General features: G+C 63.5%; 57 protein-coding genes, 1 pseudogene and 1 other annotated feature (2 of these 59 only partly in view). Of the genes and pseudogenes, 31 read left to right on the top strand and 27 right to left on the bottom strand.

The window, feature by feature from the left end; all coding sequences use genetic code 11:
• The 4 genes from upp to hda form a co-directional block, all read left to right on the top strand.
• Positions 1–346, top strand: the 3' portion of a protein-coding gene (upp, locus tag ACT7DK_RS06565) for a uracil phosphoribosyltransferase (RefSeq protein ID WP_445397506.1). 281 nt of this gene lie to the left of the window's left edge; 346 of the gene's 627 nt are visible here — the last part of the coding sequence; the start codon falls outside the window, past its left edge; it ends in the stop codon at positions 344–346.
• Between the two features lie 52 nt (positions 347–398).
• Positions 399–1,667 (top strand): uracil-xanthine permease family protein, encoded by a 1,269-nt coding sequence (locus ACT7DK_RS06570; protein WP_445397508.1) that lies wholly within the window; start codon positions 399–401, stop codon positions 1,665–1,667.
• A gap of 64 nt (positions 1,668–1,731) precedes the next feature.
• Positions 1,732–2,718, top strand: coding sequence for a DUF2066 domain-containing protein (locus ACT7DK_RS06575; RefSeq protein WP_445397510.1), 987 nt, complete (start codon positions 1,732–1,734; stop codon positions 2,716–2,718).
• Complete coding sequence (gene hda / locus ACT7DK_RS06580) at positions 2,715–3,437, top strand: DnaA inactivator Hda (RefSeq protein WP_445397512.1); 723 nt, start codon at positions 2,715–2,717, stop codon at positions 3,435–3,437. Before ACT7DK_RS06575 ends, hda begins: the two co-directional genes overlap by 4 nt.
• Positions 3,438–3,722: 285 nt before the next feature.
• Here hda and ACT7DK_RS06585 read toward each other — a convergent pair whose 3' ends face one another.
• On the bottom strand, positions 3,723–4,100 hold the full coding sequence (locus ACT7DK_RS06585; RefSeq protein WP_445397514.1) for a DUF2069 domain-containing protein: 378 nt from the start codon (positions 4,098–4,100) through the stop codon (positions 3,723–3,725).
• Complete coding sequence (gene arsC / locus ACT7DK_RS06590; RefSeq protein WP_445397516.1) at positions 4,100–4,447, bottom strand: arsenate reductase (glutaredoxin); 348 nt, start codon at positions 4,445–4,447, stop codon at positions 4,100–4,102. Before arsC ends, ACT7DK_RS06585 begins: the two co-directional genes overlap by 1 nt.
• Positions 4,448–4,508: 61 nt before the next feature.
• Between arsC and ACT7DK_RS06595 the strand changes: the two genes are divergently transcribed.
• Positions 4,509–4,955 (top strand): TlpA family protein disulfide reductase, encoded by a 447-nt coding sequence (locus tag ACT7DK_RS06595; RefSeq protein ID WP_445397518.1) that lies wholly within the window; start codon positions 4,509–4,511, stop codon positions 4,953–4,955.
• A gap of 7 nt (positions 4,956–4,962) precedes the next feature.
• Here ACT7DK_RS06595 and ACT7DK_RS06600 read toward each other — a convergent pair whose 3' ends face one another.
• Positions 4,963–6,405 (bottom strand): M48 family metalloprotease, encoded by a 1,443-nt coding sequence (locus tag ACT7DK_RS06600; protein WP_445397520.1) that lies wholly within the window; start codon positions 6,403–6,405, stop codon positions 4,963–4,965.
• 121 nt (positions 6,406–6,526) lie between these two features.
• On the opposite strand from ACT7DK_RS06600, the gene ACT7DK_RS06605 reads away from it, so the two are divergent.
• The 3 genes from ACT7DK_RS06605 to ACT7DK_RS06615 are packed head-to-tail and all read left to right on the top strand — an operon-like array spanning position 6,527 to position 9,203.
• Complete coding sequence (locus ACT7DK_RS06605) at positions 6,527–6,748, top strand: sulfurtransferase TusA family protein (RefSeq protein WP_445397522.1); 222 nt, start codon at positions 6,527–6,529, stop codon at positions 6,746–6,748.
• Between the two features lie 11 nt (positions 6,749–6,759).
• Positions 6,760–7,830 (top strand): AI-2E family transporter, encoded by a 1,071-nt coding sequence (locus tag ACT7DK_RS06610; protein WP_445397524.1) that lies wholly within the window; start codon positions 6,760–6,762, stop codon positions 7,828–7,830.
• A gap of 35 nt (positions 7,831–7,865) precedes the next feature.
• On the top strand, positions 7,866–9,203 hold the full coding sequence (locus tag ACT7DK_RS06615; RefSeq protein ID WP_445397526.1) for a sodium-dependent transporter: 1,338 nt from the start codon (positions 7,866–7,868) through the stop codon (positions 9,201–9,203).
• A 67-nt stretch (positions 9,204–9,270) separates the two neighbouring features.
• Here ACT7DK_RS06615 and ACT7DK_RS06620 read toward each other — a convergent pair whose 3' ends face one another.
• Both ACT7DK_RS06620 and ACT7DK_RS06625 read right to left on the bottom strand, forming a co-directional pair.
• A complete protein-coding gene (locus tag ACT7DK_RS06620) occupies positions 9,271–10,107 on the bottom strand; it encodes a tetratricopeptide repeat protein (RefSeq protein ID WP_445397528.1) in 837 nt (278 codons plus the stop codon).
• A 12-nt stretch (positions 10,108–10,119) separates the two neighbouring features.
• Complete coding sequence (locus ACT7DK_RS06625) at positions 10,120–10,839, bottom strand: 4'-phosphopantetheinyl transferase family protein (RefSeq protein ID WP_445397530.1); 720 nt, start codon at positions 10,837–10,839, stop codon at positions 10,120–10,122.
• Between the two features lie 152 nt (positions 10,840–10,991).
• On the opposite strand from ACT7DK_RS06625, the gene ACT7DK_RS06630 reads away from it, so the two are divergent.
• Entirely contained in the window at positions 10,992–11,438 is a 447-nt protein-coding gene (locus tag ACT7DK_RS06630; protein WP_445397532.1) for an NlpC/P60 family protein, read from the top strand.
• Between the two features lie 55 nt (positions 11,439–11,493).
• Here ACT7DK_RS06630 and ACT7DK_RS06635 read toward each other — a convergent pair whose 3' ends face one another.
• Both ACT7DK_RS06635 and ACT7DK_RS06640 read right to left on the bottom strand, forming a co-directional pair.
• Positions 11,494–13,347 carry a DUF3413 domain-containing protein gene (locus ACT7DK_RS06635; protein WP_445397534.1) on the bottom strand — a complete coding sequence of 618 codons (1,854 nt, stop codon included), beginning with the start codon at positions 13,345–13,347 and terminating at the stop codon, positions 11,494–11,496.
• A 32-nt stretch (positions 13,348–13,379) separates the two neighbouring features.
• The gene (locus ACT7DK_RS06640) at positions 13,380–13,607 is read right to left on the bottom strand and encodes a YejL family protein (protein WP_445397536.1); all 228 of its coding nucleotides are present in this window, start codon (positions 13,605–13,607) and stop codon (positions 13,380–13,382) included.
• Positions 13,608–13,684: 77 nt separating this feature from the next.
• Between ACT7DK_RS06640 and yejK the strand changes: the two genes are divergently transcribed.
• From yejK to ung, 3 genes are all read left to right on the top strand, one after another.
• Positions 13,685–14,683, top strand: coding sequence for a nucleoid-associated protein YejK (gene yejK, locus ACT7DK_RS06645; protein WP_445397538.1), 999 nt, complete (start codon positions 13,685–13,687; stop codon positions 14,681–14,683).
• Between the two features lie 150 nt (positions 14,684–14,833).
• Complete coding sequence (locus ACT7DK_RS06650; protein WP_445397540.1) at positions 14,834–15,733, top strand: hydrogen peroxide-inducible genes activator; 900 nt, start codon at positions 14,834–14,836, stop codon at positions 15,731–15,733.
• A gap of 274 nt (positions 15,734–16,007) precedes the next feature.
• Positions 16,008–16,682: a uracil-DNA glycosylase gene (ung, locus tag ACT7DK_RS06655; RefSeq protein WP_445397542.1), complete on the top strand. Its 675-nt coding sequence runs from the start codon at positions 16,008–16,010 to the stop codon at positions 16,680–16,682.
• A 119-nt stretch (positions 16,683–16,801) separates the two neighbouring features.
• On the opposite strand, the gene ACT7DK_RS06660 is transcribed toward ung, so the two are convergent.
• The gene (locus ACT7DK_RS06660) at positions 16,802–16,996 is read right to left on the bottom strand and encodes a DUF3545 family protein (RefSeq protein WP_445397544.1); all 195 of its coding nucleotides are present in this window, start codon (positions 16,994–16,996) and stop codon (positions 16,802–16,804) included.
• Positions 16,997–17,215: 219 nt separating this feature from the next.
• Positions 17,216–18,169 carry a transaldolase gene (gene tal / locus ACT7DK_RS06665; RefSeq protein WP_445397546.1) on the bottom strand — a complete coding sequence of 318 codons (954 nt, stop codon included), beginning with the start codon at positions 18,167–18,169 and terminating at the stop codon, positions 17,216–17,218.
• 393 nt (positions 18,170–18,562) lie between these two features.
• Between tal and ACT7DK_RS06670 the strand changes: the two genes are divergently transcribed.
• Entirely contained in the window at positions 18,563–19,984 is a 1,422-nt protein-coding gene (locus ACT7DK_RS06670) for an alanine/glycine:cation symporter family protein (protein WP_445397548.1), read from the top strand.
• A gap of 192 nt (positions 19,985–20,176) precedes the next feature.
• Here ACT7DK_RS06670 and ACT7DK_RS06675 read toward each other — a convergent pair whose 3' ends face one another.
• A complete protein-coding gene (locus ACT7DK_RS06675) occupies positions 20,177–20,722 on the bottom strand; it encodes a hydrolase (RefSeq protein WP_445397550.1) in 546 nt (181 codons plus the stop codon).
• Between the two features lie 103 nt (positions 20,723–20,825).
• On the bottom strand, positions 20,826–22,706 hold the full coding sequence (locus ACT7DK_RS06680) for a methyl-accepting chemotaxis protein (RefSeq protein ID WP_445397552.1): 1,881 nt from the start codon (positions 22,704–22,706) through the stop codon (positions 20,826–20,828).
• A 455-nt stretch (positions 22,707–23,161) separates the two neighbouring features.
• Between ACT7DK_RS06680 and ACT7DK_RS06685 the strand changes: the two genes are divergently transcribed.
• From ACT7DK_RS06685 to ACT7DK_RS06695, 3 genes are all read left to right on the top strand, one after another.
• Positions 23,162–23,497 carry a YkgJ family cysteine cluster protein gene (locus ACT7DK_RS06685; protein WP_445397554.1) on the top strand — a complete coding sequence of 112 codons (336 nt, stop codon included), beginning with the start codon at positions 23,162–23,164 and terminating at the stop codon, positions 23,495–23,497.
• A gap of 127 nt (positions 23,498–23,624) precedes the next feature.
• Positions 23,625–23,954: a hypothetical protein gene (locus ACT7DK_RS06690; RefSeq protein WP_445397556.1), complete on the top strand. Its 330-nt coding sequence runs from the start codon at positions 23,625–23,627 to the stop codon at positions 23,952–23,954.
• A 188-nt stretch (positions 23,955–24,142) separates the two neighbouring features.
• A complete protein-coding gene (locus ACT7DK_RS06695) occupies positions 24,143–24,775 on the top strand; it encodes a YceH family protein (RefSeq protein WP_445397558.1) in 633 nt (210 codons plus the stop codon).
• Positions 24,776–24,843: 68 nt separating this feature from the next.
• Here ACT7DK_RS06695 and ACT7DK_RS06700 read toward each other — a convergent pair whose 3' ends face one another.
• The 4 genes from ACT7DK_RS06700 to nirK form a co-directional block, all read right to left on the bottom strand.
• The gene (locus tag ACT7DK_RS06700; RefSeq protein WP_445397560.1) at positions 24,844–25,971 is read right to left on the bottom strand and encodes a methyl-accepting chemotaxis protein; all 1,128 of its coding nucleotides are present in this window, start codon (positions 25,969–25,971) and stop codon (positions 24,844–24,846) included.
• A gap of 103 nt (positions 25,972–26,074) precedes the next feature.
• On the bottom strand, positions 26,075–26,614 hold the full coding sequence (locus ACT7DK_RS06705; protein ID WP_445397562.1) for an SCO family protein: 540 nt from the start codon (positions 26,612–26,614) through the stop codon (positions 26,075–26,077).
• Positions 26,574–27,347 (bottom strand): formylglycine-generating enzyme family protein, encoded by a 774-nt coding sequence (locus tag ACT7DK_RS06710; protein ID WP_445397564.1) that lies wholly within the window; start codon positions 27,345–27,347, stop codon positions 26,574–26,576. Before ACT7DK_RS06710 ends, ACT7DK_RS06705 begins: the two co-directional genes overlap by 41 nt.
• A complete protein-coding gene (gene nirK, locus ACT7DK_RS06715) occupies positions 27,347–28,768 on the bottom strand; it encodes a copper-containing nitrite reductase (RefSeq protein WP_445397566.1) in 1,422 nt (473 codons plus the stop codon). Before nirK ends, ACT7DK_RS06710 begins: the two co-directional genes overlap by 1 nt.
• Positions 28,769–29,253: 485 nt before the next feature.
• Here nirK and ACT7DK_RS06720 point away from each other — a divergent pair, with 485 nt between their 5' ends.
• Both ACT7DK_RS06720 and ACT7DK_RS06725 read left to right on the top strand, forming a co-directional pair.
• A complete protein-coding gene (locus ACT7DK_RS06720; RefSeq protein WP_445397568.1) occupies positions 29,254–30,231 on the top strand; it encodes a calcium/sodium antiporter in 978 nt (325 codons plus the stop codon).
• 104 nt (positions 30,232–30,335) lie between these two features.
• Entirely contained in the window at positions 30,336–30,821 is a 486-nt protein-coding gene (locus ACT7DK_RS06725) for a nucleoside deaminase (RefSeq protein WP_445397570.1), read from the top strand.
• A gap of 226 nt (positions 30,822–31,047) precedes the next feature.
• Here the strand turns inward: ACT7DK_RS06725 and trpA are convergent, their stop codons facing one another.
• From trpA to ACT7DK_RS06755, 6 genes and pseudogenes are all read right to left on the bottom strand, one after another.
• Positions 31,048–31,857 carry a tryptophan synthase subunit alpha gene (trpA, locus tag ACT7DK_RS06730; RefSeq protein ID WP_445397572.1) on the bottom strand — a complete coding sequence of 270 codons (810 nt, stop codon included), beginning with the start codon at positions 31,855–31,857 and terminating at the stop codon, positions 31,048–31,050.
• Positions 31,854–33,047, bottom strand: a complete 1,194-nt coding sequence (trpB, locus tag ACT7DK_RS06735; RefSeq protein WP_445397574.1) for a tryptophan synthase subunit beta — start codon at positions 33,045–33,047, stop codon at positions 31,854–31,856. The genes trpA and trpB overlap by 4 nt, the downstream gene beginning before the upstream one ends.
• Positions 33,044–34,432 carry a bifunctional indole-3-glycerol-phosphate synthase TrpC/phosphoribosylanthranilate isomerase TrpF gene (trpCF, locus tag ACT7DK_RS06740; protein ID WP_445397576.1) on the bottom strand — a complete coding sequence of 463 codons (1,389 nt, stop codon included), beginning with the start codon at positions 34,430–34,432 and terminating at the stop codon, positions 33,044–33,046. Before trpCF ends, trpB begins: the two co-directional genes overlap by 4 nt.
• Positions 34,426–35,421, bottom strand: coding sequence for an anthranilate phosphoribosyltransferase (gene trpD / locus ACT7DK_RS06745; protein ID WP_232513440.1), 996 nt, complete (start codon positions 35,419–35,421; stop codon positions 34,426–34,428). The genes trpCF and trpD overlap by 7 nt, the downstream gene beginning before the upstream one ends.
• 9 nt (positions 35,422–35,430) lie before the next feature.
• Positions 35,431–36,015 (bottom strand): annotated as a pseudogene (locus tag ACT7DK_RS06750) (aminodeoxychorismate/anthranilate synthase component II); the annotation flags it as partial.
• Positions 36,008–37,558: an anthranilate synthase component 1 gene (locus ACT7DK_RS06755; RefSeq protein WP_445397578.1), complete on the bottom strand. Its 1,551-nt coding sequence runs from the start codon at positions 37,556–37,558 to the stop codon at positions 36,008–36,010. The pseudogene ACT7DK_RS06750 and the gene ACT7DK_RS06755, both read right to left, overlap by 8 nt.
• A 177-nt stretch (positions 37,559–37,735) precedes the next feature.
• Positions 37,736–37,838: a sequence feature (Trp leader region), on the bottom strand.
• Positions 37,839–37,947: 109 nt separating this feature from the next.
• Between ACT7DK_RS06755 and rnm the strand changes: the two genes are divergently transcribed.
• The 3 genes from rnm to rluB are packed head-to-tail and all read left to right on the top strand — an operon-like array spanning position 37,948 to position 40,346.
• Positions 37,948–38,772, top strand: coding sequence for an RNase RNM (rnm, locus tag ACT7DK_RS06760; RefSeq protein WP_445397580.1), 825 nt, complete (start codon positions 37,948–37,950; stop codon positions 38,770–38,772).
• Positions 38,773–38,792: 20 nt separating this feature from the next.
• The gene (locus ACT7DK_RS06765) at positions 38,793–39,413 is read left to right on the top strand and encodes an L-threonylcarbamoyladenylate synthase (RefSeq protein WP_445397582.1); all 621 of its coding nucleotides are present in this window, start codon (positions 38,793–38,795) and stop codon (positions 39,411–39,413) included.
• A 9-nt stretch (positions 39,414–39,422) separates the two neighbouring features.
• On the top strand, positions 39,423–40,346 hold the full coding sequence (rluB, locus tag ACT7DK_RS06770; protein WP_445397584.1) for a 23S rRNA pseudouridine(2605) synthase RluB: 924 nt from the start codon (positions 39,423–39,425) through the stop codon (positions 40,344–40,346).
• A 169-nt stretch (positions 40,347–40,515) separates the two neighbouring features.
• Here the strand turns inward: rluB and ACT7DK_RS06775 are convergent, their stop codons facing one another.
• The 6 genes from ACT7DK_RS06775 to ACT7DK_RS06800 form a co-directional block, all read right to left on the bottom strand.
• Positions 40,516–41,487 carry an alpha-L-glutamate ligase-like protein gene (locus ACT7DK_RS06775; RefSeq protein WP_445397586.1) on the bottom strand — a complete coding sequence of 324 codons (972 nt, stop codon included), beginning with the start codon at positions 41,485–41,487 and terminating at the stop codon, positions 40,516–40,518.
• Entirely contained in the window at positions 41,480–42,994 is a 1,515-nt protein-coding gene (locus tag ACT7DK_RS06780; protein WP_445397588.1) for an inactive transglutaminase family protein, read from the bottom strand. Before ACT7DK_RS06780 ends, ACT7DK_RS06775 begins: the two co-directional genes overlap by 8 nt.
• Positions 42,995–42,999: 5 nt before the next feature.
• The gene (locus ACT7DK_RS06785) at positions 43,000–43,770 is read right to left on the bottom strand and encodes an ATP-dependent zinc protease family protein (protein ID WP_445397590.1); all 771 of its coding nucleotides are present in this window, start codon (positions 43,768–43,770) and stop codon (positions 43,000–43,002) included.
• Positions 43,763–44,773 (bottom strand): tRNA 5-methoxyuridine(34)/uridine 5-oxyacetic acid(34) synthase CmoB, encoded by a 1,011-nt coding sequence (cmoB, locus tag ACT7DK_RS06790; RefSeq protein WP_445397592.1) that lies wholly within the window; start codon positions 44,771–44,773, stop codon positions 43,763–43,765. The genes ACT7DK_RS06785 and cmoB overlap by 8 nt, the downstream gene beginning before the upstream one ends.
• Positions 44,770–45,498, bottom strand: coding sequence for a carboxy-S-adenosyl-L-methionine synthase CmoA (cmoA, locus tag ACT7DK_RS06795; RefSeq protein ID WP_445397594.1), 729 nt, complete (start codon positions 45,496–45,498; stop codon positions 44,770–44,772). Before cmoA ends, cmoB begins: the two co-directional genes overlap by 4 nt.
• Positions 45,499–45,666: 168 nt before the next feature.
• Positions 45,667–46,509, bottom strand: coding sequence for a DUF72 domain-containing protein (locus tag ACT7DK_RS06800; RefSeq protein WP_445397596.1), 843 nt, complete (start codon positions 46,507–46,509; stop codon positions 45,667–45,669).
• 297 nt (positions 46,510–46,806) lie between these two features.
• Here ACT7DK_RS06800 and aspS point away from each other — a divergent pair, with 297 nt between their 5' ends.
• The 10 genes from aspS to tolA form a co-directional block, all read left to right on the top strand.
• Entirely contained in the window at positions 46,807–48,588 is a 1,782-nt protein-coding gene (gene aspS, locus ACT7DK_RS06805) for an aspartate--tRNA ligase (protein WP_445397598.1), read from the top strand.
• Between the two features lie 3 nt (positions 48,589–48,591).
• The gene (nudB, locus tag ACT7DK_RS06810) at positions 48,592–49,035 is read left to right on the top strand and encodes a dihydroneopterin triphosphate diphosphatase (RefSeq protein WP_445397600.1); all 444 of its coding nucleotides are present in this window, start codon (positions 48,592–48,594) and stop codon (positions 49,033–49,035) included.
• 3 nt (positions 49,036–49,038) lie between these two features.
• Positions 49,039–49,779, top strand: a complete 741-nt coding sequence (locus ACT7DK_RS06815) for a YebC/PmpR family DNA-binding transcriptional regulator (RefSeq protein ID WP_445397601.1) — start codon at positions 49,039–49,041, stop codon at positions 49,777–49,779.
• 168 nt (positions 49,780–49,947) lie between these two features.
• Positions 49,948–50,469: a crossover junction endodeoxyribonuclease RuvC gene (gene ruvC, locus ACT7DK_RS06820; RefSeq protein ID WP_445397603.1), complete on the top strand. Its 522-nt coding sequence runs from the start codon at positions 49,948–49,950 to the stop codon at positions 50,467–50,469.
• Between the two features lie 281 nt (positions 50,470–50,750).
• Positions 50,751–51,356, top strand: coding sequence for a Holliday junction branch migration protein RuvA (gene ruvA, locus ACT7DK_RS06825; RefSeq protein ID WP_445397605.1), 606 nt, complete (start codon positions 50,751–50,753; stop codon positions 51,354–51,356).
• A gap of 3 nt (positions 51,357–51,359) precedes the next feature.
• Positions 51,360–52,367, top strand: a complete 1,008-nt coding sequence (gene ruvB, locus ACT7DK_RS06830; RefSeq protein WP_445397607.1) for a Holliday junction branch migration DNA helicase RuvB — start codon at positions 51,360–51,362, stop codon at positions 52,365–52,367.
• A 225-nt stretch (positions 52,368–52,592) separates the two neighbouring features.
• Positions 52,593–53,003 carry a tol-pal system-associated acyl-CoA thioesterase gene (ybgC, locus tag ACT7DK_RS06835; protein ID WP_445397609.1) on the top strand — a complete coding sequence of 137 codons (411 nt, stop codon included), beginning with the start codon at positions 52,593–52,595 and terminating at the stop codon, positions 53,001–53,003.
• Positions 52,993–53,673, top strand: a complete 681-nt coding sequence (tolQ, locus tag ACT7DK_RS06840; protein WP_445397610.1) for a protein TolQ — start codon at positions 52,993–52,995, stop codon at positions 53,671–53,673. Before ybgC ends, tolQ begins: the two co-directional genes overlap by 11 nt.
• Positions 53,673–54,098 (top strand): protein TolR, encoded by a 426-nt coding sequence (gene tolR, locus ACT7DK_RS06845; RefSeq protein WP_445397612.1) that lies wholly within the window; start codon positions 53,673–53,675, stop codon positions 54,096–54,098. Before tolQ ends, tolR begins: the two co-directional genes overlap by 1 nt.
• A 7-nt stretch (positions 54,099–54,105) precedes the next feature.
• Positions 54,106–54,135 carry the 5' end (the start) of a cell envelope integrity protein TolA gene (gene tolA, locus ACT7DK_RS06850; RefSeq protein ID WP_445397614.1) on the top strand. The gene runs 1,140 nt beyond the window's last position, so only the first 30 of its 1,170 coding nucleotides appear in the window; its start codon is at positions 54,106–54,108; the stop codon falls past the right edge of the window.

A 54,135-nucleotide genomic window follows, 5' to 3' on the forward strand; every position in this document is an offset into this window, starting at 1 on the left:
CCGGGTCAGCGTGGTGGGGGTCTACCGCGATGAAGAAACCCTGCAGCCGGTGCACTACTTCAACAAGCTGGTCAGCCATATCGAAGAGCGGCTGGCGCTGGTGGTGGACCCCATGCTGGCCACCGGCGGCTCCATGGTGGCCACCATCGACCTGCTGAAGGAAAAAGGCTGCAACCAGATAAAGGTCATCGTGCTGGTGGCCGCGCCCGAGGGCATCAGGGCGCTGGAGCAAGCCCATCCGGATGTCGAGCTGTACTGCGCCTCCATCGACGAGCGGCTCAACGAGCACGGCTATATCATCCCCGGCCTGGGTGATGCGGGCGACAAGATATTTGGTACCAAGTAAGGCAAAACCGGCTGAGGCCGGTTTTTTTTCCGTTTATTCAAGGTTGAGACAGATGAATTCAGCAGAGCAAACCGACGCCCTGGCCGCCGCCCAGGCGGCGGTCGATACCCCCCTGCGCCAGGCGCTGGCCGGCTCCCAGATGTTGTTCGTGGCCTTCGGCGCCCTGGTGTTGATGCCGCTGATCACCGGACTGGATCCGAATGTGGCGCTCTTTACTGCCGGCATCGGCACCCTGATCTTCCAGCTGTGCACCCAACGCCAGGTGCCGATCTTCCTGGCCTCTTCCTTCGCCTTTATCGCCCCCATCCTCTATGGCGTGCAGACCTGGGGCATTCCCGCCACCATGAGCGGCCTGATGGCGGCGGGCGTCGTCTATGTGTTGCTCAGCCAGCTGGTGCGCTGGCGCGGTACCGCCCTGTTGACCCGGCTGCTGCCGCCGGTGGTGGTGGGGCCGGTGATCATGGTGATCGGCCTGGGGCTGGCGCCGATGGCGGTGAACATGGCCATCGGCAAGACCGGTGACGGCGCCGCCGAGCTGCTGCCGCAGAGTGTGGCGCTGTGGCTGTCGTTGTCCGCGCTGCTGACCACCCTGCTGGTCTCCACCATGGCCAGGGGCATTTTCCGGCTGGTGCCCATTACCGCCGGCATCGCCGTGGGCTATGGCCTGGCGCTGTGGTTCGGGGTGGTGGATTTCACTCCGGTACGGGAGGCGGCCTGGTTCTCGCTGCCCGCTTTTGTCGCGCCCGAGTGGCACTGGCAGGCGGTGCTGTTCATGATCCCGGTGGCCATAGCACCGGCCATCGAGCACATCGGCGATATCCTGGCCATCAGTTCGGTGACCGGCAAGGACTACATGAAAAAGCCCGGGCTGCATCGCACCCTGCTGGGCGACGGTCTGGCCACCGGCGCCGCCTCCCTGTTCGGCGGCCCGCCCAACACCACCTATTCGGAGGTGACCGGGGCGGTGATGCTGACCAAAAACTTCAACCCGGTGATCATGACCTGGGCGGCGGGTTTCGCCATTTTGCTGGCCTTTGTCGGCAAGTTCGGCGCCCTGATGCTGACCATTCCGGCACCGGTGATGGGCGGCATCATGATACTGCTGTTCGGCTCCATCGCCACCGTCGGCCTCAACAGCCTGATCAAGCATCAGGTGGATTTGTCCCAGGCGCGCAACCTGTGCATAGTGGCGGTGATCCTGGTGTTCGGCATCGGCGGCATGGCCTTCGGCATCGGCGGTTTCAGCCTGCAGGGCATCAGCCTGTGCGGTATCGTCGGTATACTGCTGAACCTGGTGTTGCCCCGGTCGCGCAGCCACTGACCCTGGCAAGGGCCAGGCTCAGTGGTTATCATGAGTCCCATTCTCCGTTAACGATGGTCAATTGATGCTGAAAAACCTGTTACTGGCGACCATGGTGCTGTTTTCCGCACAGGCGTTGGCCCAGCCGCTGTTGGAGGTGAACCTGGATCCGGCGCCCTACAGCCGGGATGAGGCCCGCGAGCAGGCCCTGGCGCTGGTGCTGGATCGGCTCACCGGCGATCGGGCCCGGGATTCCTGGATCCGGGAGGAGGCCCTGGCGGAGCCGGAGCGCTACCTGCAGGACGAACCCCAGGGCCGCGGCTATAACGCCCGTTTCGACGGCGAGGAGCTGCTGGCGCTGATCCGCAGTGCCGGCTTGCCGTTCTCTCTCGCCCCCAGGCCTGCCCTGTTGGTGTGGCAACTGGACGACGGGCGGGCCCGCAGTGAGGCGGATGCGGACTGGCGCCAGGCGAGTTCGGCCTACCAGCTGCCGCTGCTGTGGCCGCTGTGGGATCTGGAAGAGCACATGGCCATCGACAAATCGCAACTGTTCGACGATGCCCAACTGCGCCAGGCCAGCCAACGCTACGGCGCCGACTACTGGCTGGCACTGTCGCGTGACGGCGGGGACGGCCGCTGGCAGTTGTATGCCGCCGGCCAGGACGGCGCCCTGTTGCAGGGGCGGCTGGAGTCCGGCGGCATGCGGGCCCTGGCCTCGGCCCTGAACCGTTACTGGGTCGAGCAGGGCAACGATGGCGGCGATGATGAGCCGGCCAGGCCCGAGAATCCGGATCCGGTGGAGCCCCTGACGGTGCAGCAGGACGGGCCGGGTGAACTGACCATAGTGGTGTCGGGGCTGCGCCAGTTTGCCGAGATCATCCGTCTGGAGCAGCGCCTGCGCCGCCTGGACGGTGTAGAGCAGGCCTATGTGATGGACAGCGCCGGCCATCAGGTGCGCTATCGCCTGCGGGTGTCCGGCTCCCGGGCGGCGGTGCTGCAGGCACTAGCCGCCGTGCCGGGGCTGGTGGTCACCGGCGAGCGACGGTTCGACTGGTCGGGGGACGGCGGGTGAGTAACGACGGCGAAGCAGAGGCAGTACCGGCCCAGCTGGCGCTGGCGGTGCAACTGCCGGACGACGAGACCTTCGCCAGCTTCTATCCCGGCGACAATGCCCAGCTGATCACCGCCCTCAAGAACGCCGCCATCGGTCAGGGGGACGAGGTGCTCTACTTCTGGGGTCAGCGGGGCAGCGGCCGCACGCACCTGCTGCACGCCGCCTGCGCCGAGGTGAACGCCTCCGGCGAGGCGGCCGCCTACCTGCCCCTCGACTGTCACCGGCAGATGTCGTCGCGGATGCTCGACGGCATGGAATTGCTGCCGCTGGTGTGCCTGGACAACCTGGATGCCATCGCCGGGGTGGAGGAATGGGAGCGGGCCGTGTTCAATTTCTTCAACCGGCGGCGAGAGCGGGCGGCCGGCTCGCTGCTGATCAGCGCCGTCAGCGCCTCGCGCAACCTGGGGCTGGGGCTGCCGGATCTGGCCTCACGCCTCGACTGGGGCGTGGCCTACCAGCTCAAACCCCTGGATGACGAGGGCAAGCTCAGTGGCCTGCAGCTCAGGGCCGAGCTGCGCGGCTTCAAGTTGCCGACCGACGTGGGACGTTTCCTGCTCAATCGCCTGTCCCGCGACATGCGCACCCTGCTGGCGGCCCTGGATCTGCTGGACAACGCCTCCTTCCGGGCCAAGCGCAAGCTGAGCATCCCCTTCGCCAAGGAAATACTGGGGCTGTAAGGGGCGGGGCTGGAGTAATGCCCCCGCCTTTTCAGACTGCTGACAAACCTTGGTATATCTCCGTCGTCACTCCCGCGTCCTCTTTCGTCACTCCCGCGAAGGCGGGAGTCCATCAGCTCCGCAAATCCAGTGCCGTTGCCCGTTCGGTGGACTTTGCCCGGGATCCCCGCCTTCGCGGGGATCCCGGTGTTGGTGGAGATGGCGATGATTAAGCAACAGTGATAAAGAGAAATCTCTGGCGAAAACAAAGGGTAGGCGCTGTCAACGCACGCTCGCTTTCAGATCCTATTCCTTTTTTTTCTTGCGGATGCTCAGGCCCAGCTCGCGGCCGCGGAACTTGGCGTAGTAGATATTGCCCACGAACATGGTGCCGGCCAGCAGCAGTTCGACCAGGGCCAGCCAGCGCTCGCCCTCGTCCACCCACAGCAGCGTCAGGGCATGGAGGAAGTAGGGCATGATCAGGAAAATGGCCCAGGCATGGGTATAGGGGTTGCCCCGGATCATGCCCATCATGGGGATGAACAGCCAGGGCAGCCACAGCATCAGCATAAAGCCGGCACCCAGCTCCGGGTGGGGCGAGAGCAGGCCGTGCCAGAGGGCAACCCAGAGGATGAGCCCGAAATAGCCGGCCAGGGCCAGGCGGCGTGCCAGTTGGGTGCCCATCACAGGATGTCCAGGATCTGCTCGGGCGGACGGCCGAGGGCCGCCTTGCCGTTATGGACCACGATGGGACGCTCTATCAGTTTGGGGTGGGCCACCATGGCGGCGATCAGCGCCGCTTCGTCGGTGACCTCGGCCAGGCCCAGGCTCTTGTATTCCTCTTCCTTGGTACGCATCAGCTCCCGGGCCGAGCTCATGCCCAACTGACTCAACAGGGTTTGCAGTTGATCCGCGTCAGGCGGGGTTTCCAGATATTTGATAATCTCCGGCTGGAGGCCTCGCTGTTCCAGCAGGCCCAGGGTTTCGCGGCTTTTAGAGCAGCGCGGATTATGGTAGATACGTAGGCTCATTCTAGACTCCTGTGGCAAAGCTGCGGGCATTGTATAAAAGCTGCCGTGGAGGGTACAGCATATGGGTAAACATCAGGCCCTGTTTTTGGCGGTGCTGTTGGTGGCCGGGTGCCGGGAGGCGGCCACCCTGACCCTGGCGGATGGCCAGCGTCAGGAGTTGGAGGACTTCCGGGGCCAGTGGCTGGTGGTGAACTACTTTGCCGAATGGTGCGCCCCCTGCCTGCGGGAGATGCCCCTGCTCAACGAGTTGAGTGCCACGGCCGGCCCGATGGTGCTGGCGGTGAGCTTCGACGCCCTGCCGGCCGAGGCGCTGCACAGCCTGAAGGCGCGCTATGAGATGATGATGCCGGTGGTCGCCAGCCTGGAAGGGGCCTGGCCCTTCGATCCCCCGCAGGTGCTGCCTACCACCTTTGTGATCGATCCCAAGGGTCGGCTGGCAGAGCGGCACCAGGGTGAGCTTCATGCCGAGGACATCGCCCGCTGGCAGGGACTGTACTGGGGACAGTAGCCCCTTGTCAGTTGCGCAGGGCTTCCCAGTCTTTCTGCTGCTGGCGCAGTTGCTCCAGGCGGGCACCGAGCCGGGCCCGCTGCATGGGATCTGAGGCCAGGTTGGCGGCGATCTCCATCTGATCCACGGCTATTTCGTAGCGGCCCTTCAGCGCCGCCACTTCGGCCTGGGCCTGACGGAAGGCCGACTCATCGCTGAGCGGCCGGTAGGCCTGGGCGATCAGCTCCCAGGCCAGGGGATTTTCCGGATGCCGGCGCAGGTAGTCGTCGAGCAGCTCGGCGGCTTCCTGGTTGCGTCCGGCCTGCAGCAGGCTGTCGGCCAGGTTGATCATTACCACGGTGTTGTCGGGCAGTCGTTGGCGGGCCTGGCGCAGGCGGGCGATGGCCGCATCGTGCCGCTTCTCGGCATTGTCCAGGTCGGTCAGCGCGTCCAGCACGAAGACATTGCTGCCATGGCGTTGGCTCAGTTCGTCGAGCAGGCCCCTGGCCTTGTCGTACTCGTGGCTCTGCAGCAGGCTGAGGGCCTGGCCATAACGGGCGGCATCGGGTTGCCAGTCGCCTGCCCGGCCGACTTCCCGCTCGAAGAAACGGTGCAGCTCGCTGGTGTTGCCTTGCTGGAAGCGGACCATGATCCTGGCCTTGGCCAACTGGAAGTCCAGGCTGGGCGGATAGGACTTGGCCGGGTACTCCGCCGCCCGGCTGCGGGCCTCGGCGATCCGGCTGGCCGGCAGGGGGTGGGTCAGCAGCATCTGGGGCGGGGTACTGGCGAACTGGTATTTCTCGGCCAGTTTCTGGAAGAAGGTGGCCATGGCGTTGGGATCGAAGCCGGCATTGTGCAGCAGGCGCAGGCCGATGCGGTCGGCTTCGAACTCGTTGTCCCGGGTATAGTTGATAGCCGACTGCATCTTGAGGCCCATGGTGGTCTGCAGGGCGGCCATGCCCGCCTGGGGATTGACCACCGCCAGCGCCACCGAGCCCACCAGACCGGCGATGGTCAGGGGGGTGCTGCGCGACTGGGACTCCAGGTAACGGGCGATATGCCGCTGGGTGACGTGGGTGATTTCGTGGGCCATCACGGAGGCCAGTTCGCTTTCATTGGCGGCATTGAGGAACAGCCCCGAATGGATTTGCACCGCACCGCCGAGAAAGGCGCTGGCGTTGATACTGTCGTCCCTGATCAGCAGGAAACTGAAGGGGAAACGCACCGAATCGGCCTGGGAGAGCAGCCTGAGCCCGAGATCGGTGAGGTATTCATTGAGCACGGGGTCGTCGATCACCGGCTGGTTGGCCCGGGCGAAGCGGATAAAGGCCTGGCCGAAGCGGGCCTCCCGCTCCACCGACATGGCGCTGACCCCGGCGGTACCGATATCGGGCAGATTGTTGGCGGCGAGCCAGGGCGCTGCGGTACACAAAGAAAAAGCCAAAACCAGCCTGGCGGCGCGAAAACCCATGTTAATAACCTTATTGCTGCTGCATTAACCGCAGAATACTCCCCGCAATAGGGCGGAACAAGCATTGTTTGGTAGCCGCAACAAAGGGATAATGCCTTTTCTTTTTGTTCGGGGGAGGCCAATGGATACGCTGGATGCACGCGCATTGCGCTGTCCCTTGCCGCTGCTCCGGGTCAAACTCTGGCTGAGGGCGGCGGCGGCCGGGCAGCGGTTGCGGCTGTGGCTCGCGGATCCGGGCTCCCGCCGGGATATTCCCGCCTTTGTTGCGCGCGCCGGTCATCGGGTTGAGGTGGTGGCCGACGACGCCGAACGGCTCGAACTCGTTATTACCAAGGCGCCTTAAGGAAATTTTGCATGCTGGATGTAATTAAGCACTGGTACCGACAGCGGTTTTCTGATCCGGGTGCGGTTGCCCTGTTCCTGCTGCTGCTGTTCGGTTTCGTGGTGGTGTATTTCATGGGCCACATTCTGGCGCCCTTTTTCGCGGCCGTGGTCATCGCCTACCTGCTGGAATGGCCGGTCAGCCGGCTGGAGCGGCTGGGCCTGGGACGAGGGCTGGCGGCCGGCCTGGTGCTGATGCTGTTCGCGGTGGCGGTGGTGCTGTCCCTGGTGAGCATAGTACCGTCCTTCCTGTTGCAGACCGCCAATCTGGCGCGGGAAGTGCCCACCATGATCAATCGCACCCAGGAGGCGCTGTTGACCCTGCCGGAGCAGTACCCCGAACTGGTCGACGTGTCCCTGGTGCAGAGCGTGCTGGACGATCTCCGCGGCCGGCTGCTGGGCTCGGCCGATGCCATCTTGAGCGCCTCTATCAGTTCCCTGACCAATGCCGCCGTGCTGCTGGTCTATCTGATCCTGGTGTCGGTGCTGGTGTTCTTCATGCTCAAGGACAAACGGCATCTGCTGGAGGGGATGAGCCATTTCCTGCCCCGCAACCGGGAGCTGGTGTCCCGGGTCTGGCTGGAGATGAACGGCCAGATCGCCAACTATGTGCGCGGCAAGGTCATCGAAATCCTGATCGTCGGCGGCGTCAGCTACGTTACCTTCATGCTGCTGGGGCTCAATTATGCGTTGTTGCTGGCGGTGCTGGTCGGGTTTTCGGTGCTGATCCCCTATATCGGTGCGGCGGCGGCGACGGTGCCGGTGGCCATGGTGGGGCTGTTCCAGTGGGGGCTGAGCCCAGACTTCCTTTACCTGATGATCGCCTACGCCATCATCCAGGCGCTGGACGGCAACGTACTGGTGCCCATCCTGTTCTCCGAGGCGGTCAACCTGCACCCCATCGCCATCATCGTCGCCGTGCTGGTGTTCGGCGGCCTCTGGGGCTTCTGGGGGGTGTTCTTCGCCATCCCCCTGGCCACCCTGGTGAAGGCGGTGATCAATGCCTGGCCGCGCCATGAGGATGCGTCCACCAGCCATCAATAACCCTATTTCATTGAAAACAGTAAGGAACAGCTAAAGTGAGAGAACATTTCGGCTCGCGCTTCGGGTTTATCATGGCCGCCGCCGGAGCGGCGGTGGGACTGGGCAATATCTGGGGCTTCCCCACCCAGGCGGCGAGCAACGGCGGTGGCGCCTTCCTCATCGCCTACCTGGTGCTGGTGATGGTGCTGGCCTTCCCCATGCTGGTGATGGAGGTGGCCATCGGTCGCTACGGTCAGGCCAACCCGGTGGACGCGGTGCGCAAGCTGGGACGGGGCGACGTGCAGAAGACCATGGCTTCCCTGGTGGGTTACGCGGGCATGCTGGTGCCGAGCCTGGTGCTGTCGTTCTATGCCATCGTTGCCGGCTGGCTGCTGGCCTTTCTGGCGGCGGCGGTGACCCGCATGCTGGGCTGGGACGCGGCCACCGACTGGCTGCAGGCCTTCGGCCTGGCACGCAACATCGTCTGGACCCTGGTGTTCTACCTGCTCACCATACTGGTGGTACAGGCCGGGGTGCGCAAGGGGATCGAGCGCTGGTCGGCCCGGCTGATGCCGGCGCTGTTCGTGCTCTTCCTGGTGCTGTTCGCCTATATCCTGACCCAGAACGGGGCCATGGAGGGACTGCGGCACTACCTGGTGCCGGACTTCGGCAAGGTGCTGGAGCCGGGGCTGCTGATCAGTGCCATGGGCCAGGCCTTCTTTTCGCTGACCATCGGCGGCTGCTCCATGCTGATGTACGGCTCCTACCTGAGCAAGCAGGAGAGCATTCCCGGCACCGCCTTCCAGGTGACGCTGATCGACACCGGCGTGGCCTTTCTCGCCGGCCTGGTGATACTGCCGGCGATGTTCGTGGCCATGAACAACGGGGTGACCATCTTCGCGGAAGACGGCAGCCTGCTGAGCTCAGACACCCTGGTGTTCACCGTGCTGCCGGCCCTGTTCGATACCATGGGCCCGGTGGGGCTGGTGATGGCGCTGGTGTTCTTCGTGCTGATGGGCATCGCCGCCCTGACCTCGTCCATCTCCATGCTGGAAGTGCCGGTGTCCTACACCACCGAGCGGTTCGGGGCCTCGCGCCCGCTGATGACCTGGTTGCTGGGTGGCGGCCTGGCGCTGTTCAGCCTGGTCATCTGCCTGAATTTCGGCGCTTTGTTCGGCTTCGTCATCCGCCTGTCCACCCAGAATATCCAGCCGCTGGTGGGCCTGGGATTCTGCCTGCTGGGCGGCTGGATGTGGGGCCGGGCCAAACTGTTCGAGGAGCTGGTGCAGGGCACGCCCGCGCTCGCTTCCAGCCTGTTCTGGCGCGTCTGGCCCTGGTATGTGCGGCTGGTGTGCCCGCTGCTGGTGGTGCTGGTGATCGGTGCCAGCTGGTAACCGGGACGGTACCAAAAAGGCGGGGTCATCTCGATGACCCCGCCTTTTTTTGTCTTCGTGGCCGCGCTTAGTAGAGCATGCTGTAGAGCTTGCGGCGATAGCGGGAGGCCTTGGGATCGGCGCCCATGGTGGTCAGCATGTCCAGGAAACGCTTCTTGGCGTCGCCGAAGCCCAGGTCTTGCTGCAACACTTCGATCAGCAACTGCAGGGCCTCTTCCTGGCGACCGGCCTGGAAATAGAGCACCGCCAGTTCCTCTTTCAGCTCCAACGATTCCGGCGCTTCGGCCAGCTTCTGCTCCAGCTCGCGTAGCTCCGGGCTGTCGGCGGCTTCTTCCGCCAGCTCCAGCCGGGCCAGTATGTGCTGGTACTGGCTGTCCTGATCGGCCATGCCGATGGTGGCCAGCAGTTGCTTGGTCTCTTCCAGCTTGTTCAGCGCCAGGGCCGCTTCGGCCAGGTACAGGCGAATGGCGGCGCTGTCTTCGAGGGCACGGGCCTGCTGCAGCAGGCCATAGGCGGCCTGGGGATCCTGGCCCAGGGCCTGTTTGGCCTGCTCCAGCAGCAGGGCGGCTTCATTCGGTTGATAGGGTTGCAGAAAGGCCTTGATGGCCGCTTCGTCCTGGGGACCTTCCAGTATGTCCACCGGCTGGGCGTCCTTGAAGGCGACCAGGGCCGGCAGCGCCTGCAGCCCCAGCTGGACCGCCAGGCTCTGCAGCTGCGGATCGGCCACGTCGACCCGGGCCAGATCGATATGGCTGTTGTCGGCCCCGACCAGGCGCTCCACCACGGGCCCCAGCGTCTGGCACTCGGGCACCTGTTGGGCGTGGAAGTAGATCACCACCGTCTTGCTCATGGAGGCCTGGATCAGCGCCTGCTGGAAGTTCTGCACATTGATGTCAACGATCATAAACAGGTCTCTTTAGGGTTTTATGGTTAGATTGGGCTGGGGCCCGCCGATTTCAAGGTCGCAGGGCAAATCCGCGGGGCCGCGCAGCACGGGGCGCGGGCCTTGCTCACCCGCCTGGGCCAGGGTCAGCCAGGCTGTCCCCAGGGTGTACTGGTACAGCCGGTAAGGCTGGTCGTCGAACCGGGCAAGGGGACTGCCGGCCTTCCAGTGTACCCGCTGCAGGTTGTTGGCAATGCCGCCACCCTGGGCCTTGAGTACCGCTTCCTTGACCGTCCACAGACGAATAAAGTCCTGTCCGGGAGCGGGGCTGTGGGCCAGCCAGTTCCGCTCTTCCTGGCTCAGGTAGCGGCGGGCGAGGCGGTGGATCTGGTGTGGATCCAATTGGCGATTTTCCAGATCGATGCCGAGACTGCCCCCGTGACCGATGGTCAATGCCAGCAGATCGCCGCAGTGACTGATGTTGAACTGCCAGCCCGGCCGGTCGAGCCAAGGCTTCCCCTTGGCGTCGATCCGGATTGGGATCCGCGCCGGATCCTCCGTCAGATGGAGGGCAAGCCAATGGCGCAACAGGTAGCGACCCAGCAGAAACAGCCTGGCCTGCCCAGGGTGGCTCATGCCGGCGAGGCGCTCCCTTTCCTGCTGCGAGAGTATTTTCTGAGCGTCTGCCGGCGGTTTTATATTCACCCCGTCACAAATCAGTAACTCAGTGAAAATATCGTTGTTTTTGCTCATATTCTTTTTTGCAAAATACCCTGGATCTGCACTAGTATCTTTCAGATTGACAGCTGGTTGCCATTATTCAAATGAAAAAAATCATTATGCTAAGCAGTGTGCTCTTGGTCGCCGGTTGCAGCAGCAGCCCGAGTCCGGAGTCAGGCAAAAAGATGGCTGGAAAAAAACCGTCTTCTTCCCTGACTTACAGTATCAGCACCGGTCCGATAAAGCCCAAGCGCTCACCGGGCACTGTCATGGATCTGCACCAGGTATACCAACGCTGGCGAGGGGTGCCCTATCGTTTCGGCGGCGTGGATGCCGAGGGCATAGATTGTTCGGCCTTCACCCGGACCATGTACCAGGAAGTGTTCGGCATGGAATTGCCGCGCAGCACTTACGAGCAGGTCAACCTGGGCCGGGCGATCGACAAGGATGAATTGCAGCCGGGGGATCTGGTCTTCTTTCGCACCGGCAGTGGCCAGCACAATGGTGTTTATATCGGCAACGGCAAATTCGCCCATGCCTCTTCCAGCGTGGGTGTCACCATTTCCCGCCTGGACAATGTCTACTGGCGCAGCCGCTACTGGCAGGCTCGTCGCTTGCTGGATGATATCTGAGGATCAAGCGGGGCGGGAAAGGGGGAAACATGACCCTGTTTCCCGTCCCGCTCCGTCACTGTCCCTGAAAGCGATTCAGTTCGTTCATCACCTGCAGCAATAACGACAGCTCCGGGCTGGCGTCGGGTTTGGCCCGGTAGTCCGTTGCCTGCAACAGCTGGAAATCGCCCCGGCGATTGAACAGGGTGATCTCGTTCCGCTGGTAAATCACGTACTCTTCTTCGTCGGAGGCCAGCCGCCAGCGGCCCGGCTCGGCCTCAAACAGCGAGTGCCCGGTGCTGTAGCTGCGCGTCGGGCTCTGTACGCCCAACAGCTGCTGCATCAGGGTAGGCACCAGATCCAGCTGGCTGGTCGGATGGGTGAACCGGGCCTTGCCCTGGCCGGGCCAGCCGATCACCAGGGGCACGTGCAACTGCTGGGGAGAGTAGGCGCTGCCGAAGCCCCAGACGTTGTTGCCGTTGTCGTTGAATTCCATGCCGTGGCCCGAGGTCACGATGATCAGGGTATCCCGGCTGCCCGGCCTCTGGGCCAGGGCCAGCACCTGGCCCAGCAACTGGTCGGTATAGAACACGGCGTTGCGGTAACGGTTGAACAGGGCCTCGCGCTGCTCGTCGCTGTAACCCTGAGCCGGATTGAGCCGCTCCAGGGAGGGCTGGAAGGGGCCCCGGGTATCCGCCGGCAGATCCAGTGCCTTGAGGGCATCCAGGTAGAGGAAGGAGAACCAGGGACGCTGTTCGTCCTGTTCGGTCAACCAGCCGGCGAAACGGTGCAGGGCCTGGCGGTCGCCCTCGGCGCCCCCCGGGGCCTTGTCGAAGGGTTGGTTGCGCAGGGTGGAAAAGATGGCGCTTTCATACAGCGGCAACGCGAGGCCGCCACTGGCAAAGAGTCCGAAGCGGTAGTCCTGGCGCTGCAGCTCGTCGATCAGTACCGGCGCCATGCCTTCCACTTCGGCGTCGTGGCGATAGTGGGCCGGCAGGCTGTAGAACAGGCTGAACAGGGCTGCCTGGGGCTGGTTACCGGCGCTGAGATGGTCGTCGAAACGCAGGTTCCGCTCGGCGAAGCGGTACAGGTTGGGCATGGTGATGGCGTCGAGCTGATCGGCGCGCAGGCCGTCGGCGACGACCAACAGGATGTTGGGGGTGTGCGTCGGTGCCGATACCGACAGCGGGCGCAGGGGGTAGTTCAGCCGGCGCTGGGGCTGGTCGGCGGCCTGCTCCGACAGGCGTCGGTATTGATCCTCATCCAGCCAGCCCTGCTTGATCAGGAAACTCTTGGCGGTCATGGGGTAGGACAGCGGGAAATTGGCCTTCTGATTGGTGATGGGCGCATAGACCACGGCATCGGCCCAGATGTGCACGCTGTGGGTGAGAAAGAAGCTGACCAGCAGGGGCAGGGCCAGGGGCAGGGCCAGGGAGCGCCGCCGGCGCTGGCTCCAGCGCCATAGCCAGGCCGCCAGCCACAGCTCAAGCAGAAACAGCAGAGGCACCCAGACGAACAGCCAGCCCCAGCCGGAGGCTTCCTCGGCCTGGGCCTGATCCAACAGCAGGTGCCAGACGGTGGGGTTGAGATGGAATTTGAACAGGCTGAACACCTGGGTGTCCACCAGCAGCAGGGTCAGGGCCCCGGTGGCGATGGCCGCGCCCAGGAATTGCACCGCCCTGAGCTTCGGCAGCAGGAAGGTGAGGGGAAACAGGGTCAGCAGATAGGTGAAGAAGGTCAGGAAGGCGAAATGCCCGACCCAGCTCACCAGCATGTAGCCGACGCCGAGGGCGGTGTCGGGCCAGCCGGTGGCCAGCAGGTAGCGGCTCGACACCGCCATGGCCAGCAGGATGTTGAAAAATACAAACCAATGACCCCACCCGATCAAGCGGGAGACATTATCGCGATAGAGGTTACCGGTTTCGACCATGGTTCAGACTGTTTCGGCTAACAAAAAGGCTCTTAATGAGCCCCTTTTTGTGAATCGACGGAGGCGGTCAACACCTTGGCGAACTTGTCGGCGATGGCCTGCCGCTGCCCCGGGGCGACCTGATGGTTGAGCACATGGGTGACCAGATTGCCCAGCACCATCAACCGCAGATCCGCCGGGGCCTGGTGTTTGTCCATCACGGCCTCCAGTTCGCTCAGCAGTTGGTCGTATTGTTTATCGTATTTGGAAAGGACAGGCATGGGCGTTCAGTCATGTAACTTAGTAACGGGGCGACTATAATACCCCACCCCTTCTGGCAACTCTACGGCAATCTGTTATGAGCTTGGATATCGAACACATCATAGTACATTCTCTCTTTATCGACGAGCAGGGGCAGACCCAGCTGGCCACCCGGGAGCAGGAACTGGCCACGGGGCCTGCGGTGAACCAGCTGATGGGTGAATTGCACCATATCTATAACACCAAGGCGGGCAAGGTGTTCGGCTACTTCAGCGAGGAAGACGGCGGCTTTCGCGATCTGGTGCGACGGCTGCAGGATCAGAGCCTGGCCTTCGCCGCCTTTTCCCATCTGGCGGCCGAGCGGCTGTTGGGCGAGCTGCACCGGCTGGAGATGAATGAGGCCGGCGTATTGTTGTTCGTGCGCTATCAGTGGCTGGGCGCCCACTACCTGCTGATCGCCCTGCTCGACAACAGGGACAGCGTCACCGTCACCGACAAGCTGGAAGTCAGCCACGCCAGCTATCTGGATCTGGGCAAGATGCAGCTCGCCGCCCGCCTGGATCTGACCGAGTTGCAGAGTCGTCCCGAGTCGCGCCGCTACTTTTCCTTTATCAAGGGCCGGGCCGGGCGCAAGGTGTCGGATTTTTTCCTCAACTTCCTGTCCTGCGTGGAAGGCATGGATCCCAAGACCCAGAGCCAGGGCTTGCTGAAGGCGGTGGACGACTATTGCGAGTCCCGCCAACTCAGCCCCGAGGAGAAACTGGAAAGCAAGGCGCTGGTGAGCAAGTACTGCCGCGATCAGCTCAAGGAAGGGGAAGAGCTGGAACTGCGGGAGCTGTCCGCCGAGCTGGGCCAGGACGACGATCTGGACTTCTACCAGTTCGTCAGCGAGGAATACCAGCTGGAAGAGCGTTTCCCGGTGGACAGATCCGCGCTCAAGGGGCTGACCAAGTACGTGGGCTCCGGGGGAGGCCTGACCATCAGCTTCGACCAGAAGCTCTTGGGCGAGCGCATCCAGTACGATGCCGCCACCGACACCCTGGTGATCAAGGGCACGCCGCCCAACCTGAAATCCCAGCTACAGGGCAAACTCTAATAAGGGTGGGGCAGGCATCCTGCCGCCCCGGGGCTGTAACAAGTAGGCATACTTGGGACAGGAAAGGGAAAGCTTCGATGGCGGCCAGTCTAAGCGCTGTGATACCGTTATTGAATCGAATTAAATAGATAGCCTTAATCGAGTTAATCAATGAGCCGTTTGCCCAGCCTGAAGCAATTGACCTACCTGGTGGCCCTGGACGAGCACCAGAACTTCAACCGGGCCGCCAAGGCCTGTTTCGTCAGCCAGTCTACCCTGAGCACCGGCCTGCAGAGCCTGGAATCCCTGCTCGGCGGGGAACTGATCGAGCGGGATCACAAGGCGTTCGTGATGACTCCCTTGGGCCGGCAGGTGGTGGTGCGGGCCCGGGAACTGCTGGTACAGACCCGGGAGCTGATGGAACTGGTGGAAGGGCAGAAGGGAGCCATGCAGGGGGCCATCCGCCTGGGCTGCATCCCCACCATAGCGCCTTTCCTGTTGAGTGAACTGGTGCAGCGCTGCCGCCGCCATTATCCCGAGTTGCAGTTGCTGCTGCGCGAGGACACCACGCCGCAACTGCTGGCCATGCTGCGGGCCGGCGAGCTGGACTTGTTGCTGCTGGCCCTGCCCACCGATACCGAGGGGCTGCAGACCCGGGTGCTGGGCCAGGACCCCTTCGTGCTGGTGATGCACAGGGAGCAGGCCCGGCAGCACGGTCGGATGCCGGTGGATTATGCCGACCTGCCGGATCAGAGCATCTTTCTGCTGGAGCAGGAGCACTGCCTGACCGAACATGCGGTGAGCGCCTGCCGGCTGACCGACAGCCGCAAGGTCAACCCCTTCGCCGCCACCAGCCTGCATACCCTGGTGCAGATGGTGGGCGCCGGCCTCGGTACCACCTTCCTGCCGCAGATGGCGATCGACGCCGGCATCCTCGACAATACCGAGATCGTCGCCATGGCGCCGCAGGGCGACAAGGCCTACCGGGATATCGGCCTGGTGTGGCGGCCGACCGCCACCCGGGTGGAAACCTTTTCTCGTTTGGGGGCGCTCGTGACCGAGCTGCTTTAAAGCCGCGGTGATGGCCGTCAGGCCACGGCCGGGGCGACCAGCCCGATGGCCAGAGCGGAGAAAACACCGCTTGCAAGCTTCGCGATTGGCTTAATAATTTACTTTTTTTGGGCTTTTTATTTTTTGATGTTTATTTGCTGTTGGTAAGACTTTACTACTACCTGTTTTGGCGATTTCATGGGCTCGCCAACGGCACGAACCGCAGAGCCGGGCTTGCAGGGGAAATATCGAGCTTTTAAGCTAGGCGCTTTATCTCGAACGGAAAGCACAGCGCATGACACTGACATGGAGCCAGGTGATAGGCCACGAAAAAGAGCAGCCCTACTTCCAGCAGGCGATGGCCTTCGTCAAACAGGAGCGCGGAGCGGGCAAGGTGATCTATCCGCCCCAGCAAGACATTTTCAATGCCTTCAAATATACCGAGCTGGGGGAGGTGAAGGTGGTGATGCTGGGCCAGGATCCCTACCATGGCCCCAACCAGGCCCACGGCCTCTGCTTTTCGGTACTGCCGGGCGTGCGGGTACCGCCCTCGCTGCAGAACATGTACAAGGAACTGAGCACCGATATCCCCGACTTTCATATTCCCCGGCACGGCTGTCTCGAGTCCTGGGCCCGGCAGGGGGTCCTGATGCTCAACACCGTGCTGACGGTAGAGGCGGGCAAGGCCCACTCCCATGCCCAACTGGGCTGGGAAACCTTTACCGATCATGTGATCCGTGCGGTGAATGAGCATTGTGACGGAGTGGTATTTTTACTCTGGGGCAGCCATGCCCAGAAGAAGGGGGCCATGATCGACCGCCAGCGGCACCATGTGCTGGCCGCGCCCCATCCCAGCCCCTTGTCGGCCCACCGTGGTTTCCTCGGCTGCCGGCATTTTTCCAAAACCAACGAGTTGCTGCGACAGCAAGGCAAGGCCCCCATCGACTGGCAACTGCCGCTTGAAGTCTGAACCATGGCGTGCGGGCCGCCTGCGCTCCGAATGGTGAGGCGCCGGGCCGGCCACGAATTCAAGCTCACCCCTCTCGCAAAAAAGGCGCCCGCAGGCGCCTGAAACTTTTTCTTCGTGCTCTACAGCTCAAGCTCTTCCAGGCTGCCTTCGTATTCGAAGGCGCAGTCGAGCAGCTGAAGTTCTTTTTGTAAGCGCCGCTTGTCCTTTAATGCTTCTATTTCCCGCCACTTGCGCTTTTTGGCGGGTTCACGCGATGAACTGCGTGAGGACCGTTCAACCACAAACTCCTGATCATCGAAGCTGAACCTTTCCATGGGGCTCCCTCCTGTTGGCTATCAGTTGCAGTCACATTTGGATATATCACAGCCCGTTATAAAATAAAACCCAGTTATGACACTTTTATTAATCCGGTAAAAGAGCGCGATCAAGGTGCGTTTTTGTATTCAGACGGGTATTGGCTTGGGAGGAAAATGCGTGTCGGCGAGGGGCAAAAACAAAACGGCCGCCCTGGCGTGGCGGCCGGAGAGACGGGGTTACAACATTTCCTTCAGCATGGCTTCCAGCTTGCCCTGGTCGATGGCGAAATTGCGGATGCCTTCGGCCAACTTTTCGGTGGCCATGGCGTCCTGGTTCTGCTCCCAGCGGAACTCGGCTTCGGTCATGGGGGCCGGGCGGGCCTGACTGGCGCCCTGGTCCCTGAGTTTCTGCACCACCTCGCCTTCGGCCTGGCTCAGCTCTGCCAGCAGGTCGGGGCCTATGGTCAGACGGTCGCAACCAGCCAGCTCAAGGATTTCGCCGGTGTTGCGGAAGCTGGCGCCCATCACCACGGTCGCATAGCCGTGGGCCTTGTAGTAGTCGTAGATGCGGCTCACGGAGAGTACGCCCGGATCTTCCGCCGGGGCGTATTCCTTTTGGTCGGTGTTTTTCTTGTACCAGTCGAGGATGCGGCCCACGAAGGGGGAGATCAGGTAGGCGCCGGCTTCGGCACAGGCCCGGGCCTGGGCGAAGCTGAACAGCAGGGTCAGGTTGCAGTTGATGCCTTCCTGCTCCAGCACCTCGGCGGCGCGGATGCCTTCCCAGGTGGAGGCCAGCTTGATCAGGATGCGTCCACGGTCGATGCCGGCTTGGCTGTACAGGGCGATCAGGCGGCGTGCCTTGTCGATGCTGGCCTGGGTGTCGAAGGACAGGCGGGCGTCCACCTCGGTGGAGATGCGGCCGGGGACGATCTTGAGGATTTCACAGCCGATGTTGACCGCCAGCTTGTCGGAGGCGTCGACCAGTTGCCGGGCGGGATCCTGGCTCTGGGACTTGGCCCAGGCCACGGCGTCTTCGAGCAGCGGGCGATACTCCGGGATCTGGGCCGCTTTCAGGATCAGGGAGGGATTGGTGGTGGCATCTTCCGGCTGATACTTGCGGATGGCTTCGATATCGCCGGTGTCGGCGACGACGGTGGTCAGTGTTCTCAGTTGGGTCAGTTTATCGGCCATTTGATATAAGGTCCTTTGCTCTGGTTCGGGCCCCTTGGGGGTACAGGGGCACAGTATCTCTTATTCGGGACACTAAAATAAAGTGACGCCGGGAAAGAGCTGAGCAATGGGTCAGGAAATGGGGGCTGGGAGGAAGCAGTCCGTGCAAGGAAGTGATATTAAATTTCGATAAAATGTTTTTTGATGGTGATATATTTTGATTTTTTGGCTTGATTGTCTGTTTTTTGATAAGCAAGGTCGTTTTATTTAGACGGTTATAACTTAGTGTGATCTGTGTCACGTGGTGATTTTTGCGCATTGTGCTAGATTCCGTGCGCTGCGGACCAGAGAAGGTGATAACGATTCTTATCTGGTAAATGAATACTCACACTTAGGAGAAGCAGAGACACGCCAATGGATACCATTATCGCTTTTATCAACGACCTGCTCTGGGGCACGGTACTGATCTATCTGCTGCTGGGGGTAGGGGTGTTCTTCACCCTGCGCCTGGGCTTTATTCAGTTTCGTCACTTCGGCCACATGTTTTCCGTGCTCAGGAACAGTCGCAAGTCCGATGCGGCGGGCATCTCGTCCTTCCAGGCCCTCTGTACCAGCCTGGCGGCCCGGGTAGGCACCGGCAATTTGGCCGGTGTGGCCGTGGCCCTGTACCTGGGGGGGCCGGGCGCCATCTTCTGGATGTGGCTCATCGCACTGATCGGCATGTCCACCGCCTTCGTGGAGAGCACCCTGGCCCAACTGTACAAGGTAAAGGATGAGGACGGCAACTACCGGGGCGGCCCCGCCTACTACATGGAGAAGGGCTTGGGATTGCGTTGGATGGGCGTGCTGTTCGCCATCTTCCTGATCATCGCCTTCGGCCTGGTGTTCAACGCGGTGCAGGCCAACTCCATCAGTGCCGCCATGGACGTGGCCTTCGGCATCCCGCACTGGGCCACCGGCCTGGCGCTGGTGGTGCTGGCCGGCGTCATCATCTTCGGCGGCCTGCGCGCCATCGCCCGCTTTGCCGAGCTGGTGGTTCCTGCGATGGCCCTGGCCTATCTGCTCATCGCCCTGGTGGTGGTGGTGATGAACATCACCGAGCTGCCGGGGGTGCTCATGCTTATCGTCAAGTCGGCCTTCGGCCTGGAGCAGGCCGGCGGCGGCGCCATGGGGTATGCCATCTCCCAGGCCATGATCAACGGCATCAAGCGTGGGCTCTTCTCCAACGAGGCGGGCATGGGCTCGGCCCCCAACGCGGCGGCCTCGGCCACTCCCTATCCGCCCCATCCGGCGTCCCAGGGTTATGTGCAGATGCTGGGGGTCTTTACCGACACCATCGTCATCTGTACCTGTACCGCCTCGATCATACTGCTGTCGGGCCAGTTCGAGCCCGGCTCCGGGGTGACCGGCATCGAACTGACCCAGCGGGCGCTGTCTCACGAGGTGGGCGACTGGGGCAATACCTTTATCGCCATCGCCATCCTGTTCTTCGCCTTCACCTCCATAGTGGCGAACTACGCCTATGCGGAGAACAACCTGATCTTCCTGGAGCACAACCATAAGGCCGGTCTGCTGGTGTTCCGCCTGTTCGTGCTGGGCATGGTGATGTTCGGCTCTATCGGTGAACTGCCCACCATCTGGGCCATGGCGGACGCGTCCATGGGCATGATGGCGCTGACCAACCTGGTGGCGATTCTGCTGCTGTCGGGCGTGGCCATCAAGCTGGCGCGGGACTACAACGACCAGCTCAAGCTCGGCAAGGTGCCCAGCTTCGATGCGGCCAAGTACCCGGAGCTGCATCGCCAGCTGGAAGAAGGGATCTGGGACAAGAAATAACTGTCCGGGGACTGGTAAGCAGTAATGCCCCAGTCCCCGCTTTCAGGCAGCGTTATGCGGTTGACGGCGCTCTATGCTCCATTATGCTGTCGCCTCACGCCTCACGCCTCACGCCTCACGCCTCACGCCTCACGCCTCACGCCTCACGCCTCACGCCTCACGCCTCACGCCTCACGCCTCACGCCTCACGCCTCAGGGCTGCTCTCCCACCAGAAATTGCCTGCTGATGGTCTTGAACTGTTCGGTGCCGGAGCGGTGCAGCAACTCGAACACCACCATCTCGCGGCTGACGATCCGGGCGCCGGCATCGCGCATGCGGGCCAGGCCCAGCTGCCGGTTCTCCTCGGTGCGGCTGCCTACCGCATCCGCCACCACGAACACCTCCTTGCCCGCCTTCAGCAGATCCATCACCGTCTGCAGCACGCAGACGTGGGTCTCCATGCCGCAGACGATCACCTGAGGGTAGTGCTGCCAGTGCGCCGGCAGGCAACCGGCGGCCACCACCGAGAAGTGCATCTTTTCCACTACTTCGGGTTCGTCCATCAGCACGGTGAGAGCGGCCTGGGTATGGCCCAGCCCCTTGGGGTACTGCTCGGTAAATAAAATGGGGGTGCCGAGCGCCTGGCAGGCCGAGATCAGCCACTGGATACGGGCACTCAGCCGCTCGCCGTGATCGATGGCCGGGATCAGCTTCTCCTGTACGTCGATCACCATCAGCGCCGCTTTATCGAATTCCATCAACATCCTGTTCTCCCTCTCTGTCTGATGCCGTTAGTATGACCCTTTTGCCGGGCAAAGAAAAAGGGCGCCGTGCGGCGCCCCTTGGTAACAGCGGCCCCTATCAGACCTTGAACTCTCCCAGCAGGTTGTGCTGTCGCTGCATCTGCTCCAGCATGGCCTGGCAGTGGCGCACCTGGGCGATGGCGCCGCTGGCCACGTCCTGGCTGATATCGCGGATATTGGTGGTGTTCTGGTTGATCTCCTCGCTGGTGGCGCTCTGCTCTTCCGCCGCGGTGGCGATCTGTAGGTTCATGTCGTTGATGTGGCCGATGGCCTGACGGATCCGGGCCAGCACCTCGTTGGCCTCGGCGGCGTCCACCGAAGTCTGGGCGGCCAGCTCCTGGCTCTGCTTCATCTTGCTTTCCGCCAGCCTGACCCCGGCCTGCAGCTTCTCGATCATGTCGCCGATCTCCTGGGTCGACTGCTGGGTGCGGGAGGCGAGTGAACGCACCTCGTCGGCCACCACCGCGAAGCCCCGGCCCGATTCGCCGGCGCGGGCGGCCTCGATGGCGGCGTTGAGGGCCAGCAGGTTGGTCTGCTCGGCGATGCCGGTGATCACCGACAGGATGGACTCGATATTGCGGCTCAGCTGGGCCAGCTCGTTGACCGAGGCCATGGTGTCCTCCATGTCGGCGGCCAGTCGCTCCACCGCCTGGGTGGAGCGGGACACCACCAGGGCGCCCTGCTCGGTTTCCTGGTTGGCGGCGTTGGCGGCCTCGGCGGCGTTCTGGGCGTGCTGGGCAACTTCGGTGGCGGTAGCGGCCATCTCGTGCATGGCGGTGGCCAGCTGATCCAGCTCCTGCAACTGCTGCTGCAGCTGGTTTTCCGCCTGCTCCGACTGGCCGGAAGTCTGGCCGATGCTGGCCTTCAGCTTGTCGGAGCTGTCCATCACCTCGCCGATCAGCTTCTGCAGGTGACCGAGGAAGCCGTTGAACTCGTTGGCCACCAGGCCGAAGTCGTCCCGGCGCACTATGGGCAGGCGTTTGGTCAGGTCGCCCTGGCCGCCGTTGATGTCCTTCAGGGACTGGTGCAGGCCGCCCAGCGGCTTGAGCAGGCTGCTCATCAGCAGGATCAGCAGGGTCATGCTGATGGCCACGCCCAGCACCGCGATCAGCAGCGCCTGCCATTGCAGGCGATCCGCCTGGGCCATGACGGCGGCTTCATCCAGCACCACCCCTATGTACCACTTGGCGCTTTTCAGCTCCGACAGCGGGGTGAAAGAGACCCAATGGGGCTTGCCGCCCAGCTGGTAGCTGGCCATGGTGCTGCTCAGGGCGGGCTGTTTGCCCTCGAACAGCTCGCCGAGGGACTTGCCGTTCAGCTCCGCCTGGGGATGGGAGATGATATTGCCGTTTTCGGCCACCAGAAAGGCATAACCGGCGCCGTTGAAGTCGATGACGTTGATGGCGTCGGCTACCGTCTGCAGGCTGAGATCGCCACCGAAGGCGCCCAGGGAGCGGCCCTGGTCGCTGAGCTTGGCCACGGCGGAGATCAGGATGTCACCTTCGGTCGAGAGGTAGGGTTCGGTCAATGCGGCGCGGTTGGAGCCCATGGCGACGGGATACCAGGGGCGTTTGCGGGCATCCCAGCCGGGAGGGTTCCAGCCGGGATCATTGCCGATGGGGCGGCCGTTCTGGCTGTCGAGGCCGCCAAAAATCAGGATGAACTCGTCCTTCAGCAACGGCAGGTCGAAGGCGCGTTGCACCTGCTCGGGGCTGAAGTCGCGGTCGATGTTTTGGGCCACCATGTCAATAAGGCCGAGCTTGGCGTTGAGCCAGCCTTCGATCTGCTTGGCCAGGGTTGAGCTGGTTTCGCCGATGGCGGCGGCGGTCTGCTCGCGCAATGCGTCCCTTACCTGGGAGAGCTGCATCCAGGACAGTATGCTGACGGTGACGAGCAGCACGGCGGCGGCCGTAAGTCCGACTTTATGGGCTATTTTCATACAACGGGTCCCTATAGTTATTGTTTGGTCGAGAGCGGCTTATACTTTAGTCGCATAACGCAGAGCAACATACTGAAAAAAATTCATTTTTTGCAATATCCTGCGCTGGTGCACAGTTTCTTTCCGGGTTTACCGCGCCGATGTATCGCCAATTGAGACCTTGTCCTGTGTCGATGACAACGGGGGCATTTTTTCTTATCGGCCGCATCGCCGTCCTCTTGATTACGTCAGGCTTTCGATTTATCAATAACGGCCCCACATCTCGTTGCCACAGTGATAATGAGATCCACTTGGTTCCAGCAGAGGAGACGACACCGGCAAGCCGCGTCAGAGACATTGGTCCTGTACGCCAACCCTTTCTCTCGTTTTCCGCATCGATGGGGCCAGCTCTGTCCCCGAGTTCAACCTTATTCGTATATCGTCACTGTTTAGTTTTGCCAGGAGGTAAGGCGTTAATGAGTGGTGGCAATCCCTGTCTGAGCTGCGGCGCCTGCTGCGCTTTTTTTCGTGTTTCCTTTTACTGGGGAGAAATCCACAGCGAGTTCCAGGTGCCCGAGGCCCTGACCGAAGCCGTGAGCCCCACCCGGCTGGCGATGCTGGGCACCAACCAGGCCAGCCCGCGCTGTGTGGCGCTGGAAGGCGAGGTGGGCGGCTGCGTGTCCTGCCGCATCTACCCCAACAGGCCCAGTCCCTGCCGGGAGTTTGAGGCCTTCGATGCCGACGGCGCCTGCAACCGGGCCCGGGCCGCCTACGGCCTGCCGCCGCTGGGGGATCATCCGGTGGCCGCCTAAAGCCGGCCACCGGGGTCGCGAGGCGGTCGTTTTTTCCGGCCAGGGAAGGCCGGGGCGGCCCGGCGTGGTACAGTGATGAATGGCACCCATGGCCTCGCCGTCATGTTCATTGTTTCCACCACCAAGGATGCGCTTCGATGACCAGATCCATCACCAAGGACACCACCCTGGGCATGTCGCTGGCCGCCAGGTCCGGCAATTTCGGCACCCGCTTTCACAACTAGCTGTACGATGCCTGGGGCTGGATTATCTCTACAAGGCGTTTACCACCAGGGATCTGGCGGCCGCCATCGGCGGCGTGCGCGCCCTGGGGATCCGGTGCCGCGCGGTGTCGATGCCGTTCAAGGAAGACTGTATCCCCATGGTGGACGAGCTGGATCCCTCGGTGCAGGCCATCGACTCGGTCAACACCATCGTCAATACGGACGGCTATCTGAAGACCTGCAACACCGACTAAATGGCCATCGCGGGGTTGCTGGCGCAATACCGGGTGTCGCCCGACACCGTGTTCACCCTGCGCGGCAGCGGCGGCATGGCCAAGGCAGCGGCCTGCGTCCGGGGCTGAGCCGGTGCCGCGGGCAATCTGTGCTGGCCTTTTTCGATTTGTCCGGTAGGCTTGAAAGCAAAAACGAAGGAGTGTGCTGAATGGAAATGCTGTCCTCCCTGGAGCAAAGGGTGATCGGCTGCCTGATCGAGAAACAGGTGTCGACCCCCGAAGTCTACCCCCTGACCCTGAATTCCCTGGTCAACGCCTGCAACCAGAAGAGCAACCGGGATCCGGTGATGAACCTGGGCGAAAAGGAGGTGCAGTCGGTGCTGAACACCCTGATCGCCCGCCGCCTGGTCAATAACGTGGCCGGTTTCAACGCCCGCGCCGCCAAGTTCCAGCATCGCTTCTGCAACACCGAATTCGGTGAGCTGCAGTTCAGCCCCGGCGAGCTGGCCATCGTCTGCGAACTGCTGCTGCGTGGCCCCCAGACCCCCGGCGAGCTGCGCAGCCGCACCCCGCGGCTGCACCCGTTCGATGACGTGACCCAGGTGGAAGCCTGCCTGCAGAGCCTGGCCGACAAGGGCCCCTTCGTGGTCAAGCTGCCGCGCCAGCCCGGCAAGCGGGAGTCCCGTTACGCCCACCTGTTCGGCAATACCGACTACGCCGTGGCCGAGGCCGAGCAGGAGCCCGGCGGGCAGGACCGGGAAGCCGAGCTGCAGGCGCGTATCCATGAGCTGGAGGCACAGGTGCAACGCCTGCAGGCACGCATCGACGAGCTGGAAGGCTAGGGCGGGAAGGGGCGGGCCGCCCGCCCCTCCAGAAGCTTCGTGCGGGTCGGTTTTTACCCTGTTCGGCGCTAGGCTGCCTGCCGCGCCGTCTTCTCCCCGGTTTCCCGCAAGGGGGCCAGCATCTGCTCGATTCCCTTGAATACCCTCAGGTTGGCCTGCTCCATCTCGCCCAGGGCGGCCAGCGCCCGGGGGTAATCCTGCGCGTAGTAGCAACGGATGGCCTCCCGGGCGAAGCGGTGCATGGCCTGGTGCGGCGTTTCCAGCGCCCGGTAGTCGGCCTGGCCGGCATAGAGCGCCTTGCCTTCTCCCTGGTAATACCACTGGCCCAGCCGGCACTGGGTTTCATCCGGGATCTGCTCGGGGCGGCGCTCCGACTGTCCCATCAGCACCCGGTAAACCTCCAGCTTGAGCTGCAGCTCCTCGATGTTGGCCAGCTCCACGCTGGACAGCCGGGCGGCGCCCACCACCGCCTGCTCCATATGATGCGCCAGCTGGCTGAGCTGATCCATCTCGCCGGCGGCGGAGGCGGACTCCTGGGCGCAGCGTTCGGCCAGGCGCGCACTTTCGGCCATGGTGCCGCGGGTGTTGCGGGTTTCCTGCTGAATGGCATCGACCAGCCCGGCAATTTCGGTGGTGGCCTGACCGGTGCGCTCGGCCAGCTTGCGCACCTCGTCGGCCACCACCGCGAAGCCCCGCCCGGCCTCCGCCGCCCGGGCGGCCTCGATGGCGGCATTGAGCGCCAGCAGGTTGGTCTGCTCCGCCACTTCCCTTATCAGTTGCACGATACGGCCGATCTGCCCGGCCTGTTGCGACAGTTTCTCCACCCCGTCGGCGGTGGTGTTGGTCTTGGCGGAGAGGGCGTGCAGGTTGTCGACCATGCCGCTGAGAATGGCCTTGGCATGATCGGACTGCCCGGCGGCCCTGACGGCGGCGGCCTGTTCCCGGTTGAGGTTGCTGGACAGGCTGCCGAAGGAAAAGCACAGGCCGTCGAGCGACTGGCCGAAGCTGGTCATGCTGCCGAACACGCCCTGGCCCAGGGCGTCCCGGGTTTCGAGGTCGGCGAGGCGGGCCCTGAGCCGGGCCAGCTCCGCGTCTTTGGTGTCCAGTTCGGCAGTCAGCCGGTGCAGGTGCTGTTGTTGCTGCCGATCCCTGGCTTCCTGCTCGGCCAGCCGTTGTTGCGTGCGTTTGAAAAACATCCTGCTCCCCCTGTCTCGTCCCGGCCGGGTCCGGTTGAATATCAATTGAAAGAAGTATCCAGGATGCAACATTGAAATGCACGCTTTTTATCGCGCCCGGCGCTCAGGGCCCGAACAGGGTGTCGACCAGCCCCCGGGCGCCCTCGGGCAGCCCGACCTGCTGCACCAGCAGCCGGCCCTGTTCGTCCAGCACAGTGATGGCGTTGGAGTGGGAAATTTCGCCGTCGGCCTGGCCCATGTACTGGATGTTCAGCGCCATGGCGAGGCGGCGCACCTCGTCGTCGGTGCCGCTGAGCAGGGTCCAGTGCTGGTCCAGGCCGCGATGTTCGGCGAAGTGGCGCAGCACCCTGGGGGTGTCGGTCGCCGGGGTGAGCGAGACCAGCACCAGGCCGAGCCGCTGTTGCTGCTCCGGCGTCAGCGCCCGTTGCACCGCCTGCATATGGGCCACGATCAGCGGGCAGGCGGTGCCGCAGTCGGTGTAGATCAGGCCGATTATCCGTTTCTTGCCGGCCAGCTCGGCGATATTCATGGTCTCGCCCTCGCTGCTTTGCCAGCGGCTGTCGAGCTGGTAGACCGAATCGCCGGGCAGGGCCGCCCGGGCACTAAAGGCCGCCAGCAGCATCAGCATCAGCAGTGATTTCATCGGTTATCTCCTGTGCACAACGAAAACCCAGGTTGCCCAGGGTGTAGGGCGCCTTCAGGCTGGAACGAAAGCCGAAGCGCATGAAGGCGGCGTAATCGGACGGATCGGCGCTGCCGGCCGCCCCCGAGCCGCAGAACATGCCCTGATCCAGGCTGCTGTCGCCCCGCGACTCGCCGGTGACCAGGGTGGAGTTGAAATCCTGGGTCCATTCCCACACCAGGCCGTGCAGATCCCGCACCTGCCAGTAATTGGCCGGGCTCTGCCCCACCGCGGCCAGGGTGGCGGTGGCCGGGCGGGCATACCAGGACAGGATGCGCCGGCTGTAATCCGGCTCGCTGCTGCCGTTGGCGGCCAGCTCCGAGGCCTGGGCGGCGAATTCCCATTCCGCCACCGTCGGCAATCGCTTGCCCTGGGCGCGGCAGTAGGCATCGGCGGCATACCAGGACACCTGGGTCACCGGCTGGGCCCCTTGCGCGGGGGAGGGGTACTCCCCCGGCCAGTGCTTGAGGTAGCCGGATTCGGCGAACAGGCTGGCCACGCGGCCCTTTTGCCAGCGGGGATGGCCGGCCACGAAGTCGGCGAATTGCTTATTGGTGACCGGGGTGACATCCAGCCGGAACGGCGCCACCCGGGTGAGCGGGCTGTCCTTGCTGAGATACAGCGGCCGAATCTCCCCGCCGGGCAGTTCGGCCATCTGCAGCGCCGCCAGAGCAATCAGCAGCGCCGGGTTCATCAGTGGGCACTCCCTTCCATCACGATGGGCTTGCCTTCCTCACGACGTTTGGCCACCTGCTCGGGGGTGATTTCGCCACCCTGGTTGTCCCAGCTGTTGAGCACGTAGGTGAGCACGTTGGCCACGTCCTCGTCGGGCAGACGCATGGCCGGCATGATGCTGTCGAAGGCCTGGCCGTTGACCTTGATCGGACCCTTGAGGCCGTGCAGCACGATGTCGACGGCCCGGGCCGGGTCTTCGTTGAGGAAGTCGGAGCCGGCTACCGGCGGGAAGGCACCGGGAATGCCCTCGCCGCCGCCCTGGTGGCAGGCCTGGCAGTTGGCCTCGTACACCCGCTTGCCGTACATCATCCGCTCTTCCTTGTTCTTGGCGGTGACCTTGGGATGGCCGTTGGGCATCACCTGCACCGCCGAGCCTTCGGGCAGGTAGACGTTGTCGGCCACCTTGCCGGAGTAGACTATCTTGTCCTCGTCGCCGTCCACCGCCATCATGCCGAGCGCGCCCTTGTTGAAGGCGCGGAAGATGGAGTGATCCACCAGGATGAAGTTGCCGGGCACGTCCAGCTTGAATTCCGCCATGGCGGCGCCGCCGGCGGGCACCAGGGTGGTCTGCACGTTTTCGTTCGTCAGGTTGCCGCCTTCCACGCTGACCTTGTCGAAGATCTCGCCGATGACGTGGAAGGACGACACCAGGTTGGGGCCGCCGTTGCCCACGTAGAGCCGCACCGTTTCACCCACGTTGGCGGTGAGCGCCTTGTCGCCGTTGAGCGCGCCCACGGCGCCGTTGAACACCACGTAATCGGGTTGCTCCTTGATCGCCTTGTCCATATCGAAGGGCTGCAGGCCCTGCTCGCCGTAGGCGCCCTTGGTGTAGAAATCGCCCTGCATCACGTAGTATTCCCGATCCACCGGCGGCAGCCCTTCCTTCGGCTCCACCAGGATCAGGCCGTACATGCCGTTGGCGATGTGCATGCCCACCGGGGCGGTGGCGCAGTGGTAAACGTAGAGGCCGGGGTTGAGCGCCTTGAAGTTGAACACCGAGGTGTGGCCGGGAGCGGTGAAGGAAGCGGCCGCGCCGCCGCCGGGGCCGGTGACCGCGTGCAGGTCGATATTATGGGGCATCTTGGAGTCGGGGTGGTTGGAGAGATGGAACTCGACCTCGTCCCCCTCGCGTACCCGCAGGAACTGGCCCGGCACCGAGCCGCCGAAGGTCCAGAACATGTATTCCACCCCGTCGGCGATTTCCATCACCTTTTCCACCGTTTCCATCTTCACCACCACCTTGGCGGCATGATCCCGGGTGATGGGGGGCGGCACCAGGGGCGGCGAGGTCAGCACGGCTTCCTCCACCGGCAGGGTATTGGCCTGTACGGACAAGGCGAAGGTCATGCTGATGGCGGCGACAAGCTTACTCAGTTTCATGGGATGCTCCCTGCGCTTTGGCGCTTATTGTTGGTTGAATTTAATCTGTATTTCATATGTAAGTTTGTTCCTGGCATCGTCAAACAGGGCTGATTTGGATCAATAAATGTCCCTGTACCTCCTTGGGGAGAGAAGGCCGTGTGCAATTTATCGACATGGCGCACAGTTTCGGGGGGAAGAGGAGCCTGGGCTGGTTCCCTTGCCATGCCCAGCCACCTCTTTTCATCCCGGAAACAAGCTGTCAGAATAGGCCCCTCTTGGGGGAGTAATCGTTCGGTGCCCACCGAAACCACTGTCAACAATCTCTGAGCCGAAGGCTTATGGCAGTGGTGTCCTGATGGATTGATGAGACCTGAGACAGCGTGACTTGCCGGGCGGGACGTCACGAGGTCTCCGGTATCCATGATCCCGCCCTGAAGAGCGCCTATGAAACACAACACACCCTTTTGCTTTTTTGTTACCCCGGCCCAGGGGGGAACCTGCTCATGCTGATGTCGTTAGCCGCCATTGCTCTGGGCCTGGCCGTGCTGGTCTGGAGTGCCGACCGCTTCGTGGACGGCGCCTCGGCCACCGCCCGCTACGCCGGTATGCCGCCCTTGCTGATCGGCATGGTGATAGTGGGCTTCGGCACCTCGGCCCCCGAAATAGTGGTGTCGATCATCGCCGCCCTGGAAGGCAACCCCGGGCTGGCCCTGGGCAACGCCTACGGCTCCAACATCGCCAATATCGGGCTGATCCTGGGGGTAACGGCCTTGATCAGTCCCATTGCCGTGCATTCCCAGGTGCTGCGCAAGGAGCTGCCGATACTGCTGCTGATCACCCTGCTTTCCCTCGGCCTGTTGTGGAACGGCTGGCTGGCGCGCACCGACGCCATGGTGCTGCTGGGGGTGTTCGTGCTGCTGATGGGCTGGAGCATCATGCAGGGCATGCGCGACGGCAACGACGCCATGGCGGCGGACGAGGCCAAGGAACTGGACGAAAACCAGATGACCCTCAAGCAGGCGCTTTTCTGGCTGGTGGCCGGCCTGGTGCTGCTGATCATCAGCTCGCGCATCCTGGTGTGGGGCGCGGTCAACGTGGCCCAGGCCTTCGGGGTGAGCGACCTTGTCATCGGCCTGACCATAGTGGCGGTGGGCACCTCGCTGCCGGAGCTGGCGTCGTCCATCGCCGCCATCCGCAAGAATGAGCATGACCTGGCCATCGGCAACGTGATCGGCTCCAACCTGTTCAACACCCTGGCGGTGGTCGGCCTGGCCGGCATCATCCATCCGCTGGAGGTGGCGACCGAGGTGATCAGCCGCGACTTTATGGTGATGGGCGCCCTGACCCTGTCGCTGTTCGTGCTGGGCTACGGGTTCAGCGGCCGCCAGGGCCGCATCAACCGGATGGAAGGCGGTCTGCTGCTGCTGGCCTACGGCGGCTACACCACCTGGCTGGCGCTGGGCGTGCTGGCCGCCGCCTGAGCCTGGCGAGCCGGCTGCCTTGCCGCATGGCGGGAACATGGCTGCTTTCATCTTGTTTCCGGGCGCCGGCAAAGCCTGCCACTGTTATTTAAAGGGAGGAAATCATGGCAATCAGCGAACAGGATAAACGGCACCTGCGCCGTTGCGTGGAGCTGGCGGCACAGGCGCTGGCGGCGGGGGATCAGCCGTTCGGCTCCGTGCTGGTGGGGGCGGACGGCGCCGTATTGGCGGAGGATCGCAACCGTATCCACAGCCGCGAGCCCACCTGGCACCCGGAGATCGCCCTGGCGCGCTGGGCCGCCGGGCACCTCACCGAGCAGGAGCGGGCCGCCGCCATCCTCTATACCTCGGGCGAGCACTGCCCCATGTGTTCCGCCGCCCACGCCTGGGCGGGGCTGGGCCGCATCGTTTACGCTTGCTCGGCCGAGCAGTTCGGCCAGTGGTGCCGGGAGTGGGGCCTGCCGGCCTCGCCGGTCGCGCCGCTGTCCATCCAGCAGGTGGCACCGAACATAGCAGTGGACGGCCCCGAGCCCGAGCTGGCGGCACAGCTGCGCGAGCTGTACCGGCGTTGTTTTGGCGCGAAGGATTAAGCCGTAAAAAAGTTGGAGCGCGGGCCGCCCGCGCTCCATCATATTGCTGCTTCACGCTTCACGCTTCACGCTTCACGCTTCACGCTTCACGCTTCACGCTTCACGCTTCACGCTTCACGCTTCACGCTTCACGCTTCACGCTTCACGCTTCACGCTTCACGCTTCACGCTTCACGCTTCACGCTTCACGCTTCACGCTTCACGCTTCACGCTTCACGCTTCACGCTTCACGCCTTACGGGTGGCGGCCTTCATGTTCCGCACGAAGGTGGTCAGGGCGTCCAGCATGGCCTGGTCGTCGTCCAGGTACTGTTCGATGATCTTGACCACGGCGGAGCCGGAAATGGCGCCGGCGGCACCGGCCTGCACGGCGGCGCGCACCTGCTCCGGCTCGGAGATGCCGAAACCCAGCAGGCAAGGCGGGGCGCCGAATTCCTTCAGCCTGGCCAGCAGGCTGTCCACCGGCATGCCGGCCTTGGTTTCGGTGCCGGTCACCCCGGCGCGGCTCAGCAGGTAGGTGTAGCCCGAGCCCATTTCCGCCACGGTTTTCAGGGTGTCGTCGTTGCCGTTGGGCGGCGCTATGTAGATGCTGGCGATGCCCGCTTCGTCGGCGGCGGCCTTGAAGGGAGCGGCCATTTCCACCGGCACGTCGGCCACCAGCACCGAGTCCACCCCGGCGGCCACGCACTGGGCGTAGAAGTTGGCCGGGCCCGGCTTGTACACCAGGTTGGCGTACACCAGCAGGCCGATGGGCAGCTCCGGGTATTTTTCGCGGATCTGTTTCAGCATCTCGAAGCAGGTGGCGGAGCGGGTGCCGGCCGCCAGCGCCCGCACCGTGGCGCCCTGGATGGTGGGGCCGTCGGCCACCGGATCGGAGAAGGGAATGCCGAGCTCCAGGGCGTCGGCGCCGCCAGCCACCAGGGCGTCGATCACCTTGAGCGACTGGCCAGGGGTGGGGTCGCCCAGGGTCACGAAGGGCACGAAGGCGCCCTCACCGGCGGCGTTCAGCCGGTCGAACAAAGACTGGTAACGGCTCATTTCAGCACTCCTTTCTGCTCCAGGATTTCGGCCACGGTAAAGATGTCCTTATCGCCCCGGCCGGAGAGGTTGACGATCAGCACCTGTTCCTTGTCGGGCTCGGCCTCGGCCATCTTCAGGGCGTAGGCCAGGGCGTGGGAGGATTCCAGCGCCGGTATGATGCCTTCGTTGCGGGCCAGGGCCTGGAAGGCGTCCAGCGCTTCGTCGTCGGTGATGGACTCGTAGCGGGCGCGGCCGATGGAGGCCAGGTAGGCGTGCTCGGGGCCGACCGAGGGAAAGTCGAGCCCGGCGGACACCGAGTAGGACTCCTCAATCTGGCCGTCGTCGTTCTGCATCAGCAGCGAGTGCATGCCGAAGAACACGCCCTTGGTGCCGTGGCGCAGGGGCGCGCCGTGCTCACCGGTGTCGATGCCCTTGCCGGCGGGCTCGATGCCGATGAGTTCCACGCCTTCTTCATCGATAAAATCGGCGAAGATGCCGATGGCGTTGGAGCCGCCGCCGACGCAGGCGATCACCGCGTCCGGCAACCGGGTTTCACGCTCCCTGATCTGCACCTTGGCTTCCTCGCCGATCATGCGCTGGAATTCGCGCACTATGGTGGGGAAGGGGTGCGGGCCGGCGGCGGTGCCCAGCATGTAGTGGGTGGTCTCGTAGTTGGCGGCCCAGTCGCGCAGCGCCTCGTTGCAGGCGTCCTTGAGGGTGGCCGAGCCGGAATGCACCGGTATCACTTCGGCGCCCATCAGCTTCATGCGGAACACATTGGGTTTCTGCCGTTCGCAGTCCTTGGCACCCATGTACACCCGGCACTTCAGGCCCATCAGGGCACAGGCCAGGGCGGTGGCCACGCCGTGCTGGCCGGCGCCGGTTTCGGCGATGATCTCCTGCTTGCCCATGCGCTTGGCCAGCAGCGCCTGGCCCAGCACCTGGTTGGTCTTGTGGGCGCCGCCGTGCAGCAGGTCTTCCCGCTTGAGGTAGATGCGGGTCTTGGTGTGGGAGGCCAGGTTGCGCACCCGGGTCAGCGGGGTGGGGCGGCCGGCGTATTCGCACAGCAGCTCGCGGAATTCCCGCTCGAACTCGGGATCCTGCTGGGCGTCCACAAAGGCCTGCTCCAGCTGGAGCAGGGCCGGCATCAGGATCTGGGGCACGTACATGCCGCCAAATTCGCCGAAGAAGGGGTTAAGTAGGGTCATTGTGTGTTCCTGCGTCCGTAATGTCTGAGGGCGGCGAAGGCCGCGTTGAGTCTGGCCGGGTCTTTCTGCCCGGGGGCGCTTTCCACGCCGGAATTGAAATCCAGCCCCCGGCAGCCGATGGCGGCGGCGCGGGCGGCGTTGTCGGGGCTGAGGCCGCCGGCGAGCATCATGTTGCGCTTGTCGATGCCTGCCAGCAGCGACCAGTCGAAGGCCCGGCCGGTGCCGCCACTCTGGCCGAAGGCCTTGGTGTCGAACAGCAGCCGGTCGGCGTTGGCGGGCAGAGGAGGCAGGGCATCCGCCACCGCCACCGCTTTCCAGATTTCCACGCCTTCGGGCAGCATGGCGCGCAGGGCGTCGATATAGCCCTCGTCCTCGTCACCGTGCAGCTGCACCGCCTTCAGCCCCAGGGTGCGGGCGGTATCGGCAATCTCGGTGCGCCTGTGGTTCTGGAACACGCCCACGTAGTCGAGGGGTGCGGCCTGGATCAGGGCCTGCGCCTGCTCCAGGCTGACGCAGCGCGGGCTTTGGGCCACGAAGATGAGGCCACCGAAGGCGGCACCGGCGGCATGGGCGGCGGCGGCGTCCTGCGGGCGGGTCAGGCCACACACCTTGTTGTCGCCCAGGATCAGGCGGCGCACCGCCAGATCCAGATCGTCCTCGGCCATCAGCGAGCTGCCCACCAGAAAACCGTCGGCGTGGGCGGACAAGGCCTTCACCTGGGCGTGGTGATGGATGCCGGACTCGGAGATGACGATGCGATCGTCCGGGATAAGCCGGGACAGTTCCCGGGTGCGGTCCAGGTCGATGGACAGATCGCGCAGATCCCGGTTGTTGATGCCGATAACCCGGGCATCCAGGCGCAGGGCGCGCTCCACTTCTTCACGGCTGATGACTTCGGTCAGTATGCCCATGTTGAGCGCGCGGGCCACGGCGGCCAGCTCCCGGTACTGGTCGTCGTCCAGTACCGACAGCATCAGCAGGATGGCGTCGGCCCGGTGGTGGCGGGCCAGCTTGATCTGGTAAGGGTCGATGATGAAATCCTTGCAGATCACCGGCTGGCTCACCTGGCCGCGCACCCGGGTCACGAACTCGAAGCTGCCCTGGAAATATTTTTCGTCGGTCAGCACCGAGATGGCCGAGGCATGGCGGCCGTAGACACCGGCGATGGCGTCGATGTCGAAGTCGGCGCGGATCAGGCCCTTGGAGGGCGAAGCCTTCTTGCATTCCAGGATAAAGGCCGGCTGGCCGGCGGCCAGGGCCGCCTCAAAGGGGCGATCGCTCGGGATCAGGCCGGCTTCAAAACTGTCCAGGGGCTGGGCCTGCTTGCGCGCCTCGACCCAGATTTTCTTGTCGGCAACAATCTTGCCGAGAACGGTACTTAACATTGGCTCAACTCCGCCAGTTTATTGGCTACTTCCATGGCTTTGCCCGACTTTAACACAGCCAGCACCTGCTCCACGCCTTCTTTCAGGGTTTCGGCCCGGCCGCTCATCACCAGCAGCGGCGCCACGTTGATGGCGATGACGCTTTGCTGGGCGGGGGTGCCGCCCCCTTGCAGCAGGCTCAGGGTGATGGCCTTGTTTTCACTGGGCTCGCCGCCGGCAATGGCGCTGATGTCGTAACGCCTGAGTCCCAGCTCTTCGGGAGTGATGCTGTATTCGATGATCTCGCCGTTGAGGATCTCCGCCACTTGGGTCGGGCCGTGGATGGCAATTTCATCCAGGCCGCTGCCATGCACCACCATGCCCCGCTTGAGGCCCATGGCCACCAGGGTGTCGGCAATGGGGCGCACCAGCGCTTCGGAATACACCCCCAGCAGCATGAAGTCGGGGCGAGCGGGGTTCACCAGCGGGCCCAGTACGTTGAAGATGGTGCGGGTTTTCAGGGTCTGGCGCACCGGCATGGCGTGACGGATGCCGCCGTGATACTTGGGCGCGAACAGGAAGCAGACGTTGGCCTCGTCCAGGCAGCGGCGGGCGGTGTCCGGGCTCATGTTCAGGTCGATGCCCAGTTGTTCCAGCAGGTCGGAAGAGCCGGACTTGCTGGAGACGCCGCGGTTGCCGTGCTTGGCCACCTTGATGCCGCAGGCGGCGGCCACCAGCGCCGAGGTGGTGGAAACGTTGATGGTGTTCATGCCGTCGCCGCCGGTGCCGACGATGTCGCAGAAGGCGTAGTCCGGGCGCGGGAAGGGGCTGGCCGCTTCCAGCAAGGCCTGGGCGGCGCCGGCGATTTCATCCGGGGTTTCGCCCTTCATCTTCAGCACGGTCAGCAGGGAGGCCATGGTCATCTGATCCATGTCGCCGCGCAGCAGCTCGCCGAACAGGGCCTGGGCCTGGGCGCGGCTGATGTGCTCGCCGCGGTACAGCTGATCCATGGCCCGGGTTTCCGGCGCGCTCAAAAAGGCCAGGCTCTGCTCCAGCAGCCGGGCGCCCTCGGTGGTCATGATGGATTCGGGATGAAACTGAAAGCCCAGGACCCGCTTGGCGGTATCCTGCACCGCCATGGTCATGCCCTGGTAGTCGGCGATCACCGACAGGCTGGTGGGGATCCTGGTGCCCACCAGCGAGTGGTAGCGGGCCACGGGCAGGGGGGTGGGCAAGCCGGCGAAAACGCCCTTGCCGCTGTGACTGATGAGCGAGCTTTTGCCGTGCTTGATTTCACCGGCGTTTTCCACCTTGCCGCCATAGTGTTCGACCAGGGCCTGATGACCCAGGCAGATCCCCAGTATGGGGAAGCGGCCGATGCAGGCGCCGATCAGGGCCGGCATGTTACCGGCCTGGCTGGGTGTGCCCGGGCCCGGCGACAGCACCAGGATGGGCCGCTCGCATTGCTCCATGGCCGCCACCAGCTGGGGCACGGGCACCGTATTGCGGTAGATGCGCACGGTGGCGCCCAGGCTGCGGAACTGGTCGACCAGGTTGTAGGTAAAGGAGTCGTAGTTGTCGAGCAGGAAAATGGTGTTAGCCATGGGTCACCTCCGCCAGGGTCTTGCCGTGGGCCAGGGCGATGGCATTGAGCACCGCCGCCGCCTTGTTGCGGGTTTCGTCCGCTTCCGCCTGCGGTTGTGAGTCGTACACCACGCCGGCGCCGGCCTGCACATGGGCCTGGCCTGAGCTTACGAAGGCGGAGCGGATCACGATGCAGGTGTCCATGTCGCCCAGGCCGTTGAGGTAGCCCACGGCGCCGCCGTAGCTACCCCGGCGGCGGCGCTCCACCTGGCGGATAAGCTCGCTGGCGCGGATCTTGGGGGCGCCGGTGAGGGTGCCCATGTTCATGCAGGCCTGGTAGGCGTGCAGGGCGTCCAGGTCGGCGCGCAGGGTGCCCACCACCCGCGACACCAGGTGCATCACGTGGCTGTAGCGATCCACGCTCAGCAGATCCTTCACATAGCGGCTGCCCGGCTCGCTGATGCGGGCGATGTCGTTGCGGGCCAGATCCACCAGCATCAGGTGTTCGGCGGTTTCCTTCTCGTCCCGGCGCAGCTCCAGCTCGATGCGGCCATCCAGATCCAGGTTGACGCTGCCGTCCGGGTTGAAGCCACGGCGGCGGGTGCCGGCGATGGGGTACATTTCCACCTGGCGGCTGGCGTGGTCGAACTTGACCGAGCTCTCGGGGCTGGCGCCGAACAGGATGAAGTCCTGGTCGTTGACGTAGAACATGTAGGGGCTGGGGTTGGTCTGCTTGAGCTTGCGGTAGGCGGCCAGGGGACTGGGGCAGGGCAGGCTGAAGCAGCGGGAAGGCACTACCTGGAAGATGTCGCCCACCATGATGTGACCCTTGAGGGTGTCCACGTCGGCACGGAACTCGGCGTCGCTCTTGTTCGCCTGCACCTGGCCGGTGAAGGGCAGCTCCGCCAGGGGTTCGGCGTGGACCTCACCGCAGGCGGCGGCCAGTTGCCCGAGGCGGGCCTGCAGCCGGCCCTGCTCGGCGGGATCGAACACGCAGGCGGCCAGTTGGCAGCGTTCCTGCAGGTGATCCAGGGTGATCAGGGTTTCGGCCAGGTAGAAGCTGAAGTCGGGGCAGTGGTTGATGCCCTCGCTGACTTCGGGCAACTGCTCGAAGGCGGCGATGAGATCGTAGGCGAAGGTGCCGGCCATGAACAGGTGCTGCTGGCCCTGGTCGGCGGTGAAGCGGGTCAGGATGAGGCGCAGGGTTTCCAGCACCGAGGGTGCCTTGAGCCGGCTGTCTTCGTCCATGTTGGCATCGGCGGCCGGCACCGTCACCACCAGTGTGTGGGACTGGCGTTCGCCGCCAAGCTCCTGCTCGACCAGAGCCAGGGCGGGCAGGCCGTTGGCGTTGAGGGCGGTGAGGGTGACGCTGTGGTGATCGCATACCAGCCGGACACAGGCGTCCAGCATCAGCAGGCTCTGGGTACCGGCCTTGGTGTCGATTTCGGCGGACTCCAGCAATACGCTGTTGTCACCGGGGCGGGTGAGCGCGGCGAACAGGGCGAGGGGGTCGCCGGTATAGGGGGCATCTTGCAGTAATACGTGGAGCTGACCATGCGCCATGGGGTATTCCTTGTCTGGTTAATGTCTGTCGTCAGGGATTTGCAGTATCACCTGGCTGGCAATGTCGTCATCGGTTATGGATACAAAGGCCGGTTGCGGCGTCATCAACAGGATTTGGGGTTGCCATCGCCAAAAAAGGGTCCGGGTCGGTTTCATCGCATCACCTTTTGCTGGATAATAAAAAAGCCCGCGAGGTCGCGGGCTTTTATGTGTGCTGAGACTTTAAGACGAATACAGCAATTCACACCACCCGCTTTCAGGGAGTGTGCCACCACCAGATGGTCAGAGTGGAAATTTGCCGAAACATCGCGCTCTTCTCGTCAATCAGAAACTGGATACAGTTAAACGATATTCGGGGGTGCAAGTCAACCCCGACCACAGGATTTTTTATGCGAATCGACCTGCACTGCCATTCCACCGCCTCCGATGGCCGGCTCAGCCCCACCGAGCTGCTGGCCCGGGCCGCGGCCCAGGAGGTGGAGGTGCTGGCCCTGACCGACCACGATACGGTGGCCGGGCTGATTGAAGCCCGGCAGGCGGCCGAGTTGCACGGTATCCGGCTGGTGGACGGGGTGGAAATCTCGGCTCTGTGGGAGCACAAGGAAATCCATGTGGTGGGCCTTGCTATCGATCCCCTGCATGACGGGTTGGGTGTGTTGCTCGCGGCCCAGCAGCGGCGGCGCGAGGCCCGCGCCCGGCTGATGGCCGAGCGGCTGGAAAAGGCACGCTTTCCCGGCGCCTATGAAGGGGCCAGGGCCATTGCGGGCGATGCCCCCATCACCCGTACCCACATGGCCCAGTGGCTGCTGGAGCAGGGGGCGGCGGACTCCATGGGCAAGGTCTTCCAGAAGTTCCTGAGTCGGGGCAACACCGGCTATGCGCCGCCGGACTGGTGTTCGCTCGCTGAGGCGGTGTCCACCATCCAGCAGGCGGGCGGGGTGGCGGTGCTGGCCCACCCCACCCGCTACGACCTGTCCAACAAGTGGGTCAAGAAGCTGCTGGCGGCCTTCGCCGAGGCGGGGGGCGACGCCATGGAGGTATCCATGGCCCAGCAGAGTCCCCAGGAGCGTGCTAACTTGGGACAGTGGAGCAAGGATTTCGGCCTTGCGGCCTCTGTTGGATCCGATTTCCACTATCCCAGCCATTGGCGGGAGCTGGGACGGCAGCTATGGCTACCCAAAGAAGCGAGCCCCGTGTGGGAGCGTTTTCTCTAAAAATCATTCCGGGAGGAATTATGAGTCAGTATTTCGAAATTCACGCCGACAATCCCCAGGCCCGCCTGATCAACCAGGCGGTGGCCATCGTACGCCAGGGCGGGGTGCTGGTGTATCCCACCGATTCCGGCTATGCCATCGGCTGCCTGGTGGGCGACAAGAGCGCCATGGAGCGCATCTGCCGCATCCGCAAGATTGAAAATGATCACAACTTTACCCTGGTGTGCCGGGATCTCTCCGAGCTGTCGTTCTACGCCCGGGTCGACAATGGCGCCTTCCGGCTGATGAAGAACAACACCCCCGGCGCCTATACCTTTATCCTGCGTGCCACCAAGGAAGTGCCCAAGCGGCTGCAGAACCCCAAGCGCAAGACCATCGGCCTGCGGGTGCCGGACAACGCCATCACTCTGGCGCTGCTCGAGGCCCTGGGCGAGCCGCTGATGTCCTGCAGTCTGATCCTGCCCGGCGAGAGCGACGCCGAATACGATCCGCACCTGATCCGCCAGCGGCTGGAAAAGGTGGTGGATCTGATCATCGACGGCGGCGTGCTGGATCCCCGGCCGACCACCGTGATCGATCTTTATGACGACCTGCCCGTTATCGTGCGCCAAGGCGCCGGCGATACCCGGCCCTTTGAATAAGTGAATGACATGACTGAAAAACTGCAAAAAGTACTGGCTCGCGCGGGCAAAGGCTCGCGTCGCGAAATCGAAGCGCTGATAAGCCAGGGGCGGGTGAGCGTGAACGGCAACGTGGCCCACCTGGGCGACCGGGTCACCGGCAGCGAGCAGATCCGGGTGGATGGCCACGTAGTGGAAACCCAGCCCCAGGGCGAGATCATCTGCCGGGTGCTGGCCTACCACAAACCGGAAGGGGAAGTGAGCACGCGCAAGGATCCCGAAGGTCGGCCGACCGTGTTCGATCGTCTGCCCAAACTGCAGGGCGCGCGCTGGGTAGCGGTAGGCCGGCTGGACGTGAATACCTCCGGCCTGTTGCTGTTCACCACCGACGGCGAACTGGCCAACCGGCTGATGCACCCGCGCCATGAAATCGACCGGGAATACGCGGTACGGGTGTTTGGCGAGGTGGACGAGGCCATGATGCAGCGGCTGCGCAAGGGGGTGATGCTGGAAGACGGCGAGGCCAAATTCGAGACCCTGAAATACAGCGGCGGCGAAGGCATGAACCACTGGTTCCACGTTACCCTGAAGGAAGGCCGCAACCGGGAAGTCCGCCGGCTGTGGGAATCCCAGGGCGTACAGGTGAGCCGGCTGATCCGGGTGCGCTACGGCAAGATCGATCTGCCCCGTACCCTGCCGCGGGGCGGCTGGGCCGAGATGCCGCTGGAGCAGGTCAACTACCTGCGCCGGGAGGTGGGGCTGGCGCCGGAAGAGCAGAGCAAGGTGGACGTGCACGCCCCCGAGCGCTACAAGCAGGTGGCCCAGATCCGCAAGGCGGTGCGCAAGCACAATTCCCGGGTGAAGAGCGCCGGCACCGGCGCGGCCCCGAAAAAGCCGGCCGCCGCCCGCCCGCGCAGCTCGGGCCCGCGCCAGAAAAGTAAAACGCGGATGTAAAAGCGGCGCTAAGCTGGAAGCCTGAAGCTGGAACAAAAACGGCGCAGGGAGTCATCCCGGCGCCGTTTTTGTTGGCTTTGTGGGGTAGAGAGGAACACTCTAAGCTTCCAGCTTCCAGCTTCCAGCTTCCAGCTTCCAGCTTCCAGCTTCCAGCTTCCAGCTTCCAGCCTCAGGCTTCGGTGGCGAATTCCCGCCGGGAAAAGGCCACTCGCTCCTCCGGCGACATGGTCACCTTCTTGCCGAGCTTCTCGATTTTCTTCAGCCTGGGTACCAGGCCGGCAGCGTTGGCGGTCTGGATGGCGAGCCCGGGGCGGGCGTTCAGCTCAAGCAGCATGGGGCCCTTCTGCTTGTCGAGCACCATGTCGGTACCGATATAGCCGAGACCCGACATCTCGTAGCAGGAGGACGACAGGCTCAGCAACTCTTCCCAGTAGGGAACCTTGAGCTCGAGCAGATCCCGGCCGGTATCCGGATGGTAACGGATGGGCAGGTTGAACTGCACCGCCCGGATGGCGCGCCCGCTGTTGATGTCGAGCCCCACCCCCACGGCGCCCTGGTGCAGGTTGGCCTTGCCGTCGGAGGCATCGGTGGACAGCCGCATCATGGCCATCACCGGAAAGCCCTTGAACACGATCACCCGGGTGTCGGGGACGCCTTCGTAGGAAAAGCCGTCGAACACGTCGTCGAAGTTGATCAACGCCTCGATCAGGGCCACATCCGGTTTGCCGCCGAGCGAAAACAGGCCGGCGAGGATGTTGGAGATATGGCGCTCCAGATCACCGATGGTTTCCACCTTGCCGCTCGGCTTGATGAAATTGGTCCTGTCGTGGCGCTCGATCACCACTATGCCCTTGCCGCCGGAGCCCTTGGCCGGCTTGATGCAAAAGCCCGGCCAGTCCTTGATCATGTCCCACAGGTGCGACACCTGGTGCTGGAATTCGATCACGCCCACCAGCTCCGGCACCGTCACCCCGGCGTCCAGGGCGATTTTTTTGGTCTTCAGCTTGTTGTCTACCAGCGGATAGAGCCGGCGCGGGTTGTAGCGGCTGATGTAGGAAATATTGCGCTTGTTCATGCCCATGATGCCCATGCGGCGCAGGGCAAAGGGGGAGGCGTATTTCTCGAGCAGGCTCTTAAACATCTCTTTGCTCATCCACTAACGGCTTGAACCGCTTGAGTTCGGTCAGGCGATAGCCGGTGTAGTTGCCCAGCAGCAACACCGCAGCCATCACGATCAACTGCAGCCCGAGGAAATTGAAGGTCAGGTGACGGATAAACTCGTTGTTCATGGCCAGGAAGGCCGCTACCGCCACCAGCAGCGAGCCACCGCCCTGTTTGACCACTTCCTTGGCTCCTTCCTCCTCCCACAGGATGGACATCCGCTCTATGGTCCAGGCCAGGATGATCATCGGGAAGAAGGTGATCTTCATGCCCTCGGTCAGGCCCAGCTGGTAGGCGACGATGCTGAAGAAGCCGATCATGCCGATGACCATGATGATCACCGCCGATATTCGCGCCACCAGCAACAGATTGAGGTGAGAGAGGTAGGAACGCAGCACCAGGCCGGTGCCCACGATCAGCAGGAAGCCGACCAGGCCGGTGAGCAGGCTGGTCTGGATAAAGGCCATGGCGATCAGCACCGGCATGAAAGTACCCGAGGTCTTGACGCCCACGATGATGCGCAGGAACACCACCGCCAGCACCCCGATGGGGATCAGCAGTATGCCCTTGAACAGGGCCTGCTCTTCCAGCGGCAGGTTGTAGAGGGAGACGTTGATCCAGTCGGGCTGATCGAACTTCTTGGCCAGGGCCACGTTCACCGGCTGCTCCTGTTGCAGCATGGTGAAGGTGACGCGGGAGTTGCTGCCGCCCACCAGATCCAGCACCGGCGCCGAGTGGTATTCCCACAGCAGCAGATGCTCCTGGCGGCCCTGGCTGCCGGTAGCGGGGTTGAACACCTCATAGTGCTCGCCCTCATACACTTGCACCAGATCGATTAGCGGCTGGCGGCGGCGGCCGTCTTCCAGTTGCAGGCCCTTGAGCAGCCGGGCGGGTACCCCGGCCCGGTGCAGCAGATCCACCAAGAGCGGACCGGCGGATTTGTACTGGGCCAGCAGTTCGGCATTCTGGCCCCGGTTGCTCAGCTCCTTGAGCAGCTCCCGGGTCAGGGTGATGCCGTCGGAAGAGCGCTCCTGGGCCAGGGCCAGCACCTGATCCATGGCGGTGGCATAGGGCTCGGCCACCTCTATGCTGTCGACTTCCGGGATCTGACTCGAGAGCGGCCCCTTGGCGAAGGGGTCCAGCATCATGTCGACCTTGTAATACAGCTCCTGCAGGCCGCTGGCGGCGCGGATAGACCACTCGGCACGGGAGCTGCCGTTCAGGTCGATAAAGGAGAGGCCATAGCCGGGGGAAGCGGCGGACTCGTTCATCAGGGTAAAGCCGGGTTGGCTGCCGGGAATGGCGAGCGACGCCTTCACCGGCCGACCGGAGGCTTCGAATTCGACCTTGGCCTCGATGGACCAGATCTGACGCTTTTCACCGGGCAGCCAGGGCACTTCGTATACGAAATGGCGATGCAGCATCAATGCCAGTCCGACCAGGAAGAGGGCGGCCACGATCAGATAAAAGGGCTTGCGTGAGTACATGTAGTTTACTCGTTGGAAGAAGCGGGACGCTTGGGTTTGCCCTGCACATTCTGGCGGGCAATATCCACCACCGCGATGTCTTTCAGGAACTCGCGGCCCAGCAGCACCGGGTAGGTCATCTGGGAGCGGTCGGTCAGGGTGAACTCGGTTTTTTCCGACAACCGGCCGAGACGAAGGGTCAGCGCCACCACCGGCCTTCTTTCGGTGCTGTCGGCCGAGGCCTGGCGGATACGTACATAACGCACCAGCGGCGTTTCCACCGGCAGCTTCTCATCCACCCCTTCATGGGCCAGGTTGAAGCTGACCCAGGGGTTGCCGTCGCGCTCGAACACCGTGATGTCCTGAGCGCTGAGAGAGGAGGTAGTGGCGCCGGTATCGATGCGCGCCGGGAAGCCGTCGTTGACCGCATCCAGCCAGATTTCTTCGGTCTCGCCGACGATCAGCTTGCCGTCACGGGTCTCGTTATCGGGGTAGTCTCCCCGGGGGGCGGGGGGCGGTGGCGGCAGCGGCATGGCGTGCTGCGGCTCCTCAAGTTGCTTTTTCAAGGTCTTGAGCTCCTGTTGCAGGGCGGTCATAAAGGCATGGTGGTTGCTGCTGAGCTGGGTGTTCTGCTGAAACATGGTCTCCACCAGCCGCGCCTCCAGGCTGGCCAGCGAGGCGTCCAGCTGCTGCTCGGATACGGGCATGGGCTCGGGCTGCGCGTCCACCTCTGAGGTCTGGCTGACACAGGCGGTCAGCAACAGGGGTAACAGCAGTGATGTCGCGACTTTATTCATAACGTCCCTCTTGTGATTGATACTGTGGGTCCACCGGCTTGTTGGCGATGATGATCGCCCGCTTGGGGGCCGGGTAGCCTTCAATGGTTTTGGCGGTATCGCTCGGGTCGAGAAAATCCGCCAAGGATTCGTTGCGCATCCAGTCGGTGCGCCGTTGTTCTTCCAGGCTGGTCGGGCATTCGTCGACCACCCTTATCTGTTCGAAGCCGCATTTCTCGAGCCAGCCTGCCAGGGCCGCGCTGCTGGGGATGAACCAGACATTGCGCATCTTGCCGTAGCGCTCGCCCGGTACCAGCACCCGGTGTTCGTCCCCGTCGACGACCAGGGTTTCCAGCACCAGCTCGCCACCACCGCGCAACTGGGCCTTGAGCTGCAGCAAGTGATCGATGGGCGAGCGGCGGTGATAAAGCACACCCATGGAAAACACGGTGTCGAAGGCGCGCAGTTCGGGCAATTCTTCGATACCCAAGGGTAATACCTGGATCCCTTCATAACCATTGGTGAAATGTTTTACCGCCTCGAACTGGCACAGGAACAGCTGGGAGGGATCTATGCCCACCGCCATTTCGGCGCCGGCGCCCATCATCCGCCACAGGTGGTAGCCGCTGCCGCAGCCCACGTCCAGCACGTAACGGTACCTGAGCGGGCTGATGTGCTGCTTCAGCCGATCCCACTTCCAATCGGAGCGCCACTCGGTGTCGATGTGGATGCCGTGGATGTCGAAGGGGCCCTTGCGCCAGGGATGGAACTGGCGCAGCAGGCTTTCTATCTTTTTTCGTTCGCCTTCGGACACCTCGCCGGGGCGACCGATACTGACGCCCTCGGCCAGCTCGACATGGTCGGTGGCCACCTTCGGCAGCTTGTGCAGGGCCCGGACCCAGCGGGCAAAGTCGCCGTGCAGATGCCGTTTCTGCCAGTCGTGCAGCTGGCCCGGCAGGCAGTGCAGCCAGTGGCTAAGCCGGGTCTTGGCGATCTGCTGGTAGAAGTCGCTGAAATCGATCATTTGACGGCGACCATGGAGCCGAAGTTGAAGCACTGAAACCACAGGTCCACATGGTGGAAGCCGGCGCGGGCCAGCCGGGACTTGTGCTGCTCCGGGGTATCCGGGCGCAGCACCTTTTCCAGGGCGGTGCGTTTCTGGCTGATCTCCAGCTCGCTGTAGCCGTTGGCGCGTTTGAAGTCGTGGTGCAGCTCGATCAACAGCTCGTTGACGGTGTCGTCGGCGCTTCTGAACTTTTCGCTCAGGATCAAGATGCCGCCCGGGTTCAGTCCCTGGTAAATCCGCGTCAGCAGCGCCTCGCGCCGCTCCGGGGCGATAAACTGCAGGGTGAAGTTGAGCACCACCACGGAGGCGTTGGCGATGGCGATGTCGCAGATATCCGCTTCCAGCAATTCCACCGGTATCTCGGACTTGTACGAGGCCAGGTGGCTGCGTGCCCGCTCCAGCATGGCGCTGGAATTGTCGACGGCGACGATGCGGCACCCCGGTTGCGTCAGGTTGCGGCGCATTTCCTGGGTGGCGGCCCCGAGGGAGCAGCCAAGGTCGTACAAATGGGTGCCGGGCCGGGCGAAGCGGGCCGTCATCATGCCGATGGCGGAAATGATATTCGAATAACCGGGCACGGATCGCTTGATCATGTCCGGAAACACCTCGGCGACTTTTTGGTCAAAGCAGAAATCACCAAGCTGGGCGATGGGCGCGGCGAAAATATGATCTTTTGATTGCATGGTTCTATTGGTTACGACCTTGGCTCACGGCAGCAAGGGCTGCACTGAATGCCTGGTATTGTAAAAGAAGCGCAAGGTGTTGTCTTGCGGGCGGCAAAGCGACGCGACAAATTATTTTTCGCCTGGAGGGGGGGAGGCGTGAGGGGAGGTGCTCGGCCCTCACCCAATTTAGAACAACTCGCCCTGGGGGGCGGGTTCGTCGCCGGGAAAGGCGGGCAGGGAGACGCCCAGGGCGTCGGCCATCTCCGCCGCCAGCATCGGTGCCAGCCGGTTGTCGGCGGTGTGTACGAACAGGTAGACCGACTTGCCCTGGTCCAGCCAGGCGCGCAGGCGCGGCAGCCAGGGCTGCCAGTAGGGCCGGTTGTAGCCGGGCTCGGGATGGCCGATAAAGCGCACCATGGGGTTGTTGCCGGTGCTGATGATGTGCACCGGCACCCTGGGCTTTTTGGCCTGGGCATCCATCAGGGCCGGGGTGTCGGGCGGGCAGGAAAACACCGGGCGCGAGTCCATAATGATGCGGTTGACGCCCTGCTCCAGCAGCAGCCGGTTAAGCCTTCTTTCCGCCTCGCCCTTGGCGAAAAAGGCCGGATGGCGCACCTCCACCCCGTAGCCGAAGTCCCGGGGCAGGGCCTTGAGCAGGGCCGACAGCCCCGGCAGTTGCTCCGGCCCCGAGGATTTGGGCAGTTGCAGCATCAGCATGCCGAGCTTGGGGTGCAGGGGGGCGAGATGGTCGATAAAGTCCAGCGCCGCCCGGATGTTGTCCTCCAGCCGGCCCTGGTGACTGACGAAGGAGGGAAACTTGAAGGTGAAGCGGAAGTGGGCCGGGGTCTGGGCCTCCCAGCGCAGCAGGCTGTGGCTGTCGGGCACGCCGTAGAAGCTGGTGTTGCCCTCCACGGTGTTGAACACCCGGGCGTAATCCCCCAGGTGCTCGGCGTTTTTCAGCCCCCGCCGCAGCAGGCTGCCGGGCCAGTCGGGATGGGACCACTGGCTGAGGCCCAGATATAACGGCATGTGACTCCTTCGTCGAGCTTGAAGCGGTAAGCCGGAAGCAACACGGTGGTGATTGTAAATGCTGATGCCGGTCCGACATCATGTGCGGTCTGACCTGCAACCGCGGCGCTGAATCCGCCGACTCCTCGAGCGTCTTCCAGCTTCCGTCTTCCGGCTTAAATCTTACCGCCACCGCGCAGTGGTGGCGGTAAGATTTTACCGCCCTTCGGGTTTCCGATTATACTAGCGCGCTATTCGCTGACAAATTCGGTCCCGCGACCCGGGCGGTCGCGCGGCAATATCATTAGGAACAGATCCATGCGCACTATTTATTGCGGGCAGGTCAACGCTGCCCTGGTTGGCCAGAATGTGACCCTGAGTGGCTGGGTGCATCGCCGTCGTGATCTGGGCGGCCTCATTTTCATCGATATGCGCGATCGGGAAGGCATCGTCCAGGTGTTCTTCGATCCTGACAAGGCCGAGGCCTACGAGAAGGCGGCCGACCTGCGCGCCGAGTTCTGCGTGCAGATCACAGGCCAGGTGCGGGCCCGCCCCGAGTCCCAGGTGAACAAGGACATGGCCACCGGCGAGGTGGAAGTCTTCGCCCACGAACTGACCATCATCAACAAGGCCGCGCCCCTGCCGCTCGACTTCAACCAGAACAACTCCGAAGAGCAGCGTCTCAAGTTCCGCTACCTGGATCTGCGCCGTCCCGAGCAGGCCCGCTTCCTCAAGACCCGCGCCAGGGTCACCAGCCGGGTGCGCCGCTTCCTGGACGAACAGGGTTTCCTCGACATCGAAACCCCCATGCTGACCAAGGCCACCCCGGAAGGCGCCCGCGACTACCTGGTGCCGAGCCGGGTGCACAAGGGCCATTTCTACGCCTTGCCCCAGTCGCCCCAGCTGTTCAAGCAGTTGCTGATGATGAGCGGCTTCGACCGCTACTACCAGATCGTCAAGTGCTTCCGCGACGAAGATCTGCGCGCCGACCGCCAGCCGGAATTCACCCAGATCGACGTGGAAACCTCCTTTATGACCGCCGATGAAGTGAGGGCCATCATGGAGCAACTGGTACGCGAGCTGTGGCAGGATCTGGCCGGCCAGGACCTGGGCGCCTTCCCGGTGATGACCCATGCCGAGGCCATGCGCCGCTACGGCTCCGACAAGCCGGATCTGCGCATTCCCCTGGAGCTGACCGACGTGGCCGATCTGCTGAAGAAGGTCGACTTCCAGGTGTTCGCCGGCCCGGCCAACGATCCCAAGGGCCGGGTGGCCGCCCTGCGCGTGCCCGGCGGCGCGGCGCTTTCCCGCAAGCAGATCGATGAATACGGCAAGTTCGTGGGCATCTACGGCGCCAAGGGCCTGGCCTGGCTGAAGGTGAACGAGGCCGCCAAAGGCATGGAGGGCATCCAGTCGCCGGTGGCCAAGTTCCTGACCGAGTCCATCGTGGCCGAGCTGCTGGCCCGTACCGGCGCCCAGGACGGCGACGCCCTCTTCTTCGGCGCCGATTCCGCCAAGGTGGTGGCCGACTCCATGGGTGCCCTGCGCCTCAAGGTTGGCAAGGACCTGGGACTGGTGGAGGACAGCTGGAAACCCCTGTGGGTGATCGACTTCCCCATGTTCGAGGAAGAGGACGGTCGTCTCTACGCCATGCACCATCCCTTCACCGCCGCCAAGGAGGTCTCGGTTGCCGAACTGGAAGCCTGTCCGCTCGAGGCGGTGGCCAATGCCTACGACATGGTGATCAACGGCTACGAAGTGGGCGGCGGTTCGGTGCGTATCCACCACAACGAGATGCAGCAGACGGTGTTCCGCCTGCTCGGCATCGAGGCCGAGGAGCAGCAGGAGAAGTTCGGCTTCCTGCTGGAGGCGCTGAAATACGGCACGCCGCCCCATGCCGGCCTGGCCTTCGGCCTGGATCGCCTGGTGATGCTGCTCACCGGCACCGACAACATCCGCGACGTGATCGCCTTCCCCAAGACCACCACCGCCTCCTGCCTGCTGACCGATGCACCCAGCCTGGCCAACCCGGACGCGCTGGCGGAGCTGGCCATCGCCACCCGCCTGCCGGCGGCCCGGGCCGACGGGGCGGACGACTGAGGCATGGGCCACAAGCACCCGGAGTCGGTGCTGGTTCTCATCCATACCGAGGACCAGGTGCTGCTGTTGCAACGCAAGGACAACCCGGACTTCTGGCAGTCGGTCACCGGCAGTCTGGAGCCGGGCGAGAGCCGCCAGCAGGCGGCGGTGCGCGAGCTGGAGGAAGAAACCGGGATCAGGCTGGGCGACGGCCTGGCACTGGTGGAAACCGGGCACCGGGTGCGTTTCGAGATCTATCCCCGCTGGCGGCACCGCTATCGCCCGGGGGTCACCCACAACTGGGAATACGAATTCCGTTTATGCCTGCCGGCGCCCCGGGAGGTGCGTTTGAGCGAGCACCTGGCCCAGCGCTGGCTGTCCCTGGAGGACGCCCGGCGCGCCGCCAGCTCCTGGACCAACCAGGAGGCCATCGGCAGGCTGATCCAGAGCAAGCAAACCGGAGAATAACCTATGGCAGGTCATAGTAAGTGGGCCAACATCAAGCACCGCAAGGCGGCCCAGGATGCCAAGCGCGGCAAGATCTTCACCAAGCTTATCCGTGAACTGACCACGGCCTCCCGTGAAGGTGGCTCCGACGCCGCCTCCAACCCGCGGCTGCGTGCCGCCATCGACAAGGCGCTGTCCAACAACATGACCCGGGACACCATCGACCGGGCGATCAAGCGCGGCGCCGGCGAGCTGGACGGCCAGGTGCTGGAAACCATCGTCTACGAGGGCTACGGCCCGGGCGGCACCGCCGTCATGGTGGAATGCATGACCGACAACCGCAACCGTACCGTGTCCGAGGTGCGCCATGCCTTTTCCAGGAGCGGCGGCAACCTGGGCACCGACGGCTCGGTGGCCTACCTGTTCGAGAAGAAGGGCGTGATCAGCTACCAGGACGCGGAGGAAGAGTCGGTGATGGAAGCCGCGCTCGACGCCGGTGCCGAGGACGTGGTGGTGAACGACGACGGCTCCATCGACGTCTACACCCAGTGGGATGAATTCGGCGCCGTCAAGGACGCCCTCGACGCCGGCGGCCTGGCCGCCGACAACGCCGAGGTGACCATGATCCCTTCCACCAGGGCGGAGCTGGACGAAGACACCGCGCCCAAGCTACTCCGGCTTATCGACATGCTCGAGGATCTGGACGACGTGCAGGAGGTCTACCACAACGGCGAGATCTCCGATGAAGTGGCTCAAAAGCTGTAAGCGGTATGCTTGAAGCTGGAAGCAGCCCGACGGCGACGGTGGGTTGGCAGGGCCGGTTTGGTATAGGCCAGGGGCTGTCAGTGTCACCACCCTGCAAGTGTGGCGCTGCTCCAGTCAGCGGCTCGATCTGCTTCCAGCTTATGGCTTCCGGCTTCCGGCTTTATTGATATGGCTATTATCCTCGGCATCGATCCCGGCTCTCGCATTACCGGCTACGGCGTGGTGCGCCAAACCGGCAACAGGATGGAATACCTGGGCTCGGGCTGTATCCGCATGGGCGACGATGAGCTGGCGCCCCGGCTGAAGAAGATCTACGACGGGGTGAGCGAGATCATCCTGCAGTTTCGGCCCGAGCTGTTCGCCATCGAGCAGGTGTTTATGGCGCGCAATCCGGACTCGGCGCTGAAGCTGGGCCAGGCCCGGGGCGCGGCCATCGTCGCCGCCGCCAACGCCGGCCTGGAGGTGGCGGAGTATTCCGCCCGCCAGATCAAGCAGGCGGTGGTGGGCACCGGCGCCGCCGACAAGGCCCAGGTGCAGCACATGGTGGTCAAGCTGCTGGTGCTGCCGGGCACGCCCCAGGCCGACGCCGCCGACGCCCTGGCGGTGGCCCTGTGCCATGGCCACACCCGCCAGAGCCTGATCGGCATGGCCGGCCAGGTGCGCGGCACGGTGAGAAAGCGGCTTCGCTGACGCGCGGCCGCGCAAGCTGGAAGCATGAAGCCGAAAGCTGGAAGTGGTGTTGCTGGGGGTAGTAAGCCGTGTTTGTGAGGCTGTGTTTTGTCTAGAAGTGAGTCACTCCCGCGCAGGCGGGAGTCCATCCCGCAAACAAAGCCGAATCCAAAGAGACGGCTCAATATTTCCAAACAGCTTCGATCTGCTTCCAACTGATGGCTTCCAGCTCAGGTGCATGGATATTTATCCAGTTATTTATTATGCTTGGCGCCACACAGATTGGTTAGCGGGGAGCCCCAGTGATAGGTCGGTTGAAAGGTATCATCAGCGAGAAGCAGGCGCCGGAGATCCTGCTGGATGTGAACGGGGTGGGCTACGAGGTCACCCTGCCCATGAGCTGTTTCTACGAACTGCCCAAGGTGGGTGAGGCGGTGACCCTGCTCACCCACTTCGTGGTGCGGGAAGACGCCCAGCTGCTGTTCGGCTTCAACACCAAGACCGAGCGGGCCCTGTTCCGGGAGCTGATCAAGACCAACGGCGTCGGCCCCAAGCTGGCGCTGGCCATCCTCTCCGGCATGACCGCCGATCAGTTCATCTACAACGTGGAGCAGGGGGAGATCGGTGCCCTGGTCAAGCTGCCGGGGGTGGGCAAAAAGACCGCCGAGCGGCTGATCGTGGAGATGCGCGACCGGCTCAAGGGCTTCTGCGGTTACGATCTGTTCAACCCGGCGCCCGAGTCGGCGACCTCCGCGGTGCTGGCCGACAGCGCCCGGGACGAGGCCGTGGCCGCGCTGCTGGCGCTCGGCTACAAGGCGGCCCAGGCCGAGCAGGCGATGAAGAAAATCGCCAGGCCGGAGATGAACGCCGAGCAACTGATCCGCGAAGCCCTGCGGAGCATGGGATAAGCCATGATAGAAGCGGACCGTTTTATCAACCCGGCCCCCCGGCGGGAAGAGGAAGCCATCGACAGGGCCATCCGCCCCAAGGCGCTGGCCGACTACCGGGGCCAGGATCATGTGCGCAGCCAGATGGAAATCTTCATCGAGGCGGCGCGCCGGCGGGAAGAAGCCCTGGATCACCTGCTGATCTTCGGCCCGCCCGGGCTCGGCAAAACCACCCTGGCCAATATCGTCGCCAATGAGATGGGGGTGAACATCAAGACCACCTCTGGCCCTGTGTTGGAGAAGGCCGGTGACCTGGCGGCCATGCTCACCAACCTGGAGCCGGGCGACGTGCTCTTTATCGACGAGATCCATCGCCTGAGCCCGGTGGTGGAGGAAATCCTCTATCCGGCGATGGAAGACTACCAGCTCGACATCATGATAGGGGAGGGGCCGGCGGCCCGCTCCATCAAGCTCGAACTGCCGCCCTTCACCCTGGTGGGCGCCACCACCCGCGCCGGCTCCCTGACCTCGCCCCTGCGCGATCGCTTCGGCATAGTGCAGCGGCTGGAGTTCTACCAGGTGGCGGATTTGGCCCATATCATCGGCCGCAGCGCCGACAAGCTGGGGCTGGCGATCAACGAAGAGGGCGCCTTCGAAATGGCGCGCCGGGCCCGGGGCACGCCGCGCATCGCCAACCGGCTGCTGCGTCGGGTGCGGGACTACGCCGAGGTGCGGGGCAGCGGCAGCATCGACGCCGAGATTGCGACCCAGGCCCTGGACATGCTCGACGTGGACAGGCAGGGCTTCGACTACATGGATCGCAAGCTGCTGCACGCCGTGCTCGACAAATTCATGGGCGGCCCGGTGGGGCTGGACAACCTGGCGGCGGCCATCGGCGAGGAAAAGGAAACCATCGAGGACGTGATCGAGCCCTACCTTATCCAGCAGGGTTTTTTGCAGCGCACCCCCCGGGGCCGCGTGGCTACTCCCAGGGCCTACCTGCACTTCGGCTTCGAGCTGCCGGAACTGTAACGGCAGCTGGAAGCTGGAAGCTTGAAGCTTGAAGTCGATCGAGAGGCTGGTAGACCCGGCTTCCAGCTTCCAGCTTCCAGCTTCCAGCCTCCAGCCTCCAGCCTCCAGCCTCCAGCCTCCGGCTTCCGGGTCAGCCGGTGTCGTGCCTGCCCGGGGCCATCTTCTTTCCCTGCCATGACTCGGGTATAGTATGCCCATCTTTTGAGCCTCGCGGCCGAGTAGCCGATGTCTGATGCGAACTTTTATTGGCCGGTGCGTATCTACTACGAAGATACCGATGCCGGTGGTATCGTTTATAACGCCAACTATCTGAAATTCATGGAGAGAGCGCGCACCGAGTGGCTGCGCAGCCAAGGGATTGAGCAAGACGGGTTGTTGGAGCAGGGGGTCGCCTTCGTGGTGCGGCGCGTCGAGCTGGATCTGCGCAAGCCGGCGCGCTTCAATGATGCATTAAAAGTCACCGTGACGGTGAAAATGCTGAAACGAGCCTCTATTGTGTTTGAGCAGGAAATTCTGGATGATGCGGGCCTTTGTCTGGCCCGGGGAGAGGTGCTGATCGCCTGTGTCCAGATTGCTCAAATGAAACCTTTTGCCATTCCTGAGCCGCTGATGGGAGTATTGTCAGGTGCACGCTGAAATATCGTTTATAGGTCTGTTCTTGGAGGCCAGCCTGCTGGTCCAGCTGGTGATGCTGACCCTGGTGGGCTTCTCCGTCCTGTCCTGGGCACTGATCATCAACCGGCGCAAGGTGCTGACCACGGCCCGGGATGATGCCGACAGCTTCGAAGAGAAGTTCTGGTCCGGCTCCGACCTGAGCCGCCTCTACCACGAAAGCAACGCTCGCCGCGACAGCCTGGCCGGCATGGAGCAGATCTTTTACGCCGGCTTCAAGGAGTTTGTGCGTCTGCAAAAACAGGGGCGGGCCCAGGACAGCATACTGGAAGGTACCTACCGCACCATGCGAGTCGCCCTGTCTAGGGAAGTGGACCGGCTGGAGACCAACCTGTCGCTGCTGGCCACCATCGGCTCCATCAGCCCCTATATCGGCCTGTTCGGTACCGTCTGGGGCATCATGAACGCCTTTATCGCCCTGGCCGAGGTACAGCAGGCCACCCTGGCGATGGTGGCCCCGGGCATCGCCGAGGCATTGATCGCCACCGCCATGGGCCTGTTTGCCGCCATACCTGCGGTTATCGCCTACAACCGCTTCAGCTATCAGGTAGAGCGGCAGGAAAATCACCTGGCCAACTTCATGGATGAATTCTCTACCATCCTCAACCGCCAAGTGATGACAGGTAACAACTGATGCATGGCTATCAACGCAGACGCCGCAAGCGTGTTGCCGAGATCAACGTGGTGCCTTACATCGACGTGATGCTGGTGCTGCTGATCATCTTCATGGCCACTGCCCCGGTGATCACCCAGGGGGTCAAGGTCGACCTGCCCCAGGCCCAGGCCGAGATGCTGCCGGAGGACAGCGAAAAGCCGCTGGTGGCGTCCATCGATGCCGAAGGCCGTTATTTCCTGGATGTAGGGGACAGCCGGGATGAAGCGGTGGATCTGCTGGAACTGGCCTCCATGGTGCAGAACCAACTGAGAACCACGCCGGAAGCCCCGGTGGTGGTGAAGGGCGATGCCAATGTGCGCTACGACGCCGTGATCCAGCTGATGGCGACCCTGAAGGCGGCAGGGGTGCCGTCCGTCGGCCTCATGACCCAACCGGAGCAGTAGCGGACTCATGACCGGAAACGAGGGGATTCGCAAGCCG

The organism is Zobellella sp. An-6 (genome assembly GCF_052487945.1).

What these genes read in the sequence shown, in the direction of transcription:
- ACT7DK_RS06570 (WP_445397508.1), top strand. Translation starts at nt 399, where the DNA reads ATGAATTCAGCAGAGCAAACCGACGCCCTGGCCGCCGCCCAGGCGGCG.
- ACT7DK_RS06575 (WP_445397510.1), top strand. Translation starts at nt 1,732, where the DNA reads ATGCTGAAAAACCTGTTACTGGCGACCATGGTGCTGTTTTCCGCACAG.
- ACT7DK_RS06585 (WP_445397514.1), bottom strand. Translation starts at nt 4,100, where the DNA reads ATGGGCACCCAACTGGCACGCCGCCTGGCCCTGGCCGGCTATTTCGGG.
- arsC (WP_445397516.1), bottom strand. Translation starts at nt 4,447, where the DNA reads ATGAGCCTACGTATCTACCATAATCCGCGCTGCTCTAAAAGCCGCGAA.
- ACT7DK_RS06595 (WP_445397518.1), top strand. Translation starts at nt 4,509, where the DNA reads ATGGGTAAACATCAGGCCCTGTTTTTGGCGGTGCTGTTGGTGGCCGGG.
- ACT7DK_RS06600 (WP_445397520.1), bottom strand. Translation starts at nt 6,405, where the DNA reads ATGGGTTTTCGCGCCGCCAGGCTGGTTTTGGCTTTTTCTTTGTGTACC.
- ACT7DK_RS06605 (WP_445397522.1), top strand. Translation starts at nt 6,527, where the DNA reads ATGGATACGCTGGATGCACGCGCATTGCGCTGTCCCTTGCCGCTGCTC.
- ACT7DK_RS06610 (WP_445397524.1), top strand. Translation starts at nt 6,760, where the DNA reads ATGCTGGATGTAATTAAGCACTGGTACCGACAGCGGTTTTCTGATCCG.
- ACT7DK_RS06620 (WP_445397528.1), bottom strand. Translation starts at nt 10,107, where the DNA reads ATGATCGTTGACATCAATGTGCAGAACTTCCAGCAGGCGCTGATCCAG.
- ACT7DK_RS06625 (WP_445397530.1), bottom strand. Translation starts at nt 10,839, where the DNA reads ATGAGCAAAAACAACGATATTTTCACTGAGTTACTGATTTGTGACGGG.
- ACT7DK_RS06630 (WP_445397532.1), top strand. Translation starts at nt 10,992, where the DNA reads ATGGCTGGAAAAAAACCGTCTTCTTCCCTGACTTACAGTATCAGCACC.
- ACT7DK_RS06635 (WP_445397534.1), bottom strand. Translation starts at nt 13,347, where the DNA reads ATGGTCGAAACCGGTAACCTCTATCGCGATAATGTCTCCCGCTTGATC.
- ACT7DK_RS06640 (WP_445397536.1), bottom strand. Translation starts at nt 13,607, where the DNA reads ATGCCTGTCCTTTCCAAATACGATAAACAATACGACCAACTGCTGAGC.
- yejK (WP_445397538.1), top strand. Translation starts at nt 13,685, where the DNA reads ATGAGCTTGGATATCGAACACATCATAGTACATTCTCTCTTTATCGAC.
- ACT7DK_RS06650 (WP_445397540.1), top strand. Translation starts at nt 14,834, where the DNA reads ATGAGCCGTTTGCCCAGCCTGAAGCAATTGACCTACCTGGTGGCCCTG.
- ung (WP_445397542.1), top strand. Translation starts at nt 16,008, where the DNA reads ATGACACTGACATGGAGCCAGGTGATAGGCCACGAAAAAGAGCAGCCC.
- ACT7DK_RS06660 (WP_445397544.1), bottom strand. Translation starts at nt 16,996, where the DNA reads ATGGAAAGGTTCAGCTTCGATGATCAGGAGTTTGTGGTTGAACGGTCC.
- tal (WP_445397546.1), bottom strand. Translation starts at nt 18,169, where the DNA reads ATGGCCGATAAACTGACCCAACTGAGAACACTGACCACCGTCGTCGCC.
- ACT7DK_RS06670 (WP_445397548.1), top strand. Translation starts at nt 18,563, where the DNA reads ATGGATACCATTATCGCTTTTATCAACGACCTGCTCTGGGGCACGGTA.
- ACT7DK_RS06675 (WP_445397550.1), bottom strand. Translation starts at nt 20,722, where the DNA reads ATGGAATTCGATAAAGCGGCGCTGATGGTGATCGACGTACAGGAGAAG.
- ACT7DK_RS06680 (WP_445397552.1), bottom strand. Translation starts at nt 22,706, where the DNA reads ATGAAAATAGCCCATAAAGTCGGACTTACGGCCGCCGCCGTGCTGCTC.
- ACT7DK_RS06685 (WP_445397554.1), top strand. Translation starts at nt 23,162, where the DNA reads ATGAGTGGTGGCAATCCCTGTCTGAGCTGCGGCGCCTGCTGCGCTTTT.
- ACT7DK_RS06690 (WP_445397556.1), top strand. Translation starts at nt 23,625, where the DNA reads ATGCGCTTCGATGACCAGATCCATCACCAAGGACACCACCCTGGGCAT.
- ACT7DK_RS06695 (WP_445397558.1), top strand. Translation starts at nt 24,143, where the DNA reads ATGGAAATGCTGTCCTCCCTGGAGCAAAGGGTGATCGGCTGCCTGATC.
- ACT7DK_RS06700 (WP_445397560.1), bottom strand. Translation starts at nt 25,971, where the DNA reads ATGTTTTTCAAACGCACGCAACAACGGCTGGCCGAGCAGGAAGCCAGG.
- ACT7DK_RS06705 (WP_445397562.1), bottom strand. Translation starts at nt 26,614, where the DNA reads ATGAAATCACTGCTGATGCTGATGCTGCTGGCGGCCTTTAGTGCCCGG.
- ACT7DK_RS06710 (WP_445397564.1), bottom strand. Translation starts at nt 27,347, where the DNA reads ATGAACCCGGCGCTGCTGATTGCTCTGGCGGCGCTGCAGATGGCCGAA.
- nirK (WP_445397566.1), bottom strand. Translation starts at nt 28,768, where the DNA reads ATGAAACTGAGTAAGCTTGTCGCCGCCATCAGCATGACCTTCGCCTTG.
- ACT7DK_RS06720 (WP_445397568.1), top strand. Translation starts at nt 29,254, where the DNA reads ATGCTGATGTCGTTAGCCGCCATTGCTCTGGGCCTGGCCGTGCTGGTC.
- ACT7DK_RS06725 (WP_445397570.1), top strand. Translation starts at nt 30,336, where the DNA reads ATGGCAATCAGCGAACAGGATAAACGGCACCTGCGCCGTTGCGTGGAG.
- trpA (WP_445397572.1), bottom strand. Translation starts at nt 31,857, where the DNA reads ATGAGCCGTTACCAGTCTTTGTTCGACCGGCTGAACGCCGCCGGTGAG.
- trpB (WP_445397574.1), bottom strand. Translation starts at nt 33,047, where the DNA reads ATGACCCTACTTAACCCCTTCTTCGGCGAATTTGGCGGCATGTACGTG.
- trpCF (WP_445397576.1), bottom strand. Translation starts at nt 34,432, where the DNA reads ATGTTAAGTACCGTTCTCGGCAAGATTGTTGCCGACAAGAAAATCTGG.
- trpD (WP_232513440.1), bottom strand. Translation starts at nt 35,421, where the DNA reads ATGGATCAGCTGTACCGCGGCGAGCACATCAGCCGCGCCCAGGCCCAG.
- ACT7DK_RS06755 (WP_445397578.1), bottom strand. Translation starts at nt 37,558, where the DNA reads ATGGCGCATGGTCAGCTCCACGTATTACTGCAAGATGCCCCCTATACC.
- rnm (WP_445397580.1), top strand. Translation starts at nt 37,948, where the DNA reads ATGCGAATCGACCTGCACTGCCATTCCACCGCCTCCGATGGCCGGCTC.
- ACT7DK_RS06765 (WP_445397582.1), top strand. Translation starts at nt 38,793, where the DNA reads ATGAGTCAGTATTTCGAAATTCACGCCGACAATCCCCAGGCCCGCCTG.
- rluB (WP_445397584.1), top strand. Translation starts at nt 39,423, where the DNA reads ATGACTGAAAAACTGCAAAAAGTACTGGCTCGCGCGGGCAAAGGCTCG.
- ACT7DK_RS06775 (WP_445397586.1), bottom strand. Translation starts at nt 41,487, where the DNA reads ATGTTTAAGAGCCTGCTCGAGAAATACGCCTCCCCCTTTGCCCTGCGC.
- ACT7DK_RS06780 (WP_445397588.1), bottom strand. Translation starts at nt 42,994, where the DNA reads ATGTACTCACGCAAGCCCTTTTATCTGATCGTGGCCGCCCTCTTCCTG.
- ACT7DK_RS06785 (WP_445397590.1), bottom strand. Translation starts at nt 43,770, where the DNA reads ATGAATAAAGTCGCGACATCACTGCTGTTACCCCTGTTGCTGACCGCC.
- cmoB (WP_445397592.1), bottom strand. Translation starts at nt 44,773, where the DNA reads ATGATCGATTTCAGCGACTTCTACCAGCAGATCGCCAAGACCCGGCTT.
- cmoA (WP_445397594.1), bottom strand. Translation starts at nt 45,498, where the DNA reads ATGCAATCAAAAGATCATATTTTCGCCGCGCCCATCGCCCAGCTTGGT.
- ACT7DK_RS06800 (WP_445397596.1), bottom strand. Translation starts at nt 46,509, where the DNA reads ATGCCGTTATATCTGGGCCTCAGCCAGTGGTCCCATCCCGACTGGCCC.
- aspS (WP_445397598.1), top strand. Translation starts at nt 46,807, where the DNA reads ATGCGCACTATTTATTGCGGGCAGGTCAACGCTGCCCTGGTTGGCCAG.
- nudB (WP_445397600.1), top strand. Translation starts at nt 48,592, where the DNA reads ATGGGCCACAAGCACCCGGAGTCGGTGCTGGTTCTCATCCATACCGAG.
- ACT7DK_RS06815 (WP_445397601.1), top strand. Translation starts at nt 49,039, where the DNA reads ATGGCAGGTCATAGTAAGTGGGCCAACATCAAGCACCGCAAGGCGGCC.
- ruvC (WP_445397603.1), top strand. Translation starts at nt 49,948, where the DNA reads ATGGCTATTATCCTCGGCATCGATCCCGGCTCTCGCATTACCGGCTAC.
- ruvB (WP_445397607.1), top strand. Translation starts at nt 51,360, where the DNA reads ATGATAGAAGCGGACCGTTTTATCAACCCGGCCCCCCGGCGGGAAGAG.
- ybgC (WP_445397609.1), top strand. Translation starts at nt 52,593, where the DNA reads ATGTCTGATGCGAACTTTTATTGGCCGGTGCGTATCTACTACGAAGAT.
- tolR (WP_445397612.1), top strand. Translation starts at nt 53,673, where the DNA reads ATGCATGGCTATCAACGCAGACGCCGCAAGCGTGTTGCCGAGATCAAC.